Annotated in this window: 45 protein-coding genes and 1 pseudogene (2 of these 46 cut by a window edge); 23 read left to right on the forward strand and 23 right to left on the reverse strand. The window is 69.5% G+C overall.

Translation table 11 applies throughout. The features are described from left to right. Window positions 1-327, reverse strand: the 5' portion of a protein-coding gene (locus tag ACYVDG_RS12880) for a VOC family protein (protein ID WP_460750388.1). It extends 72 nt beyond the left edge of the window; 327 of the gene's 399 nt are visible here — the first part of the coding sequence; the start codon lies at window positions 325-327; the stop codon falls past the left edge of the window. Window positions 328-653: 326 nt separating this feature from the next. On the opposite strand from ACYVDG_RS12880, the pseudogene ACYVDG_RS12885 reads away from it, so the two are divergent. Then, window positions 654-734: pseudogene (locus ACYVDG_RS12885) on the forward strand (type II toxin-antitoxin system RelE/ParE family toxin); the annotation flags it as partial. Between the two features lie 125 nt (window positions 735-859). Further along, a complete protein-coding gene (locus ACYVDG_RS12890) occupies window positions 860-1,168 on the forward strand; it encodes a helix-turn-helix domain-containing protein (RefSeq protein WP_460750391.1) in 309 nt (102 codons plus the stop codon). Between the two features lie 61 nt (window positions 1,169-1,229). On the opposite strand, the gene fabG is transcribed toward ACYVDG_RS12890, so the two are convergent. Continuing rightward, entirely contained in the window at window positions 1,230-1,988 is a 759-nt protein-coding gene (gene fabG / locus ACYVDG_RS12895) for a 3-oxoacyl-ACP reductase FabG (RefSeq protein WP_460750396.1), read from the reverse strand. A gap of 321 nt (window positions 1,989-2,309) precedes the next feature. Here fabG and ACYVDG_RS12900 point away from each other — a divergent pair, with 321 nt between their 5' ends. Further along, window positions 2,310-2,807: an ATP-binding protein gene (locus ACYVDG_RS12900; protein WP_460750399.1), complete on the forward strand. Its 498-nt coding sequence runs from the start codon at window positions 2,310-2,312 to the stop codon at window positions 2,805-2,807. 267 nt (window positions 2,808-3,074) lie between these two features. After that, complete coding sequence (locus ACYVDG_RS12905) at window positions 3,075-3,911, forward strand: helix-turn-helix domain-containing protein (protein WP_460750403.1); 837 nt, start codon at window positions 3,075-3,077, stop codon at window positions 3,909-3,911. Between the two features lie 429 nt (window positions 3,912-4,340). Here the strand turns inward: ACYVDG_RS12905 and ACYVDG_RS12910 are convergent, their stop codons facing one another. The 5 genes from ACYVDG_RS12910 to ACYVDG_RS12930 form a co-directional block, all read right to left on the reverse strand. Continuing rightward, window positions 4,341-4,574: a DUF397 domain-containing protein gene (locus tag ACYVDG_RS12910; protein WP_460750406.1), complete on the reverse strand. Its 234-nt coding sequence runs from the start codon at window positions 4,572-4,574 to the stop codon at window positions 4,341-4,343. Window positions 4,575-4,921: 347 nt separating this feature from the next. After that, complete coding sequence (locus ACYVDG_RS12915; RefSeq protein WP_460750409.1) at window positions 4,922-5,953, reverse strand: metal ABC transporter substrate-binding protein; 1,032 nt, start codon at window positions 5,951-5,953, stop codon at window positions 4,922-4,924. 146 nt (window positions 5,954-6,099) lie between these two features. Continuing rightward, on the reverse strand, window positions 6,100-6,771 hold the full coding sequence (locus ACYVDG_RS12920) for a potassium channel family protein (protein WP_460750412.1): 672 nt from the start codon (window positions 6,769-6,771) through the stop codon (window positions 6,100-6,102). A gap of 65 nt (window positions 6,772-6,836) precedes the next feature. Further along, window positions 6,837-8,213: a TrkH family potassium uptake protein gene (locus ACYVDG_RS12925; protein WP_460750415.1), complete on the reverse strand. Its 1,377-nt coding sequence runs from the start codon at window positions 8,211-8,213 to the stop codon at window positions 6,837-6,839. A gap of 147 nt (window positions 8,214-8,360) precedes the next feature. Further along, window positions 8,361-9,272 (reverse strand): cation diffusion facilitator family transporter, encoded by a 912-nt coding sequence (locus ACYVDG_RS12930; RefSeq protein ID WP_460750418.1) that lies wholly within the window; start codon window positions 9,270-9,272, stop codon window positions 8,361-8,363. Between the two features lie 142 nt (window positions 9,273-9,414). Between ACYVDG_RS12930 and cmtR the strand changes: the two genes are divergently transcribed. Further along, on the forward strand, window positions 9,415-9,756 hold the full coding sequence (cmtR, locus tag ACYVDG_RS12935; protein ID WP_460750422.1) for a Cd(II)/Pb(II)-sensing metalloregulatory transcriptional regulator CmtR: 342 nt from the start codon (window positions 9,415-9,417) through the stop codon (window positions 9,754-9,756). Between the two features lie 662 nt (window positions 9,757-10,418). Beyond that, window positions 10,419-13,733, forward strand: coding sequence for an efflux RND transporter permease subunit (locus ACYVDG_RS12940; protein WP_460750608.1), 3,315 nt, complete (start codon window positions 10,419-10,421; stop codon window positions 13,731-13,733). A 201-nt stretch (window positions 13,734-13,934) separates the two neighbouring features. Here ACYVDG_RS12940 and ACYVDG_RS12945 read toward each other — a convergent pair whose 3' ends face one another. Both ACYVDG_RS12945 and ACYVDG_RS12950 read right to left on the reverse strand, forming a co-directional pair. Continuing rightward, window positions 13,935-14,750 (reverse strand): SDR family NAD(P)-dependent oxidoreductase, encoded by an 816-nt coding sequence (locus ACYVDG_RS12945; protein ID WP_460750428.1) that lies wholly within the window; start codon window positions 14,748-14,750, stop codon window positions 13,935-13,937. An 82-nt stretch (window positions 14,751-14,832) separates the two neighbouring features. Then, window positions 14,833-15,336 carry a DUF4188 domain-containing protein gene (locus ACYVDG_RS12950; protein WP_460750433.1) on the reverse strand — a complete coding sequence of 168 codons (504 nt, stop codon included), beginning with the start codon at window positions 15,334-15,336 and terminating at the stop codon, window positions 14,833-14,835. Between the two features lie 95 nt (window positions 15,337-15,431). Here ACYVDG_RS12950 and ACYVDG_RS12955 point away from each other — a divergent pair, with 95 nt between their 5' ends. From ACYVDG_RS12955 to ACYVDG_RS12965, 3 genes are all read left to right on the forward strand, one after another. Further along, complete coding sequence (locus tag ACYVDG_RS12955; protein ID WP_460750436.1) at window positions 15,432-16,064, forward strand: MerR family transcriptional regulator; 633 nt, start codon at window positions 15,432-15,434, stop codon at window positions 16,062-16,064. Between the two features lie 398 nt (window positions 16,065-16,462). Further along, window positions 16,463-17,563 (forward strand): SLAC1 family transporter, encoded by a 1,101-nt coding sequence (locus ACYVDG_RS12960; protein ID WP_460750439.1) that lies wholly within the window; start codon window positions 16,463-16,465, stop codon window positions 17,561-17,563. 161 nt (window positions 17,564-17,724) lie between these two features. Then, window positions 17,725-17,892, forward strand: coding sequence for a hypothetical protein (locus tag ACYVDG_RS12965; protein WP_460750442.1), 168 nt, complete (start codon window positions 17,725-17,727; stop codon window positions 17,890-17,892). An 81-nt stretch (window positions 17,893-17,973) separates the two neighbouring features. Here the strand turns inward: ACYVDG_RS12965 and ACYVDG_RS12970 are convergent, their stop codons facing one another. Continuing rightward, window positions 17,974-18,423 carry an ATP-binding protein gene (locus tag ACYVDG_RS12970; RefSeq protein WP_460750445.1) on the reverse strand — a complete coding sequence of 150 codons (450 nt, stop codon included), beginning with the start codon at window positions 18,421-18,423 and terminating at the stop codon, window positions 17,974-17,976. Window positions 18,424-19,075: 652 nt separating this feature from the next. On the opposite strand from ACYVDG_RS12970, the gene ACYVDG_RS12975 reads away from it, so the two are divergent. The 6 genes from ACYVDG_RS12975 (at window position 19,076) to ACYVDG_RS13000 (ending at window position 28,796) form a co-directional block, all read left to right on the forward strand. Continuing rightward, the gene (locus tag ACYVDG_RS12975; protein ID WP_460750449.1) at window positions 19,076-20,740 is read left to right on the forward strand and encodes a family 2 glycosyl transferase; all 1,665 of its coding nucleotides are present in this window, start codon (window positions 19,076-19,078) and stop codon (window positions 20,738-20,740) included. A 593-nt stretch (window positions 20,741-21,333) separates the two neighbouring features. Then, window positions 21,334-22,314: an ABC transporter permease gene (locus tag ACYVDG_RS12980; RefSeq protein ID WP_460750453.1), complete on the forward strand. Its 981-nt coding sequence runs from the start codon at window positions 21,334-21,336 to the stop codon at window positions 22,312-22,314. Window positions 22,315-22,393: 79 nt separating this feature from the next. Continuing rightward, window positions 22,394-23,323: an ABC transporter permease gene (locus tag ACYVDG_RS12985; protein WP_460750456.1), complete on the forward strand. Its 930-nt coding sequence runs from the start codon at window positions 22,394-22,396 to the stop codon at window positions 23,321-23,323. Window positions 23,324-23,334: 11 nt separating this feature from the next. Continuing rightward, complete coding sequence (locus tag ACYVDG_RS12990; protein ID WP_460750459.1) at window positions 23,335-25,533, forward strand: dipeptide ABC transporter ATP-binding protein; 2,199 nt, start codon at window positions 23,335-23,337, stop codon at window positions 25,531-25,533. Window positions 25,534-25,609: 76 nt separating this feature from the next. Then, window positions 25,610-27,328, forward strand: coding sequence for an ABC transporter family substrate-binding protein (locus tag ACYVDG_RS12995; protein WP_460750463.1), 1,719 nt, complete (start codon window positions 25,610-25,612; stop codon window positions 27,326-27,328). A gap of 286 nt (window positions 27,329-27,614) precedes the next feature. Then, on the forward strand, window positions 27,615-28,796 hold the full coding sequence (locus ACYVDG_RS13000; protein ID WP_460750467.1) for a pectate lyase family protein: 1,182 nt from the start codon (window positions 27,615-27,617) through the stop codon (window positions 28,794-28,796). A gap of 11 nt (window positions 28,797-28,807) precedes the next feature. Here ACYVDG_RS13000 and ACYVDG_RS13005 read toward each other — a convergent pair whose 3' ends face one another. Beyond that, window positions 28,808-29,653 carry a hypothetical protein gene (locus ACYVDG_RS13005; RefSeq protein WP_460750470.1) on the reverse strand — a complete coding sequence of 282 codons (846 nt, stop codon included), beginning with the start codon at window positions 29,651-29,653 and terminating at the stop codon, window positions 28,808-28,810. A 217-nt stretch (window positions 29,654-29,870) separates the two neighbouring features. On the opposite strand from ACYVDG_RS13005, the gene ACYVDG_RS13010 reads away from it, so the two are divergent. Then, window positions 29,871-30,281 carry a hypothetical protein gene (locus ACYVDG_RS13010; RefSeq protein ID WP_460750474.1) on the forward strand — a complete coding sequence of 137 codons (411 nt, stop codon included), beginning with the start codon at window positions 29,871-29,873 and terminating at the stop codon, window positions 30,279-30,281. 152 nt (window positions 30,282-30,433) lie between these two features. On the opposite strand, the gene ACYVDG_RS13015 is transcribed toward ACYVDG_RS13010, so the two are convergent. The 6 genes from ACYVDG_RS13015 to ACYVDG_RS13040 all read right to left on the reverse strand — a co-directional run bounded on the left by ACYVDG_RS13015 (window position 30,434) and on the right by ACYVDG_RS13040 (window position 35,403). After that, window positions 30,434-31,408: a hypothetical protein gene (locus ACYVDG_RS13015; RefSeq protein ID WP_460750477.1), complete on the reverse strand. Its 975-nt coding sequence runs from the start codon at window positions 31,406-31,408 to the stop codon at window positions 30,434-30,436. A gap of 154 nt (window positions 31,409-31,562) precedes the next feature. Beyond that, window positions 31,563-32,645, reverse strand: coding sequence for a pilus assembly protein TadG-related protein (locus ACYVDG_RS13020; protein WP_460750482.1), 1,083 nt, complete (start codon window positions 32,643-32,645; stop codon window positions 31,563-31,565). Between the two features lie 262 nt (window positions 32,646-32,907). Continuing rightward, the gene (locus ACYVDG_RS13025; protein WP_460750487.1) at window positions 32,908-33,231 is read right to left on the reverse strand and encodes a DUF6247 family protein; all 324 of its coding nucleotides are present in this window, start codon (window positions 33,229-33,231) and stop codon (window positions 32,908-32,910) included. Between the two features lie 202 nt (window positions 33,232-33,433). After that, window positions 33,434-34,117, reverse strand: coding sequence for a vitamin K epoxide reductase family protein (locus tag ACYVDG_RS13030; protein ID WP_460750492.1), 684 nt, complete (start codon window positions 34,115-34,117; stop codon window positions 33,434-33,436). Then, window positions 34,114-34,905: a DsbA family protein gene (locus tag ACYVDG_RS13035; protein ID WP_460750496.1), complete on the reverse strand. Its 792-nt coding sequence runs from the start codon at window positions 34,903-34,905 to the stop codon at window positions 34,114-34,116. Before ACYVDG_RS13035 ends, ACYVDG_RS13030 begins: the two co-directional genes overlap by 4 nt. An 84-nt stretch (window positions 34,906-34,989) precedes the next feature. Next, entirely contained in the window at window positions 34,990-35,403 is a 414-nt protein-coding gene (locus ACYVDG_RS13040; protein WP_460750501.1) for a hypothetical protein, read from the reverse strand. A 151-nt stretch (window positions 35,404-35,554) separates the two neighbouring features. Between ACYVDG_RS13040 and ACYVDG_RS13045 the strand changes: the two genes are divergently transcribed. From ACYVDG_RS13045 to ACYVDG_RS13065, 5 genes are all read left to right on the forward strand, one after another. Further along, the gene (locus ACYVDG_RS13045) at window positions 35,555-36,277 is read left to right on the forward strand and encodes a GntR family transcriptional regulator (RefSeq protein ID WP_460750504.1); all 723 of its coding nucleotides are present in this window, start codon (window positions 35,555-35,557) and stop codon (window positions 36,275-36,277) included. Between the two features lie 466 nt (window positions 36,278-36,743). Next, entirely contained in the window at window positions 36,744-38,240 is a 1,497-nt protein-coding gene (locus ACYVDG_RS13050; RefSeq protein ID WP_460750508.1) for a sodium:solute symporter, read from the forward strand. 106 nt (window positions 38,241-38,346) lie between these two features. After that, complete coding sequence (gene murQ / locus ACYVDG_RS13055) at window positions 38,347-39,300, forward strand: N-acetylmuramic acid 6-phosphate etherase (RefSeq protein ID WP_460750611.1); 954 nt, start codon at window positions 38,347-38,349, stop codon at window positions 39,298-39,300. Then, on the forward strand, window positions 39,297-40,340 hold the full coding sequence (locus ACYVDG_RS13060; RefSeq protein ID WP_460750513.1) for an N-acetylglucosamine kinase: 1,044 nt from the start codon (window positions 39,297-39,299) through the stop codon (window positions 40,338-40,340). Before murQ ends, ACYVDG_RS13060 begins: the two co-directional genes overlap by 4 nt. Further along, window positions 40,331-43,306 carry an FAD-binding and (Fe-S)-binding domain-containing protein gene (locus ACYVDG_RS13065; RefSeq protein WP_460750516.1) on the forward strand — a complete coding sequence of 992 codons (2,976 nt, stop codon included), beginning with the start codon at window positions 40,331-40,333 and terminating at the stop codon, window positions 43,304-43,306. The genes ACYVDG_RS13060 and ACYVDG_RS13065 overlap by 10 nt, the downstream gene beginning before the upstream one ends. On the opposite strand, the gene ACYVDG_RS13070 is transcribed toward ACYVDG_RS13065, so the two are convergent. Together ACYVDG_RS13070 and ACYVDG_RS13075 are read right to left on the reverse strand one after the other, a co-directional pair. Further along, window positions 43,303-43,560 carry a GntR family transcriptional regulator gene (locus ACYVDG_RS13070; protein ID WP_460750519.1) on the reverse strand — a complete coding sequence of 86 codons (258 nt, stop codon included), beginning with the start codon at window positions 43,558-43,560 and terminating at the stop codon, window positions 43,303-43,305. The two genes, ACYVDG_RS13065 and ACYVDG_RS13070, sit on opposite strands and share 4 nt — an antisense overlap. 1,030 nt (window positions 43,561-44,590) lie before the next feature. Continuing rightward, window positions 44,591-45,916, reverse strand: a complete 1,326-nt coding sequence (locus ACYVDG_RS13075) for an HNH endonuclease signature motif containing protein (protein WP_460750523.1) — start codon at window positions 45,914-45,916, stop codon at window positions 44,591-44,593. A 757-nt stretch (window positions 45,917-46,673) separates the two neighbouring features. Between ACYVDG_RS13075 and ACYVDG_RS13080 the strand changes: the two genes are divergently transcribed. Then, the gene (locus tag ACYVDG_RS13080; protein ID WP_460750527.1) at window positions 46,674-46,847 is read left to right on the forward strand and encodes a type II toxin-antitoxin system RelE family toxin; all 174 of its coding nucleotides are present in this window, start codon (window positions 46,674-46,676) and stop codon (window positions 46,845-46,847) included. Between the two features lie 234 nt (window positions 46,848-47,081). Here the strand turns inward: ACYVDG_RS13080 and ACYVDG_RS13085 are convergent, their stop codons facing one another. From ACYVDG_RS13085 to ACYVDG_RS13095, 3 genes are all read right to left on the reverse strand, one after another. After that, on the reverse strand, window positions 47,082-49,613 hold the full coding sequence (locus tag ACYVDG_RS13085) for a glycosyltransferase family 4 protein (RefSeq protein ID WP_460750530.1): 2,532 nt from the start codon (window positions 49,611-49,613) through the stop codon (window positions 47,082-47,084). A gap of 830 nt (window positions 49,614-50,443) precedes the next feature. Beyond that, a complete protein-coding gene (locus ACYVDG_RS13090; protein ID WP_460750533.1) occupies window positions 50,444-51,751 on the reverse strand; it encodes a hypothetical protein in 1,308 nt (435 codons plus the stop codon). A gap of 547 nt (window positions 51,752-52,298) precedes the next feature. After that, entirely contained in the window at window positions 52,299-55,748 is a 3,450-nt protein-coding gene (locus tag ACYVDG_RS13095) for a phosphodiester glycosidase family protein (protein ID WP_460750536.1), read from the reverse strand. A 493-nt stretch (window positions 55,749-56,241) separates the two neighbouring features. Between ACYVDG_RS13095 and ACYVDG_RS13100 the strand changes: the two genes are divergently transcribed. Beyond that, complete coding sequence (locus tag ACYVDG_RS13100; RefSeq protein ID WP_460750539.1) at window positions 56,242-57,282, forward strand: ANTAR domain-containing protein; 1,041 nt, start codon at window positions 56,242-56,244, stop codon at window positions 57,280-57,282. A gap of 369 nt (window positions 57,283-57,651) precedes the next feature. Here the strand turns inward: ACYVDG_RS13100 and ACYVDG_RS13105 are convergent, their stop codons facing one another. Continuing rightward, window positions 57,652-57,671, reverse strand: partial view of an LLM class flavin-dependent oxidoreductase gene (locus ACYVDG_RS13105; protein WP_460750542.1) — the 3' end only. It continues 850 nt past the right edge of the window; only the last 20 of its 870 coding nucleotides appear in the window; the start codon falls outside the window, past its right edge; it ends in the stop codon at window positions 57,652-57,654.

The raw sequence follows: 57,671 nt of genomic DNA on the forward strand, positions 1-57,671 counted from the left end.
GCCGGTCTGGCCCACGTCCACCCGGGTGGCGCCCATGGCGAGCAGCCGCTCGATCTCGGCGTCCCGGTCGTCGTCCACGTGCGGGGCGAAGTCCAGGTGCAGCCGGTTCTTGGCGCCCTTGTCGTGTTCGACGGGCACGAACACCAGTCCCGGCGGTACCTGGTGGAAGGGCAGCTTCGGTCCGAGCTCCCCGGCCCACGGCGGGACCAGCACGACCTCTTCCTCGGTGTCGAAGCGGATGTCCCAGCCGATAGCCCGGGCCCACCAGGAGCCCAGAGCGCGGTGGTCGCGGGCCTCGATCACGGTGGTGTACCAGCGCAGTGCCATATAGGGCTCCTCATCGTGTGGGGGCACGACCCTACGCACAGCCACCGACATTCCGGCGCACCAAGACCCGTTCCGTCAGAGTCGTCCGCTGACCGAATCGACGAATCAGCCACCGACTCGGTTGGTACACGGCTAGGGTTGCCGCGTTCAGACTGAGGGGGATCCAGAGTGCGCTGGTTGTACGACTTCGAGATAGAGCCAGAGGTCCGTGACTGGCTCGACAGTCTCAGCGAGACTGATTTCAAGCGGGTGGACGAGGTTGCTGGACTCCTGGCGGAGAAGGGCCCCGGCTGGGAGGGCCGTGGTCTGACCACCTGGACGGTCCCGTGTGGGAACTGCGCCTTAGGTTGAGAGATGTCGCGGTCCGAGTAACGTATTGGTGTACTTCCGACCGGAGGATCGTGCTTCTCACGGTCTTCCGTAAGACGAAGCAGCATGATCAACGGCAGATCGACCGTGCAGTTCGGGCACAGAAGGTGTGCGCGGAACTGCATCACGGTCCGGGGGTCGAGTCCTACGAAAGGCAGCGATCATGGCTGGCTACCACACGCGCTGGGTGCGGCCTGAGCCCTCGAACGATGACCCGGATCGGATCGCGATCCGGGAGTCCCTGGCGTTCGGCAAGGCGCTCTACGACCGCCGCCGGGAACTCGGGCTGTCCGTGGAGGATCTGTCCTCACGAGCTGGCATGCAGCCTGACGATATCGAGTGCATCGAGGAAGGCGGAACCGAGCCGACTGTAGCCCTGCTCCGCCTCCTGGCCGCCGCTTTGAACGCCGACGTCAGGCTTAGTGCGGGCCACGACCTGGACTCGGTCTGGTTCGAACCGCACGCGGCCTGATACGCGTGTCCCGCCCGGAACTGCTGGGGTTCCGGACGGGACGGCCAAGAGCGTGGCGACGCTAGTCCAGCGGCCCGCCGGCGACGTACAGGACCTGGCCGGACACGAAGCCGGCGTCCTCACCGGTGAAGAACGCGACGGCGTTCGCGATGTCCTCCGGGTAGCCGGCGCGCTGCACCGGGATCTCGCCAGCCTTGAAGGCCTTCATGTCCTCGTAGTCGATGCCGATCCGCTCGGCGGTCGCGCGGGTCATGGCGGTCTCGATGAAACCGGGGGCGATCGCGTTGCAGGTGACGCCGAACTTGCCCAGCTCGATCGCGAGCGTCTTGGTGAAGCCCTGCAGACCGGCCTTGGCCGCCGAGTAGTTGGCCTGGCCGCGGTTGCCCAGCGCGGAAGAGCTGGACAGGTTCACGATCCGGCCCCACTTGTTGGGGGTCATGTGGGCCTGGGCCGCCTTGCTCATCAGGAACGAACCCCGCATGTGGACGTTCATGACGGTGTCCCAGTCGTCCGGGGACATCTTGAACAGGAGGTTGTCGCGGAGCACCCCCGCGTTGTTGACGAGGATGGCGGGTGGGCCGAGCCGCTCGGCGACGGTGTCGACGGCGGCGGTCACCTGGTCGGCGTCGGAGACGTCGCAGCCCACCGCGATGGCCTTGCCACCGTCGGCCGTGATGCGGTCCACGACCTCTTGGGCGTCGGACTCCTTCAGGTCCACGACGGCGACGGCGCGGCCCTCACGGGCCAGCCGCTCGGCTGTCGCGGCGCCGATGCCGCGGGCCGCGCCGGTCACGATCGCCACACGAGGCGTTGGGGACATGGTGTTACCTCCATCAATTCACGAGGTGGGCGCGAGCGAATACTATCGGCATGCCTACCGGTCGGTACGTGGCCGGGGGTGCTTCGCCGCACTCGGTACAGGTGCGGGGCCGCGCCGATTCCGCACTTTTCCATCCCCGCTCACCTGCGCGGGCGCAAAGGTTTCGGCCCTGTGTCACCGTTTGCCTGCAGTTTGGCGGGGTGTGGCCTACGATTGCCAGCAAGACCGAGATGCACGTGCATTCGGGCCGTGCAGCAGCACGAGCCTTCCCCTATCTGTCTTCGGCCCGGTACACGGCGCGTCAGTGAGGAGTTGAAGGGCATGGAGTGTGCGGAGGCGGTGGCAGAGCCGGCCGGTGCTTGGTGGCTCAGGGTCCTGACGCACGGGTCGCGCCGTTGGAACACCCCTGTCTGCGGAGACCGGCACGACGCGGTCACGTGGACCTTCGAGCCCCGTCCCCGGGCTGTGGGTGCCGCTCGCGAGATTTCGGCTGCTCTGCTCCTTGAATGGCGGATGGAGTACTTGTCGGATGATGTCGTGGTGGTTGTTTCCGAATTGGTCACCAATGCGGTCCGGCATGGCGGCCCCCTGGCCTTGACCAGGCAGAGCGAGTCGGGTATTCAGCTCTCGCTCATGCGCAGCGGCGGTGAATTCATCTGTGCCGTTCGCGATGGGGGAGATCACTTGCCGCGCAGAACGGAAGCCGATCCCACCATGGAGGGTGGCAGAGGGCTTGCCCTGGTGAGCGCTTTCGCGCGAGAGTGGGGTGTGATTCCCACTCCGACCGGTGGAAAGTTCGTTTGGGCGCAATTCGTGTGACTCGATGACAGGGGGTCCGTTGTCGGGCGCTTCACCGGTCGCCAGCGGGGCCACCGGTGCGTGATCCGCCCCTGGGAGGGCAGGAGGGGTGCATGAGGTCACTCTGTGAGCGGAACGAGGCACTGGCTATACCGTGTACGTGTAGTGTCCTGACCGCGCGGCAAAGGGGGCCGGGCGACCCGATACCCTTGTTCGGAGAATGACAGAGAGGCGGCGAACGTGGATATCGCTCAATTGCGGCAGGGGAGCGGCCCCACCGTGCGTCGCATGCTCCTCGGGCACCAGCTGCGCAAGCACCGGGAGCGCTGCGGCATCACACGTGAAGCCGCGGGGGAGAAGATTCGCGCGTCGGCGTCCAAGATCAGCCGTATGGAACTCGGCAGAGTCGGATTCAAGACCCGCGATATCGAGGACCTCCTGAGGATGTACGGGGTCACCGACCGCAAGCTGCTGAAGCAATTCAGGGATCTCGCCTCCGAATCCAACAAACCGGGTTGGTGGAAGGAGTACGGCGACGCCCTGCACAAGTGGTTCATCCGCTATGTGGGCTTCGAGGAGGCGGCTGACCACATTCGTATCTACGAGTCCCAGTTCGTCCCGGGTCTGCTGCAGACCGAGGAGTACGCGCGCGAGATCATCTCCGGAGGCGTCGAGACGGACCTGGTCACCGAGCAGCGGATCAAGGCCAGACTGCAGAGACAGAAGAACCTCGAACACGGCAAGCGGATGTGGATCATCCTCGACGAGGCCGCCGTGCGCCGTCCCATCGGGGGTAAAGAGAAGGGCAAGGAGATCATGCGTGGCCAGCTGAGCCACCTGATCCACCTGTGCGAGACCTTCGAGAACATCACCCTCCAGATCGTCCCCTTCGAGGTGGGCGCCCACGCCGCGGAGGCCGGTTCGTTCACACTGCTGCGCTACTCCGCCTTCGAGCTCTCCGACATCCTCTACCTGGAGCAGCTCACTGACGGGGAGATCGTGGACCGTCCCGGTGTGGTCGAGGCCTACACCAAGGCCATGACCAGGCTCAGCGTTTCGGCCGCCACCCCTGACGAGACCCTCTCCATGCTCAAGGGCATGCTGAAGGACCTCGATGACGAGTAGCGGCGACTAGCAGTACGGGTAGAAGTACGGGGTCCGGTGGAGGGGAACCGCGGACCGGAGCAGAGTGAAACCCCGGAAGGGGAGCGCAGGGCCTGCCGCGGCGGGCCCGTCGGCTTTCGCGGCTGCCTTCCGGGGGCTGGGGGAGCTGGACACCGCAGGTTCCAGGCACAGTTCTACGGGTCCCAGTCTTGCGGGTCCCCGGGTCTTCGGGCCCCAGGGACAGGCGGGGGCTCCGTCCGCGGTGGACGGAGCCCCCGTTTTTCCTAGCCCCTGCGGCCTGGGAGAGAGCAGGATAAGGCGTACCAGGCCGCGGAGAACGCGCCGCCCCAGGGGCGCGTTCTCCCAGCGGGCTTCGGGACGGTGCCCCGGATCGTGTTTCCCGCGCCGACGCGCGGGCCAGGCGCTCAAGGCCCGGTCGGTGAAGTCGCTCTAACCGAGCAGGTTGTCGAAGTCGCCGTCCTTGGCGCCCAGGATGAGGCAGTCGATCTCCTCCTGGGTGTAGACCAGGGCGGGTCCGGTCGGGAAGCGCGAGTTGCGTACGGCGATCGAGCCGTCGTTCAGTCGGGCCATCTCGACACAGGCGCCCTGCGAGTTGCTGCGTTTGGCCTTCTGCCAGGCGGCTTCGGTCAGATCGGTCGCTCGGATGCCGTTGTTTACGGTCATAATCGTCTAGCTCCTTGACGTCAACTGAGGGGACGTGCGTGCTGATGCACTGTCACTTGCACGTGCATCGGCACTCTCACTCTCACGAGCATAGCGTGACGATGGCCACTTGTCCGGGGGTTTGGAAGTATGTAAGCGCCATGTAATCGGAGCCCCGCTCGCCGGCTCATCCGATCTCTCATCGTCCCTGTTCAGAGGGGGTTCGACCGGCCTTAAATCGTTCTTGTCCGAAGGTCCTACGGGCGTTTGGCCGTGGTACGGAAACGGCCCCGCCGACGGGGTCGGCGGGGCCGTGTGCGCGGGTCGGAAAGGTGACCGTAGGGCGCAGTCCGGGGGTGGTTCGGGGGTTACTCGCAGGCGAGCGCCGTAGTGAGTGCGTCGAGGTTGCCGCGCATGATCGACGGGTAGTCGTCGCCGGGCGAATCGTCGGTGACGCCCTCGAGCGGGTCGAGTACATCCACCTCGGCTCCGGTCTCGGCCGCGATGGTGTCCGCTGTGGCGTCGGGCATCAGCGGCTCGGTGAAGATCGTGGTGATGTCGCGCTCGCTGACGACGTCGGTGATCTCCGCGATCTGGGCCGGAGACGGCTCCGTCTCGGGGTCGACCCCGCTGACCCCGATCTGCTCCAGACCGTAGTTCTCGGTGAGGTAGGTGAAGGCGGTGTGCCCGACGACCACCTCGTTGTGCTCGCAGGAAGCCAGGCCGTCCTCGTAGTCCTCGCCGATGGACGCCAGGTCACCCGTGACCTGTTCGGCCCCCTCCTGGTAGAGGTCGGCGCCGTCGGGGTTGATCTCGGAGAGCTCGTCGGCGAGGGCCTCGGCGGTCTCCGTCATGAGCTCGACGTCGAGCCAGAAGTGGGGGTCGTAGTCGCCGTGGTCGTGGTCGTGTCCGTCGTCCTCCGCGTGGCCGTCGTCCTCGTCCTCGTCCTCGTGATCATGGTCGTGGTCGTCCTCGTGGCCATGGTCATCGTCGTGGTCGTGACCGTGGTCGTCGTCCGCGGGGATGAGATCGACGATGTCGGCGACGTTGAGCGCGCTGTCGGAGGCCTCCTGCTCGACCGCCTCGTCGACCGCGGGCTGCAGCCCTTCGACGTAGAAGGCGAGGTCGGCCTCGCTGACCTCGCCGATCTGTCGGCCGGTCAGTTCGAGGTCGTGCGGCTCGGCACCGGGTTCGGTCAGCTGGACGACGGCGACGCTGTCCCCGCCGATCTCCTGGGCCAGCCATTCCAGGGGGTAGACACCGGTGACGAGGGTGAGGTCGGCTTCGGCAGGAGAGACCCCGTTGTCGTCGGCCTCACCTCCTCCGTCACTCCCGCACCCGGAGACGATCATGATGGTCGCGGCGCCGAGGGCGGCGGCTCGCACGGTGGCAGTTCGCATGCACACCATCATCGGGAAAATGAAAACGGTTGTCAATTTGTCCACTATGCCTGAGGTGCGCTGATCTTCCGCCGGGGTGTTTCCAGCCCTTCGGCCCTCCTCCGGTCGCCCCCGGCCCTCCTCCGGCCGGGCCTCGGCCACTCCCCTCAGCCGCTTTCCGCGAACCGCTCCACGTCGTCCGTGCGCCCCACCACCACGATGATGTCGCCCTTGTGCAGGACCGTCTCCTGGGTCGCGTAGGTGAAGGGCGCCCCCGCCCGTTTCACTGAAACCACCGTGACCCCGTACCTCTGCCGGACCCGTGTCTCGCGCAGAGTACGGCCGACCATCGCTGCGGGGGCGCGGGTCTTGCCGAGCGCGAAGCCCGCCTCCAGCTCCACGTAGTCCAGGATCCGGCCGGACAGCAGGTGCGCCACACGCTCGCCCATGTCGTGTTCCGGGAGCACCACGTGGTGGGCGCCGACCTGTTCCAGGATGCGACCGTGCCGACGGCTGGTCGCCTTCGCCCAGATCGTGGCCACACCCATGTCCACGAGGAGGGAGGTCGTCAGGATGCTCTCCTCGAGATGGGTGCCGATCGCCACGACGGCCCGGGCGAACTGGGCCGCGCCGACCTGTCTCAGCGCCTCCTCGTCGGTGGCGTCGGCGACGACGGTGTGGGTGAGCGCGTCCGCGTAGGTCTGCACCAGGCGCGGGTGGGAGTCGATGCCCAGGACCTCCCACCCCTGGCTGACCAGTTCCAGGGCGAGCGAACTGCCGAACCGGCCCAGGCCGATGACCAGGACGCGCCGGTCGTCCGCTCGGTCGCGGTGTGCCATGCGGGTGCCTCCTCAAGGACTGGTGCTGGCGGGACGGGGGCGGGTGCGCGCGGGCCGGAGTGTGCTCATCCGATGATCGGCCGCGCTTCGGCGAGCTCGTACCGGCGGTGCCGGTCGCGGAAGGCCAGCGCGGTCACGAAGGTGATGGGGCCGATCCGCCCGGCCACCATCAGCACCGCCAACAGGTACTGGTTCCACGGTGCGAGCTCCGGGGTGATGCCGGTGGACAGTCCCACCACGCCGAACGCGGACACCACCTCGAACATGACCGGCATGAGGTCGAACCTGGTGGCGTGCAGCATGAGCAGGGTGGCCCCGGCGACCACCGTCGCGGACAGGAACACCAGGCTCAGTGACTGCCGGATCACCTCGGAGGGCAGCTGCCGCCCGAAGACGTGCACCTTGTCGTGCCCGCGGACCTCGGCGAGCACGACCAGGAAGAGGACGGCGAGGGTGGCGACCTTGATGCCGCCCGCGGTTCCGGCGCTGCCGTTGCCGACGAACATCAGCATGATCGTCACCAGCAGGGTGGAGTCCCGCATCTCGCCGGTGTGCACGGCGTTGAGGCCGCCGCTGCGCGGCATCACCCCGTGGAAGAACCCGTCGGTGATCCGCGCCCACCAGTGCAGCTGGCCGAGGGTGTCCGGGTTGTTCCACTCCATCGAGGTGACCAGCAGGGCACCCGCGGCGAAGAGGATGGCGGAGGTGGTGACGGTGAGCTTGGTGTGCAGGGTCCACCGGTGCGGGCCGCGCAGCTGGCGGCGGAGTTCCAGCAGCACGGGGAAGCCGATCCCGCCGAGGATCATCGCGAAGGCCACGGGGAACAGGATGAACCCGTCGCCGGAGAAGCGCACGAAGCTGTCCTGGTACAGGGACAGTCCGGCGTTGTTGAAGGCCGTGATCGCGTGGAAGAAGCCGGAGTGGACGGCCTGCCAGAAGGAGAGGTCGTAGGCCAGCCACATCCTCGGCGTGATCAGGAGGAAGGTGATGCCTTGGAGGAGGAGGAAGACCTTCAGTACCCGGCTCACCAGGCCGCGTACGTCGCCGACCCACAGTGTGCGGACCTCGGCCTGCACGTTGAGCTGCATCCGGAGTCCGAAGCGGTGGATCACGGCGGTACCCAGCAGTGAGGCCAGGGTCATGATCCCCATGCCGCCAGCCTGGACCAGCGCCAGGACCACACCCTGGCCGAACCCGCTGAGGTCGCCCCCGATCGTGATCACGCTGAGCCCGCACACGGACAGTGCCGAGGTCGCGGTGAAGAAGGCCTGTTCGAAGGGGAGCCCTTGGCCGTCCGCGGTGGCCAGCGGGGTCGTGAGGAGGGCCGCGCCGACGAGGTCGACGGTGACGAAGACCAGGAGGAAGACCCGCGCGGGTTTGTGCCAGGCCCGGGACTCGCGGGCGGTGCGCCATTCCGATCGCAGGCGGCGGGGGAGTGCCACGGACGCTCCTCGCTCGGGGACCCGCACGATTCTGTCAAAAGGACCTGGCCAGAGCACGGATCCCCGCCGGTCCCATCACCGATGATCTTGCCCTCAGCTCCACCCTCGGCGGCCGGGGGAGACAGGGGCAAGATCATCGCAGTACCCCTAGGGGTGTCGGGCGCCCTCGTGGTCGGCGTGCCCCGGCGGCTCCAGCTGCAGGGTGGAGTGCTCCACGTCGAAGTGTCCGGTGAGGCATTCGTGCAGTTGGTCCAGCATCATCCCGGTGTCCTGGAGGTCCTCTTCGGCCACCACCACGTGCGCGGACATCACCGGGACGCCGGACGTGATGGTCCAGGCGTGCAGGTCGTGGACGTCGATGACCGCGGGGTGGTTCATGAGGTGTTCGCGGACCTCGGCCAGGTCCATCCCCTTCGGGGTGGCCTCCAGCAGGATGTGCACGGCCTCCTTCAACAGCGACCACGCGCGGGGCACGATGATCGCGGCGATGCCCAGGGAGACGAGGGTGTCGGCCTGCTGCCAGCCGGTGAGCCACACGATCAGGCCGCCGATGATCACGGCCACCGAGCCGAGCGCGTCGGTCATGACCTCCAAGTAGGCGGCCTTGACGTTGAGGCTCTCCTTGGCGCCGGAGCGCAGGATGAGCAACCCCACGATGTTCATCACCAGGCCGAAGCCCGCGACGGCGACCATGCCGGGCCCGAAGACCTCGGCGGGTTCGCGGAACCGGTCGACCGCTTCCATCACGATGTACCCGCACAGCACGAAGAGCACGATCGCGTTGACCGCGGCGGCGAGGATCTCGGCGCGCTGGTAGCCGAAGGTGCGCTTGCTGGTGGCGGGCTTGCTCGCGATCCACACGGCGGCCAGGGCCAGGGCGATCCCGAAGGAGTCGGTGATCGTGTGAGCCGCGTCGGCCAGCAGGGCGAGGCTGCCGGTGTAAGCGGCGCCCGTCACCTGGACGACGGCTACAACGAGCATCATGCCCAGGACCAGCGCCAACTTCTTCTTGTTGGCGGCTCCGGCGGTGACCGCGCCGTGGTCGTGTCCCGCACCCATCGTTCCCCCTGCGTCTCGGGATGCTGCGATCGCATCTCTCGGGATGCTGCTCGCCAAATAGTTCAGCCAACGCTGTCTATACAGCTACCACTGTTTATACAGCCCGTGCTGTCTATACAGCAAACGATGTACAATGATTTTCATGTTGACCTCCGAGCAGCGCCTCGCCGCCATCCAGCGCCTCGGGCGCGCACTGTCCGACCCCACTCGGTGCCGCCTGCTGCTGGCCCTGCTCGAGGGGCCCGACTACCCCGCTGGACTCGCCGACCGGCTCGGCCTGACCAGGCAGAACGTGTCCAACCACCTTGCCTGCCTTCGCGACTGCGGCTTGGTGTTCACTCACGCCAAGGGGCGCCAGGTCAGCTATGAACTGGTCGACGCCTCCCTCGCCCACGCCCTGGAGGACCTCCTTCAGGTGGTGTGGGGTACTGCCCAGCCCCACGATCCCCTTGAGGCCCCAGGGGAGCAGTCCCCGGTTGTCTGAGTCATCGCGCCGCGCCGTTGCGGAGGGCCGTAACCGACCTCCGCGGACCTCCGGCCGGCGCTCCCGTGGCGCGAGGTGTCACTGCGTCCCCTGGGGGGCAGTCTGGTCACCCCGGGGAAGTGAGGGAGTGCTCTTCGTGCTCACCTCCCGTGTCCCTTTCTGGGAATCCGAAAACAGGGTGTGTGATGTCCGTTACAGGGGGTGGGGCATTCGGGGGATGTGAAGGGCCACTTCAGGTGGGGGAATCCCCGAAACGTGGAAAGCGTCCCTAACTTTGGTTGGGTTCGACCCTGACAGAAGGCTGACAGGACCCTGAGAGTTCCCTGAACCGGCCAGGATCGGCCCAAGTTCCGATATAACGCGACGTATGGTGAGTGGTGCGCCCGGCGGATGCCTGCCCCTTTCCGAGGGCCCGTATCCCGCGGATGCACACCGCATCCCCCACCCACGTCCTCGCGGATCGGTGCCGAGACCGAGCCAGTGAGTGCGCGTTCGGCGACGAACGGCGCACCTCCCGGTCCGGCCGTCCCACACACGGCGAGCTAGGAGCGAGCACCTCTCATGTCCAGACTGGCCACAACGGCCCTTGGGCGACCGAGATCCCCGCACGGGATCGTCACCCACCATGCGGAAGGGACGAACGCGTGAACCGGCTATCGGTCATGTCGCTCGGAAACCGGGCACTGGTCCTCCTCATCACTTTGGCCGTACTGTTCTTCGGCGTCTTCGCCGCCTCCTCCGCCAAGCGTGAGCTCTTCCCCGAGATGTCCCTCCCGATGGTGATGGTCTCGGCTCAGTACGAAGGCGCTACTCCGCAGGTGGTCGAGGGGCAGCTCACCGAGCCCCTTGAACAGGCCGTGCAGGGTGTGGAGGGCGTCGACTCGATCAACTCCACCTCCAGCACCGGTTCGGCGCAGATCATGGCGGAGTTCGACTACGGCCGCGACCAGGACGCACTGGTCCGCGAGGCGCAGGTCGCCGTCGACCAGATCGACGGGATGCTCCCCGAGGACGCCGACGTCTCCGTCATGGCCATGAGCATGGACATGATGCCGGTGATGCTCCTCGCCGCCAGCACCGAGAACGGTGACCAGCAGGCGATGGCCTCCAGCATCGAGAACATCCTCATCCCCGAACTGGAGTCGGTCGAGGGTGTGCGTTCGGCCGAACTGAGCGGTGTCCCCGAAGAGCGGGTCGAGATCACCCCGGACGAGGACGACCTCGCGGACGAAGGGCTCAGCACCCAGGACCTGTCCGACACGCTGGAGTCCAGCGGCCTGCTCATGGCCGGCGGTTCCATCGACGACGACGGCCGCAGCCTGAGCGTTACCACCGGCGACCAGCTCACCTCCCTCGAGGAGATCGAGGACCTGTGGATCCAGCCCTCGCAGGGTGTGGACGAGTCCGCCGAGATGCCGGGGGCGCCCCCGGCCCCCGCGCCCAGCCCGGTGCAGATCTCCGAGGTCGCCGAGGTCGAGATGGTGACCGAGGACGCTTCCACCATCGCGCGCCTCGACGGCGACCCCAGTGTCGCCCTCACGATCATGGCGACCCCCGACGGCAACACCGTCGAGGTCTCCGACGGCGTCCAGGACGTGCTCGACCAGCAGTCCGAGCTCCTGGGTGACGACATCAACCTCGCCGTGGTCTTCGACCAGGCGCCCTTCATCAACGACTCGATCACGGACATGTTCGAGGCCGGCGGTTACGGTCTGGTCGCCTCGGTCATCGTGATCCTGGTCTTCCTCCTGTCCATCCGCTCCACCTTGGTGGTGGCGGTGTCCATCCCGGTGTCGGTCCTCGTGGCCTTCATCGGCATGGCGGGCTTCGGGTTCACCCTGAACATGCTCACCCTGGCGGCGATCACCATCGCGATCGGCCGGGTGGTGGACGACTCCATCGTTGTGCTGGAGAACATCCGAAGACACATGGGGTACGGCAAGGAGCGGATGACCGCCGTCAAGGACGGTGTCCGCGAGGTCGCCACGGCCGTGGCCTCCTCGTCCTTCGCCACGATCGCCGTGTTCCTCCCGCTGGCGTTCGTCGGCGGCATGGTCGGCGAGATCTTCATGCCCTTCGCCGTGACCAGCAGCCTCGCCCTCGCGGGTTCGCTGCTCGTCGCCCTGACCATCACGCCGGTCCTGTGCTACTGGTTCCTGCGGCCCGCCGAGGTCGGTGACGCCAGCCGCGAGGAGATCCAGCGCGAGGCCTACAAGCGCGAGATGCGCACCCCGCTGCAGCGCGCCTACCTGCCGATCATTCGCTGGATCACCACCAAGCGCAAGACCGCCACGGTGGTCACCCTGGCCGCCTCACTGGCGATCGTGGGCGGCACCGTCGCCATGGCCGCCAACTCCGAGACCGACTGGATGGGCGAGGCTGAGGAGAACACCTACACGGCCATCCAGGAGCTGGAGCCGGGCACGTCGCTGGCCGCCGCGGACACCGAGGCCGAGAAGGTCGAGGAAGCCCTGGCCGGCATGGCCTGGATCGACACCTACCAGGTCAACGTCGGCGGCAACCCGATGATGGGCGGCGGGGCCAGCGACCAGATCGACTACACGATCACGGCCGACCCGGACACCGACCAGCTGCGCAACCGCGACGTCCTGCGGGACACGTTCGCCGACCTCGACACCGAGCACGAGCCCCGACTGGACGCCATGGGCGGCATGGGCGGCTCGGGTATCGAGGTCCAGGTGACCGCCGAGGACCAGGGCACCCTGGCCGACGCCGCCGGGATCGTCGAGGACGAGCTGCGCGAGATCGACGGCGCGGACGACGTCACCAGTGACATCGCCGAGTCGCAGGCCTCGCTCGAGGTCCACGTCGACGGTGAGGAGGCCGCCGAGCAGGGTCTGAGTGAGGCGATGGTCGGCCAGACGGTCGCCGCGGCCTTCAACGGTGAGAACGTCGGCGAGGCCACCATCGACGACATCAGCCGCGACGTGGTCATCCTGGTCGAGGACGCACCGGAGACCGTGGCGGAGCTCGAGGAGCTCCCGCTCATGACGCCCGCCGGTGAGGAGATCGAGCTCTCCGAGGTCGCCGACGTCACCGAGGTCGAACAGCCGCCGGAGCTCACCCGCATCGACGGCGTCACCAGCACCACGGTGTCGGCCAACCCGACCGCCTCCGACCTCGGTGCGGTCAGTGCCGAGATCACCGAGGTCCTGAACACGGTCGACCTGCCCTCGGGCGCCACCGCCAGCCTCGGCGGTGTCAGCCAGGAGCAGACGGAGGGCTTCGTCCAGCTGGGTCTGGCGATGCTCGCCGCGATCGTCATCTGCTACCTGATCATGGTCGCGACGTTCAAGAGCCTGATGCAGCCGCTCATGCTGCTCATCTCGATCCCGTTCGCCGCCACCGGTTCGCTGGGTCTGCTGATGCTGACCGGTACCCCGATCGGTGCCGCGGCCCTGATCGGCATGCTGATGCTCATCGGCATCGTGATCACCAACGCGATCGTGCTGATGGACCTGATCAACCAGAACCGGAAGAAGGGGATGGGCCTCAGCGAGGCGATCGTGGAGGGTTCCAGGCACCGTCTGCGGCCCATCCTGATGACCGCGGTCGGTACCATCGCCGCGCTCATCCCGATGGCCACGGGCCTGGCCGGCGGTGGAGCGTTCGTCTCCGCCCCGGTCGCCCTCGTGGTGATCGGTGGTCTGGTCACCTCGACCCTGCTGACCCTGATCCTGGTCCCGGTCCTCTACCAGCTGGTGGAGGTGCGTCGCCAGAAGCGCGAGGCCAAGGCCGAGGCCCGCTACGAACGGCGCCGCGCCAAGCGCCGGGCCAAGGCGGAGGCCGGTGCGGGGGCCAAGGCGCCGAGCAACGGCAGTGTCGCCGAGGGCGAGGCGGGCGAAGTGCCCGCCAAGCACGGCGAGAACGCCGAGAACAAGGGTGACTCGGAGGAGAACCGCGGCTCTGAGGAGTCCGCCGAGGGACCCACGGAGGAGCCCGCCGACAACCGGTAGGTCGCCGCTCCGCAGTCGGACAAGAGAGGGCGCCCCGTACGGGAGAGTTTCCGTGCGGGGCGCCCTTTGTCTTGCCAGGAGATCAGGGGCACTGCTCTGGCCAACCCTTGCAGAACGCACTCCCGCAACGGCATCTCCTGGGCCCCAGGGGCCCACCATTTCGCAGGGGCCGGTATAAGCGTTCCCGTCACGTGCGGTCAGCTAGTTCAGCCCTGCCGGTTGTCCTCCGGAGACGGGCACGACCGTTCCATTGACGAAACCGGCGTTCTCGCTGGCGAGCCAGGCGACGGCCGTGCCGACGTCGTTGGGATTTCCGACCCTTCCGAGGGGAATCTCCGACAGCATCGCGTCCAGCGCGCTCTGCTTGTCGATGCCGAGCCGGTCCGAGGTGAGCTCGAGTTCGGCCTCACCCATGTCGGTGGAGATGTAGCCCGGTGCCACGGCATTGGTGCGCACGCCCGCAGGCCCGAATTCGTGTGCCAGGAGCCGGGTCAATCCGACGACCGCGTGTTTGGCCAGGACGTATCCGCCGTACCCGCCGGCCGCGGCCAGGCCCATGGTCGAGGCGACGTTGACGATCGAGCCGCGGCCCAGCTCCGTCATCCCGGGTATGACCGCGCGGGCCATGCGGACCTGCCCGAGGACGTTGACCTGCCAGGAGGTGGCGAGGTCCTCGTCGGTGAGTTCCAGGAACGGTCCGGCACCGAGTCCTGTGCCCGCGTTGTTCACCAGCACTTCCACGGTTCCGAACTCGTCGCGCACCTGCTCGATGGCGGCATTGACGGCCTGGCCGTCTGTGACGTCGAGGACGATCGGGATCGACCTCCGGCCGCGCTCGCGTACGAGCTGGGCGGATTCTTCCAGGTCGGTGCGGGCCGGGGCGATGTCGGTGACCACGACATCGGCGCCGGCGTCGGCGAGGGCCAGGGCGATGCCGCGCCCGATTCCTCGGGGGCGGCCGGCTCCGGTCACGAGGGCGATGCGGTTGTCCAGGGGTGCTGCTGAGTGGTGCGACATGTGCGGATCCTTGTCTGCTGTTAAGGGTTGTCGATCGGGGTCGCTGCTGTGCCGCCGAACTCGACTGTCAGGCGGCGGGACGTCATTGCGGCGGGTCCTTGGGCAGCTCGGTGGCGCCGTCGGCCAGGCGTGCGCGGGCCCTGTGGTGGTGCTTCTCCACGGGCCGGATCTTCGTCGCTCCGGGCAGCCCCATGGGCGGGGTTCCCACGTACATGCTCTCGGCCCGCTCGACGATGAAGGTCTCGTGCCAGATTCCGACCGCTTCGGGGTTCTTGCGCGCCATGGCGTTGAACTTCGTCCAGGCCGGCCGGTGGCTCAGCGACTGGGCGGAGGCGTAGGCGTAGAGCTTGTCGAGCGAGGACCAGTACTGAACGACATAGGGCCCGTTCTGGTTGATCAGCAGTTCGTAGCCGAGCATCCCGGAGTCGGGGTCTTCGGAGAGTTCGGTCAGCATCCCCCGCATGGCGCCCACGACCGGCATCCACAGGTCCGGGCGCCACCACTTGTTGAGCCTCGCGCCGATGTGGAACACCACCAGCTCTCCCGTGTACTCGTGTGTGACCCGTCCGGGGATGATCTTGGCCATCGTCGCCCTCCAGTTAGATACTGACGCTTTCGATAGTGACACTATCTTATATTAGATAGGGGTACGCTCCAATGCAAGGGGGTGTCAGGATGCTCATGGCGGAGTTGTCGGCCACGTCCGGTGTGCCGGTCTCGACGATCAAGTACTACCTGCGTGAGGGCTTGCTGCCGGAAGGGGTGCGCACGTCGGCCACGCGCGCCACCTACAGCGAAGCGCACGTGCAACGGCTCAGGGTCATCCGTGCGTTGGTCGATGCGGGAGTGGGTGTCGCGGGCGTGCGGAAGGTCGTCGCCACGCTGGACGATCCGCCGGACAACCTGTCCGATCTGGTCGGAGCCGCGCACGCGGTGGTCGTGCCTCAGAGCCGGGGCGATATCGACTTCTCCGACGCGGAAGAACTGGCGCAACGGCTCGGTTGGCAGCCCGGGATGTGCGAGCCCGAGTGCCTGGAGGATGTGGCGAGGTCCCTCGACACCCTGCGCCGGGCCGGGTTCGAGGTCGCCCCGGAAGTGATGACCGCCTACCTGGAGGCGATTCGGATCATCGCGGAAGCCGACGCGGCGAACATACCGGTCGACGGGAACCCCGAGGAGGCCGTCCGGTACGTGGTGCTGGGCACGGCGTTGGCCGAACCCCTGCTCCTGGCCCTGCGCCGCATGGCGCAACAGATCTCCACGGTCCAGCGCTTCCCGTCGCAGGACGGGCTCGGCGCCGACACTTCCTCGTGAGAGCTCACCGCGTTCGGATGCCATGACTCCATGAGGAAGGCGCTCCGCAGGGCACGGGGCCGGTGTCCGCTGTCCCGCGGAGGCGGGTCCCCTTCGGATGGAGCACGGTGTCCGCGACCGGTACGCCCTCATCGGATGAGGCGTTTTCGGCGCGTCACCTGGACCCCTTGATTTGGATAGTGCCGCGATCTAATCTAGAGAGTGTTGCTATCCAATGCAGGACGGCAATCACGCGCAAGACATCCGGGCGGGCCCGGTGGCGCACCTGTACGGCCGGGGCACGCGGTGTTTCCGGTGGTACGACGGTCGACCCGTGGCTGTTCGGGACTGGGCCCCTGTTCTGCGCACCGTGTAGCGGTGCTGCGCTGTCTCGAGTGCAAGAGCTCCAGGTGGCCCGAGTGCGGCCGCCTGTCGGTGTCTTCGCATTACCCGTGAAAGAACCGATCGGGGGATCGATGACTGCAGGTACTGCAGGTAGAGAGCGGCCCGCCCTTCCCGGCGCCGGTCGCGGCGCGCGGTTCACGGGCGTGCGGATCGAGTGGTTTTCGATACCCCTTGGCCTGGTCGGGCTCGGCGGCGCCTGGTCCGTCAGCGCCGACCTCATGCAAGCGCCCGTATGGGTGGGTGAGGGGTTCTATGCCGCATCAGCACTCGTGTGGGTAGTGTTCACCGCTTCCTACGCCCTCGGCGTGGCAACGGGTCCAGGAAGCCTCCGCTCAGAGCTGCACCACCCGGTGACCGGTCCGCTCATCACCTACGTTCCCATCGTTCCCATCCTCCTGGCCGTCCACTACACGGAGCACCTGCCAGGGATCGGCCCGTGGATCATCTGGCCTTCCACCGCGGCCCTGGTGGTGCTGTTCGCGGTGCTGACGGCTCATTGGCTGACCGCGGAACTCGGTGCCGACGCCCTCCACCCCGGCTACATCATGCCGGTGGCGACCGGGCCGTTTATCGCCTCGATCGGCCTGACCAGCCTCGGTCACCCTGCCCTCGCGCTGACCACGTTCGGCGGCGCCGTCTTCTTCTGGCTGATCATGGGCTCGTTGATCTTTTCCCGTCTCATCAACGGGACACCTCTCGACCGCGAAGCGCTGCCCGTGCTGTCTGTGCTCGTCGTCACACCCGCGGCCGCCGGAGTGGCCTGGCTCGTCGTCCGTGACGGACAAGTCGACACCTTCACCTGGATCTTCCTGGGTGCCACCGCCATGACAGCCACCACCGTGCTGGCCCTTATCCCCTCGTTGGTTCGCGCTCCCATCACCATGGGTTACTGGGCATTCGTGTTCCCGGCAGCCACGGGAACCAACCTCGTCACGCGCGTCACCCACGGCGTCTCTGCTCCGGCCGCTGATCTCCTGTCCTGGTCGCTCCTGATCGCGGCGACCTTGGTGTTCCTGGGCGTCGTCTCCGCAACACTGGTCGTCGCACCCGTCCGCGCCGCGAGGAAGCGAAGAGCGATGGGTCCGTACGACCCGCGATACCAAGTGCAGCCTTGAACAGGCCGATCGGCGCGCCAAGGGGAGCTCGCGACACGCCCGGGCGCGTGGGCGGACGGGACCGGCGGAAAGGGCCGCAATGCGGGGGATTCGGGACCGTTCCCGTGTGTGACCGGAGTGCCGATTTGTGCTATCCGCGCACTCCAGGCAGGCTGCATCTCATGGATGATTCGAAGAAGAGCTTGGAAGACCTCGTGCGGGACGAACTCGGTGACGAGCCGTCCCAGGAGGCCAAGGACTACGCGCGCGAACTCTACGAGCGCTACAAACTGCCCGCCACCGACGACGACGACGACAAGCCCGCCGCCCCGGCTGCCTCCGAGGAGTAGAGCCGGGGAACGCCCCGACCCGTCGACGCACGGACCATGGCCGGCCCGTCCCGTTCAGGGCAGTGTTCAGCGGAACACGACCTAGGACCGGCCGTCGTCCCACACGAGTTCGAACCACACCTGGCGGCCCCGGCCGTCTCGTCGTGGTTCCGTGCCCCATTTACAGGAGAGCGCCTCGACCAGATCCAGGCCCCGGCCGTGTTCGGCCGTGTCATAGGGGTCCCGGTGCTGGGGTTGGGGTGCTTCCGTCGTGCTGCCGAGGTCCCGGACCTCCACCCGCGCCCAGCCGGGCGCGTGGTGCACGCACACCTCGAACTTTCCGGTGGCACGGCCCGAAGCGCTGTGGGTGACGGCATTGGTCGCGAGTTCGCTGGTCAACAGCGTCGCCGTGGTGGCCTCTGGTGAGTCACCCAATTGGCGGGCGACGAATCTTCGCGCATAGGCGATCTGGCTGGGCAGGCCAGGGAAGCGTCTGCGCGCCGCTCTGGGGGCGGTGTCGGGGTTGTTCGGAATGCTGCTGGACTCTTCCATGGGACTGGCCGGGCGTTGGGGACGGTGGAGAGGGGCCGGCGTCGTCCGGGTCCCGCCTGGCGGCGCGGGACTGGCGGCTGGCGCGGATCTGGAGGCTGCGGTCTCACACATGTGGGTTCACTCCCCGGGGATGTGTGTACGAGGGCAGGGCTGAACTGGCGCCTGGCCCTCGAGGCGTCCATGCCCGGTACGGGTCACGGCGCGGTGTGGACACGCGGTGCGAAGTCCCCTGGAGCAGGGAGGGAAGCCGCTCGGTATCGCTGGGGGTGCGGTACGAGGGTGGCGACGTGCGGTGGTGGAGAAGCCGCGGGGCTTCCCACTGGACTGGGGTGGGGCCGGGGGGAAGGCCGTGGGGGAAGGTCATGTCTGGTGTGGTGTGTGCCCTACGACACTGAAGGGCCTAGTCGCGATCAGCATACGCTCCGTGCCTCCTTGGGGACCCAGTCGACCTCATCCGGACAGACTAACCCTGTCTGAGCTGGATAAAGAGGGCGTCAATGGGGCTGGGAAGCCCGCCCGGGCACGGATATCGGGGAGGATGCGCGCCCCTGAGGAGCCTTCGCCGATGATAACGATTTGGTGAAGGTTGACTGGATTTTACCCGTTTATCCGGTCTTGCGCGTGTCCTGGGTCACCCGACAAGGTGTACGGCATGGCCTCGCCCACCCCCGACCCCCTGCCCATGGGCCACGGCGTCGAGATCGACCGTGCCGTCAGGCTCACCGACGAGGGCCACGTGCTCGTCGGCGGCTCCCCGCCGCGTGCCCTGCGCCTTTCGCCGTCCGCTGTCAGTACCGTCATCCGGTGGCTCAGCGGTGCCCGTCCCGAGCACCACAGCGAGCGCGTGCTCGCGCGCGAGCTCGTAGAGGCCGGGCTCGCCCACCCGCGTCCGGTTCCCGCAGCACCGGGTGCCGACGTCGGGATCGCCGTCGTGGGGCAGTCCACGCCCGGGGAACTCGCCGTCACCCTGGACCTGATCGCGGCGGAACACCCGCACCTGGAACCGCTCGTGGCCGGTGCCACCGGCCCGGCCGCCCAGCTGGCCCGTCAGCGCGGTCTCCGGGTGGTCAGCGGCCCGCCCGGTGGCTCACCAGGAGGCTCGCACAGCGGCCCACAGGCCCGTGCGGTGGCGCTCAGGTCCTGTCCGGCCGAGTTCGTGGCGCTCGTGGAGCCGGGCGCGCTGCCCGGCCCCGGCTGGCTCGACGCCGCGCTCGGCCATTTCGCCGACCCCGGCGTTGCCGCAGTGGTGCCCCGGGTCCTTCCCGCGCGCCAGCGCTGCGGTCACCTCGGGATGGCGGTCGCCGCCCTCGCGGCCTTCAGTGCCGACCGGGGCGGCGACCCGGCGCCGATCCTGCCCTGGGGGCACGGGCACTACGGACGCGGCCAGCCGGGGCCGCCCAACGAACACCTCTCCCGAGAGCCTGTGGAGCCCGTGTCCGCGCTGATCGTGCGCCGGGGGACCGCCGACCTCGACCCGTCCCTGGGGGCTGGGGCGGAGCTGGAGCTGTTGTGGCGGCGGGCCGAGGAGGGCTGGTCGGTGCGGTACGAGCCGCGCTGCCGCATCCGGACGCCGATGCCGTACAAGTTCGGCGCCTACCTGCGCACCCGTTTCGACGCCGGTGCCTCGGCAGGTCCGCTGGCCAGCAGGCAGGGGCGCCTGGCGGCCGGACCCGAACTCGCCCCGCTCGCCGCGGTGGGCCTGGGGCTGGCGCTGTGCGGGCGTCCGTGGTCGGGCCTGGCGGTGGGCGCCGCCGGGGCGGCGGTGACGGTTCGGACGCTGGTGCGCGGGGCGGATGTCCCGGTGGCGGACGCGGCCCGGCCTGCGGCCGTCGACCTGGTGCATACGGCCGGGGCCGTGGCGCGCGTGGCCCGGACGACGTGGTGGCCCGTGCTGGCGGCGGTGGCCGCGGGCGGTGCGGTGGCCGGAGTGCGCGGCACCCGGGCGGGGCGCGGTGCTCCATCGGGCGGTGGCGCCCAGGTGAGCCGTGTTGCCCGGACGGGTCGCGGTGGGTCAGCGGCGCGCTGGGCCTTGGCGGCGGGCGCTGTGCTGACGGTGCCGCATCTGCTCTCTTGGCCGCGTCGGCACGGCGCGGCCGTGGTGGGCCCGGTGGGGTGGGCGGGCCTGGCCGCCGCCGGGGACGCGGCCCGTTCGTTGGGGACGTGGTGGGGCATGGCGAAGGCCGGTTCGCTGGCCCCGTTGGTTCCCCGTCCCAGGCCGCCGGTGCTGGCCACGTCACGGGAGTCCATCCAGGTAGCAGGGGATGTCGGCAATTCCTGCCGTAAGCAGGAGTCGCCTCCGCTCGTTAGCGAGCGTTAACAATGGTTACTCATAGTCATGGAGCTGGAGGTGGGGATGGGGCTGGCGAGGTTTTAGGGTGGCGGAGTTTATGCCCGGGGCTAACGCTCGCAGGAAGCTTCCTTGGCTCTGGTTGCTCCCCGATGGGGTGTGTGTTTCGTGCGTGTTGCGAACCGGGGTCGACTTCGCCGAAAAGTGTCAAGGCATGGTAAACGACGTTTACCCGGTTGCCTCCCGAAGAGTGCAATCGCGCAGGTCAGCGCTGTATCATTACACCATGCTGTTCATCCGTTACAGATAGTGTAATCTTGACAATGGGTCAGTGGTTCCTGTCTAAATTGCCACCGTTGTCCTTTCTTGATGTGTCGGTTACCGGCAAGTGTCTAGTGATCCCGCAGACTCTTGGCATTCCGGTCACGGATCGTGAACGGGTAGAACGTGTGTTTCGACGGTCACTGGGAGTAATCCTCGTGGTGGCGGAGACCGTTAGCAGTCCTGGGTTGAGGCCACCCGGGTGCGGCGGTCCCCTGTCCGCCTCGGGACGTTCCTCAGTAACTGCGACTCGCAACCACATATCGAGCGCTGGGTTCGGCAGTTGAGGTTCGGAGATAGTTTTGGGCAAGTTCCTAGCCAGGCGGCTGCTGAACTACGTCGTGCTGATTTTTCTCGCGACGAGTTTCGCCTACATGCTCGCGGCCACCAACCTGCTGCCGCGCGAGTACTTCGAGCAGATGCAGCCTCCACCGGACCCGGAGTTCGTCAACGCCCAGCTCGACAGCCTCAACCTCAATGACCAGACGCCGCTGATCGAGCGCTACCTCACCTGGTTGGGCGGGGTCGTCGTCGGCGACTTCGGCCAGACCGTCCAGGGCGGTGACGTCACCAGCCAGATGCTCATGAAGGCCGGTGTCACCCTCCGCCTGATCACCGTGGCCACCATCATCGGCAGTGCCATGGGCATCGCCATCGGCGCCTACGCCGCCGTGCGCCAGTACCGCGCCTTCGACAAGGCCGCCACCGGCGCCTCCTTCTTCGTGCTGTCGATCCCCACCGTCGTCATCGCGATCGTCATCCAGGTGCTCGCCGTAGCCGTCAACGACGCCCTCGGCTTCCAGTTCCTCAGGTACTCGGGCGAGTACACGGCCGGTTTCCAAGGCGCGTGGTGGGAACTCCTCCTCAACCGCGTCTACCACGCGTTCCTGCCCACCCTCGTGCTCGCGTTGACGCTGTTCGCCGCCTTCGCCCGGTACCAGCGCAACATGATGCTGGACGTCCTGGGCGCCGACTTCGTACGCACCGCCATGGCCAAAGGGCTCACCCGGCGCAAGGCCCTGTTCAAACACGCCCTGCGCACCGCCCTGATCCCCACCATCACGTACTTCACGTTCACCTTCGGCATGCTGGTCTCCGGCGCGACCTTCACCGAGAAGATCTACGGCTGGCACGGCATGGGTGCCTGGCTGATCGACTCCATCGCCCGACAGGACGTCCACGTGGTCGCGGCCGTCTCCTGGTTCATGGCGGTCACCATCATGACGGCGTCCTTCCTCTCGGACATCCTCTACGCCTGGCTCGACCCGAGAGTGCGGGTGTGACGATGACCGATCCCCGCCACCACCGCACCGCCACGCCCCTCCCGCGCGAATCCGCGGCCGCCACGCTGGAGACCACGCCATGAGCCAGTCCGACACCACCCCGGAGACCCCGGAGACCCCGGAGACCACGCAGCCACCGGCCGTGCCCCCGGCACCCAACCGGCTCAAGGACATCGGGCGCCAATTGCTCGGGACCCGACGCGTCATCGTCGGATTCGTGATGATCGCCTTCCTGGCCGCCCTGGCCTTCCTCGGCCCGCTCGTCAGCGCCTGGGACGTCGGTGAACGCGACTACCTCGCCATGCTCGACGGCCCCTCGGCCGAGCACTGGTTCGGTACCAACCGCACCGGCCAGGACATCTTCACCCAGTCCACCGCGGGTCTGCAGAAATCACTGCTCATCGGCCTCATGGTCGCGGGCATCTCCACCGGTGTCGCCGCGCTCGTCGGCGCCTTCGCGGGCTACTTCGGCGGGATGTCCGACAAAGCCCTGATGTGGATCGCCGACCTGGCCCTGGTCCTGCCCAGCTTCGTCATCCTGGCGATCCTGTCGAGGCACTTCGTCGGCCAGGGCGGCTGGCTGATCCTGGTCATCCTGCTGGCGGCGTTCAGCTGGATGGTCACCTCGAAGATGGTGCGCGGAATGACGATCTCACTCCGGGAACGCGAGTACATCCACGCCGCCCGCTTCATGGGCGTACCCCCCTACAAGATCATCCTGCGCCACATCCTGCCGAACATGTCGTCGCTGCTCATCGCGGACGCGACGATCATGGTCAGCACGGCGATCATCGGCGAGACCGCGCTCAGCTACTTCGGACTGGGCGTCCAGTCACCGGACATCAGCCTCGGTGTCGTCATCGCCGACGGCTCCGCCTTCGCCACCACCGCACCGTGGGTGTTCGCCTTCCCCACGGTCCTGCTGGTGATGCTGGTGCTCGGAGTGAACATGATCGGGGACGGGCTGCGCGACGCCCTCGACCCGTCGACCAAGTCGCGCCGGTCCTAGGGGGTACACACATGACCATCGGCACCACCACGCAGGGCCAGGCCGTGCACAACGAGGGAACCGGGCAGGCCCCAGTCCTCGAGGTCAACGACCTCACCGTCACCTTCCGGGGCTTCGGCAACAACCCCGACGTCAAGGCGGTCCGCGGCGTCAGCTACGCGGTCAGCCGGGGCGAGGTCCTCGGCATCGTCGGCGAGTCCGGTTCCGGCAAGTCCGTGTCGTCCATGGCCGCCATGGGCCTGCTGCCCGACCACGCCCGGATCACCGGCTCCGTGCGCCTGCACGGCGAGGAGATCCTCGGCATGCGCGACAAGGACATGGCCCGCAAACGCGGCAAGGTCATCTCCATGGTCTTCCAGGACCCGCTGTCCGGGCTCACCCCCGTCTACACCGTGGGCGACCAGCTCGCCGAGGCCGTCCTGGTCCACGACCCCAAGGCCGGCAAGGCCAAGGCCCACCGGCGCGCCGTCGAGCTCCTCGACCTCGTGGGCATCCCCAACCCCGAGCACCGCTACCGGTCCTTTCCGCACGAGTTCTCCGGGGGCATGCGCCAGCGCGTCATGATCGCGATGGCTATGGCCAACAGTCCCGACGTGATCATCTGCGACGAGCCCACCACCGCCCTGGACGTCACCATCCAGGCACAGGTCCTCGACCTGCTGCGCACCGCCCAACGTGAGACCGGCGCAGCCATCGTCATGATCACCCACGACCTCGGTGTGGTCGCGGGCTTCGTCGACCGCCTCCTGGTCATGTACGCGGGCCGCCCCGTGGAGATCGGCAGCGTCGACGAGATCTACTACAGCAGCCGGATGCCCTACACCATGGGCCTGCTCGGAGCCGTGCCCCGCATGGACCTGGAGCGCCAGGGCGCCCTCGTCCCCATCAAGGGCAACCCGCCGTCCCTGACCGACCTTCCGCCCGGCTGCACGTTCGCGCCGCGCTGCCCCATCGCGCAGCCCGAGTGCGAGCTGGCCGAGCCCGCCCTTCTGGCCGTCGGGTCCCAGCCCTCCGCAGCCGAGATCCAGCACGGGGTCGAGGCCGAAGGCGAACCCCGCGACGAGGTCCACGACACCGGGGTCCAGCGGGCGGCGTGCATCCGCTCCGGCGAGATCGACACCAACGACTGGACCGCCCAGGACATCTACCCCCTCCCGGACATCCCCGACGTCCCGGCGGCGTCGACGCGCCGCGAGGACCGGGCGGAGATGCTCCGGGTCGAGGACATCATCAAGCACCACCCGCTGATGAAGGGCGCCGTCCTCAAGCGCCGTGTCGGTACCGTGTACGCGGTCGACGGCCTCGACTTCGACATTCGTGAGGGCGAGACCCTGGCCCTGGTCGGCGAGTCCGGGTGCGGCAAGTCCTCCACCCTCATGGAGATCCTCGGCCTGGAGAAGCCCCAACGGGGGACCCTCGAGGTCATGGGCAAGAACGCGGCCACACTCACCAAGGCCGAGCGGTTCAACCTGCGCCGCGACATGCAGATCGTGTTCCAGGACCCGATGAGCTCGCTCGACCCGCGCATGCCGGTCTTCGACATCATCGCCGAGCCCCTGCGCACCCACCGCGTCCCGGCGGCGGAAGTCACCCAGCGCGTCTACGAGCTGATCGACCTCGTCGGGCTCAACATCGAACACGCCACGCGCTTCCCCGCCGAGTTCTCCGGCGGGCAGCGCCAGCGGATCGGTATCGCCCGGGCCCTGGCCCTGGAACCGAAACTGCTGGTGCTGGACGAGCCCGTGTCCGCCTTGGACGTGTCCATCCAGGCCGGCGTGGTCAACCTCTTGGAGGAGCTCCAGGCCCGCCTGGGCCTCTCCTACCTGTTCGTGGCGCACGACCTGTCCGTGGTCCGGCACATCGCCGACCGCGTGGCCGTCATGTACCTCGGACGGATCGTGGAGATCGGCGACACCCAGTCGATCTACACCAACCCGGCACACCCCTACACCCAGGCGTTGCTGTCCGCCATCCCGATCCCCGACCCGGAGAGGGAACGCGCACGCACGCACATCGTCTTGGACGGAGACCTGCCCAGCCCCGCGAACCCGCCCTCGGGTTGCAGGTTCCGGACCAGGTGCCAGAAGTTCATCACGCTCTCGGAGTCCGACCAGGAGCAGTGTGTGAGCGTCGAGCCGCAGATCCTGCCCACCAACGGTGGAGACCAGGGTGCTGCCTGCCACTTCGCGGAACGGCAGGAGGTCCTCTAGCAGGCCGGTGGTTCGTGACGGCACAGGCCAGTGCCACCCCGCGCACTGGCTGACACATCACAGGAGGAAGATCCCCATGCGAATCGGGAAGGCGCGGTACCTCGCCCCCGCCGCAGCTCTGGTGTTGGTGGCCAGTGCGTGCAGTAGCGACGACGACGGAAACGACCAGGAAGCGGCCCAGGAGGCCGTCGCGGAACTCGCGGCGGACGACCTCAACCCGGCCGACCGCGACGACCTCCAAGACGGAGGCGACTTCGTCTGGGCCATCTCCGAGTACGAAGACCAGCACAACATGGCCCACGTCCAGGGCAACAAGGCCGACGTGCGCCGGGTTATCGCCGCTACCATGCCCTCGGCCAGCGACTACACCGCCGACGGCGACTTCATGCCCAAGGAGGAGTACGTCCTCGACTACGACGTCAGCGACGACGGGCTCGAGGTCTCCTACGAACTGAACCCGGACGCCGTCTGGTCCGACGGTGAGCCCATCACCTGGGAGGACTACGAGGCCAACGCCATCACGCGCAGCGGCCAGCGCGACGGCGAGTACGAGCTCGGGTCCACGGTCGGCTACGAGCGCATCGACGAGGTCGTCCAGGGCGACGACGAGTACTCGTTCACCCTCATGATGGACCAGCCCTTCGGCGACTGGCCGACCCTGTTCTCCGAGGTGTACCCGGCGGAGTACATGGAGGACGAGGAGATGTTCGCGGAGGACTACTACCGCGACCTCCCCGTCACCGCGGGTCCGTTCGGCAACGCGGAGTTCGACGAGACCGCCCAGCGCGTCACCGTCGAGAAGGACGAGGACTGGTGGGGCACCGAGCCCAAGCTCGACCGCATCATCTTCGACGCCATGGACAGCGCCGCCATGCCGGGCGCCTTCGACAACGGTGAGATCGACGGCTTCTACCTCGGATACGACGCCGCCGGCTACGAGCTCCTGAGGGACCGGGAAGGCGACGGCGCCTACTTCACCAACGCGATCAACCACGGCCACCGGTTCGTGAGCCTCAACGGCTCCAGCCCGCGGCTGGAGGACGTCCGCGTCCGCCAGGCCATCGCCCTGACCATCGACCGCGACGTCATGGCCGAGGTCGCCCTCGGTGCCGTGGACTGGCCCATCACCGGCGAGGTCAACCGCCTCCTGCGCTCCAGCCAGGACGGCTTCCAGGACAACTCCGGTGACCTGGGCTCGGTCGACATCGAGCGCGCCGAAGAGCTGCTCGACGAGGCCGGCTGGACCCTCGAAGAGGGCGAGGACGTCCGCACCGACGAGGACGGCGACACCCTCACCCTGAACTACGTCGCGGTCGAGGGCTTGGACATCGCCCAGGACGAGGGCGACATGGCCCGCGAGATGCTGGCCGAGGTCAACGTCGAGGTCGACGTCCAGCAGGTCCCGTCCAACTCGCTGTTCACCGAGTACATCACGCCGGGCAACTTCGAGATGGCCGCCTTCGTGCTGACCGGCACGTCCCCGTTCCAGGGCACCAGCCACGGTAACTACGGCGGTCCGCTGGACGAGGACGGCGAGGACTGGGGCAACAACAGCAGCCGCCACTCCACCCCGGAGATCAACGAGCTCTTCGAGGAGATGGCGGAAGAGCCCGAGCTGGAGCGTTACAACGAGATCGCCAACGAGATCGACGCCAAGCTGTGGGAAGAGGTCGTGACCATCCCGCTGTACGAGCGCCCCGGATTCTGGATCATGAACGAGGACCTGCACAACTGGGGCGAGTACGGTCTGGCCTCGGACTACGTGTACGAGGACATCGGCTGGGCCGCGGACTAGTCACCCTGAACCCGCTCCACCGGGCGCTACAGCAGGCGTCCGCGCCGGCGCGGTGAGCGTCCGCGGAATGAGACAGCGAGGGCGTCGGCCCCCTTCGGGGTCGGCGTCCTCCGTCGTCCCGCACCCGACCGGCACGCTGGCGGAGCGCCGGATCAGCGGCCCGCCGGGCCGCGGCGCCATCGGACCGTCGGAAAAGTGGGGCTGGCCGTGCCAGGGCTCTCCCCCTCCTGAGAGAATCGGTGCCGTCCGACACCTCCCCCTTGCCCCGCTCGTTGGAAAGTTCCAGATGCGACCCCACCCCCTCGCCGCCGCATGCGCGGCGGTCCTGCTGTGCGCGGCCCTCACCGCCTGCTCCCGCGATGACGGGGACCCCGACGAAGCCGCCGACCCAGCGGCGGACGCCGCCGTGGAGCCCGGCCCAGGGGCGGACGAGGCCAGCCCGCCCCCGGAGGACGAGACCGATGAGGAGGAATGGCCCTTCGGTACCCCGGTCGGCTGGGTGGACCAGCCTTTGGCGGAGGAGGAGGTCCTCCCCGAGGACGACGACGGCGAGGACGCAGAGGACGCCGACGCTTCGGACGCAGACGCGGAGGGGGACCCCGATGACGGCCCGGATACCGAAGCCACGGACGAGGCTCCGGACGAGCAGGCCGACGACGAGGACTCCGGGCCCGGCCTCACCGGCGGGGCCGAAGGCGAGACGGTGACCGCCACCGACGCCGGCGAACTCGCCGAGCACCTGTCCGCGGACGAGCCCCTGGTGGTAGAGGTCGAAGGCGGGATCGACCTCGACGGCGACGTCCCGGTCGCCTCCGACAAGACCCTCGTCGGGGGCGGAGACGGCGCCGAGCTCACCGGCGGCGGCCTGGTGCTGGACGGTTCCAGCAACGTCATCCTCGCCAACCTGACCATGGACACCGACGGCTCCGCGATCTCCGTCCTCGGCGGGGCCCACCACGTGTGGGTGGACGGTTCCACGTTTTCCGGGGGAGGGGACGGCGCCCTGGTCTCCGTGACCGACGGCGCCGACCACGTCACCCTGTCCTGGAACCACTTCACCGAAGCGGCCTCCGCGATCAGTGTCGGCGGCCGTGACGACGACCCCGGCGCGCTGCGGGTGACCGTGCACCACAACTACTTCGACGGCACCTCCGGGCGCCACCCCCGCGCCCGCAACGCCGAGCACGTCCACGTGTTCAACAACTACTTCCGGATCAACCCCGACTACGGGGTCCAGTCCGCCTACGACTCGAACGTGCTGGTGGAGGGCAACTACTTCGAGGGCACCCCGGTGTCGGTCTCCACCGAGGAGGACGACCCCGGCAACGTGGTCACCCGGGACAACCTGCTGGTGGACTCCGAACAGCCCGAGCTGCGCGGCAACGTCCCCGACCCGCCCTACGACTACGAGCTCGACGACACCGTCGACGTCCCCGAACTGGTCATGGAGGAGGCCGGTACCGATTAGCCGGGCCTGGATCAGGTCGGCACCGCGTGGTAGTCGAAGGTCTCACCGGCGCCCTCGGGTGAGGTGTAGCTGAGTCTTCGGGGATGCCCCTCCTCGTCGACCCAGAGGTCGAACTCGGCGCCGACGACGCGGGCCAGCGTGTTGCGGCCGGTCATCGTCTCGTAGCCGCCCTTCAGGGCCGAGAACGTCCCCGTGTACCGGTGGGTGGTGTGCTCGCTGCCGGAGGTCCCCCTCGTGCTCTCCGGCAGCGTGATCTCCTCCGCCCCCACCAGTTCCAGGTTGTCCGCCGTGTCAGCCAGGTCGTCCATGGTGGCCAGGACGAAGTCCACCGAGCACAGGCGCCGGTCGGCCTCTGTCGGCTGGTCCAGCAGTGTCATCCCGGAGAGCCCTTTCTGGGCGGTCATCATGAACCCGGCCTCGGGCAGGTCGTAGCGGAAGACCCGTACCCCGGTGCCGGTCTTGTAGTGGTGTTCGAAGGCGGTGTCGGCCTCGGGCCCGTGGCGCGACCAACCGCTCCCGACCTCCCGGCCGTCCTGGTACTGCGTGTAGCTGATGTGGAAGGCGGGGGCGGCGCGCAGCTCCTGGGCGGCCAGCTCCAGGAACGCGTCCGCGTCCTCCGGGTCGACGTCTCCGGCGGTCAGCAGCGGTTCCTGTGCCCCGGGTGCCGCGTCCGCGGTCTCCCCGTTCTCTGCCGCGGCCTCGGGCCCGTTGCCGACCAGTGTCAGCCGGGCCACGCCCCAACCGCTGGCGACCACCGCGAGGCATAGCAGGGTCACGGACACGATCACCGGCCAGCTGGGCCGATCCTGTTCCGCGTCCTCCGGCTCCTTCCCGGTGGGTGGCATCGATGTCGTCACTGACAACCCCTCGATTCTGCGGCTCGTTGTGCGGGGGGTACCGCCTACGCGGAGTACGACGCGGTGACTCACTGCTCCGTTCGAGTGCCGCGTGCACATAATCTCCGCTGACGGTGACGAACCGGAGCGTGTACGCGAGGTGCGGTGAGTCCAGGGCGGGCTGGAGGAAGCCGAAGGTCTCCGTCTGCACGAGCCGACGCAGCGCCTCGTCGGACGCGTGGTCCCAGAGGAGGCGCACGGCGACGCGGGCCGCCGCGGAGGTGCTGAAGGTGCGGCTGGAGAACAGTTCGACCAGCTCCTCGGCCCGGAGCCGGAGGACGGTCGCCTCCAGCACCTCCGAGTCCAGCTGCCCCAGCAGAGCCAGGGCGCAGTCCACCCGCCCCACCGGGTCCGGGGTGGGAAGGCACCGCCGGACCGTATCAGCCACCTCCAAGGGGTCCGGGAGGGGATCCGCGTCCACCCCGGTGCCCGCACCGTCCGAACCCGGTTCCTGGCCGGTTTCGGCCGCCCCTGGGTCGACCGTGCGGTCCACCGCCGAACGCAGGGCCTCGGGCACGCGTGGCAGCGCCGTCGTCAGCGACGCCACCAGCGCCACGGCCAACAGGAGCAGGGCGGCGTACTCCAGTAGCGCCCCGCCCTGGTCCGAGGGCCCGGGTGTGCCCGGTCCGCGCCCCGTCCGCCCCTTCCGGCGCCCGGTCATCACCGGTCCGTGCGCCATCGCCCCCTGCCCGTGTCCTGTCGATCCTTCTCCTCGTCCCGTCGCCTCCCTCCAGCGACCGGTCACTCCTCGCCCAGGCGCGGTGGCCGGTCCTCGAGGCGGCGCAGGGCGTCCAGTACCTGCTGCCGCTGTCCGGGGGAGCCCTCCCAACCGTGTTGGTTCAGTGCGGCCAGGATCCGGCGCAGGAATCCGGCCGGGCGGGTGCGGAGGTCGTACACCCCGGTGGCCAGCACCGTCCATCCCGCCTCCGCCATGGCGGCGTACCGCAGCCGGTCGCGGGCGCGCTCGTGGCGCGCGGAACGGTGCTCGGCGCTGACGCAGGCCACGGCCACCCGGTACTGCGGCCACCCGAGGTCAGCGTGCAGGAGCCCCTGCGCGCTGGGGACCGGGCACTGCAGTTGGGCCCGGGGCAGGCCCGCCTCGTACAGCAGGACCCGGGCCCAGCTCTCGGACGGTGACTGGCTGCGCGGATCGGCCAGGCGCAGCGCGCGCGGCATCTGCCGCTGTCGGCTCCGGGGATGGCTCAGCGCGGCCGCCAACAGCTCGGCCCGGCTGGTCAACCGCAGGGACAGGAAACGGTCCAGGGCCGCGGTCGCCGTGTACAGCGAGGACGCGCCCGCCGCCACGTCCAACGCGGTCCGTGGCGGGGTGGTGACCCGTACGCCCTGGACGAGGGTGCGTGCCGAACAGGGGACGCGCTCGCGGTGCGGCCGGACCCCGTACCGGGCGGCCCCGGTGACCCCCGGAGGCACGGCCACGTGGAGCCGGTTGCGGGTCACCTCCGTCCCGCGGGGGTGCAGGTCCACGCCCCACACGTAGGCCGCGGTGCGCCCGAAGGCGACGGCGTCCGGCGACAGGTGGGCGAGCACGGGCCGCAGGGTGCGGAGCAGGAGGTCGTGGTCGGGCGGCAGCCCGTTGAGCGGGGAGCCGTGGGGCCGTGCCGAATGTGCGGACCGCGGGGTCTTCGGGGAAGGGGTGGGACGGGGGCGGGGGAAGAGAGGGGTGCAACCGGAGGGGGCTCCGTGGTTTCGCGTCATACTTCCAGGTTGGGCGCCCCGACCGGCCCGGACAAGACACCGCGAAAACCTGTGGACAAACCCGGGAACGGCCTATCCGGCGGGGTTCTTCGAGGGCATCGGCGGAGACCCGGCGGCGGCGTTCCCACCGCGGGCGCTCCCACCGCGAGGTCGGCTAACGGAAGGGCGGCGGGCCGACCGAGAGGTGGATGTGGTCCACGTGGTCCAGGGTCGGGTTGCCGTGGTAGGTGGCCGTTCGCCGGACCTCCATCCACGGGCCCGTGGCATCCCGGTTCGGGTTCCAGATGTGGTAGTCGTAAATGATCCCCTTGACCTGCATTTCCTGGTGGTTCTGGATGAGGAAGTCGATCACTTCGATGGCGGTCGCGTGCATCTCGGGCGTGGGGGTCGCACCGTAGTCCGCCATCATGTAGTCGACGGCCTCACCGAAGCCGTGATCGCTTTCGTCACCCGGCCGGTAGCCGCCCGCACTGATGTAGAAGCCGGGGAACTCCTCGTTGAGGACCCCGTGTGCGGCGCACATGGCGGGGTGCAGGCCGCCGAGGGAGTCGCAGTCGACGACCGGGCCGCCGCCGAACACGACGTCCGGGTCGAAGCGGTACTGGCCCTCCTGGTCGATGAGGTGTACGTCGAAGAAGTCCGAGGCCTGTTCGGCGTCGGTGACGGGTGCGCCGTCGCAGACCAGGCCGTCGTCGTCGCGGCCGCAGTCGGTGGACATCTCGATCATCGCGATGGCTTCGGCGTCGCCGACCACGGCGGACCCGTCCACGTCGTCCTCGTCCTCGCAGACCACGTCGTTCCAGTGGCGGGAACCGTCCTCCTCCAACTCCTTCTGACAGAGCGCGCCCCGGATCTCGACCCGGACGATGTTGCCGGACCGGCCCATGACGTTGTCACTGGCGCGGATGTCGGTGAGCACGGCGCCGTTCTCGCGCGCGTAGGTCTCGGCGCGGCTCTCGGCGATCTCCTCGTCGTACCGGGGCATGGGGAAGACGCCCGTGGAGAGCTGGTCGGCGGCGTCGTCCCGGAGGGCGCCCACCGCGGCCAGCGCGGCCGCGTCCGCGGCGGTCTGCGCCTGCGAGCGCATGTCGTTGGCGGCGCCCACCCTGACGAACAGCACGGTGAGCGCGAGGAGGCCGAGGGTCAGCCCGAAGAGGAGGAGGATGTTCGCTTGTCCGTCGTCGCGGCGGCCCTGGAGTTGACGTCTACGTGCCGTGTGGGGGGAGCTCCGTCGCATGGTGGTCCGGGGGTCTCGCAGGGGGTGTTGGGGGTGGGGGTGCAGAGTCCTGCCGGGCGCAGCTTAACCCGGGCTGGTTCTGAGGTATAGGCCCGGGTTTTTCACCTGTGGACAGGGGGACGGGGTTATCCCAGGTGGCGCCGGAGGCACGGCTGACCGCGTGACCACAGTTGGCCACGGTCCGACCACCGTTGGCCACCGTCAGCGGCGCGAACAGGGCGGGCTGTCGGAGGAGCGGAGCGGGGACGGGGCGGCCCGGAGCTCAGGGGCGCAGGGGGGACTGGCTGAGGATCCGGGCGATCTCCTGGGCCGCCGCGCGGGCGGCGCGGAGGTTGGTGGCCTGGGCGGCGACGAGTTCGAGCCGGTCCAGGCGGGCCGCGCGGGTCGGGCAGCGGCGCCGCTCGACGAACACGCCCCAGCGGCGCAGGAACATGAGTACCGGTTCGGTGTCGCGCCCGTGGGCGGCGAGGTCCTGGGCGATCCGGTACTGGGAGTCGAAGGTCGTGAGCGAGGCGGGGGCGAGGTCGCGCACGGCGGCGCGGAGGGCGGACGGGTCGGCGGCGGGCTCTGGGCTCAGCTGACTCACCTCTTCCGTGTGGCGTGGAAAGAGCATGCGCCGTCCGGCCAGGTCAGACAAGCGGGCTCTCCGTCAGCTGTGGATAACGTGCTGCTGCGGGAGGCCGGAATGGTCTCGTCTACGGGCTTTGCCACCTTTGCGCGGGAGGCCGGGCGGCCTGATCGCCGGCCGCCCGGCGCCCGTCCGGACGCCCGCCCCCGCCGCCCACGGCCTAGAGCAGGGTCGACCAGTAGCTCCAGAAAGCCTGGCCCACGGCGCCGACCACGGCCAGGGCCCACAGCGCGAGGACCACGGTGTGGTTGCGGGCCAGAACACCGAGGGGGCGGCGCAGGGCGGCCGCGACCGGAAGGTGGCCGGTGCGGAGGTTGTGCAGCGTGACGTACCAGAAGACCGGGATCGTCACCGCCCACACCACCATGCAGTACGGGCACAGCGTGCTGATCCGGTAGAGGCTCTGGAAGATCAGCCAGTGCACGAACACCGCACCGAACAGGGTGCCCGCCTGCAGTCCCAGCCAGAACCACGGCCGGAACCCCGAGCCCGGCCCCGAGCCCGAACCGGCGCCCGTACCGGTCCTGGCCAGGAGGGCCGCCCCCACTGCCAGGACCGCCGCGAAGCAAGCGACCCCGATGATCGGGTTCGGGATGCCGAAGACCTCGGCCTGCGGGGTCTCCATCACCGTGCCGCAGGCCAGCACCGGGTTGATGGTGCACGAGGGCACGTGGTCCGGGTCGGAGAGCATCTGCACCTTCTCCACCAGCAGTGCGGCGGAGGCGACCAACCCGATCAGCCCGCCGACCACCAGGACCCAGGGGAGTGCACGGCTGATGACGGGGACCTCGGAACCCGGGGGAGAACCGACCTCCCGTTCGGGGCTCAGCGCTCCCGCGCTCATCCCTCCGTCTCCTCGGAGCTTTCGGCCTCGGAGCCCTCGCCCTCGTCACTGTCGGCGTCGTCGCCTTCGGCGTCCTCGGTCCCCTCGGAGTCCGCGGAACCCTCTTCCAGCTCGCTGTCGATCATGTGCGAGAGCTGCTCGTAGCTGGGCATGCTCGGCGCGAGGCGGCCGTTCACGTAGATGGTCGGCGTGCCCTCGACCCCGGCGGTCGCCCCGTCGTCCAGGTCGGCCTGCAGCCGCTCCTGCGTTTCGGCGGACTCCATGGTGTCGACGAACTCGTCCGTGTCCAGGCCCAGGTCCTCGGCGTAGCCGACGAACACGTCGCTCTGGTCCTGTTGGGCGCCGCCCCAGGACCCCTGGGTCTCGAGCACCTGCGAGTACATCTCCTCGAAGGCGCCCTGCTGGGCGGCGGCCTCGACGGCGGCCGCCGCGGGTTCGGCGTTGAGGTGCCCGGGGAGCGGGAAGTAGCGGATGACGGTGTTGATTTCACCGTCGTAGTCGTCGCGGATCTGCTCCATGACGGGGTGCTGCTGCGCGCAGGCCCCGCACTCGAAGTCGAGGAACTCGACGACGGTCACCGCGGCGTCGTCCACCTCGTCCAGGTGGCGGCTGTCCTCGCGGACCAGCACGTCGGTCGGGACGGTGGGCAGGTCCTCCATGTCGGTCGTTGCGTCGGCGTCCGCGGCCGGGGCGCCGTCGCCGTTGCCGTCGGCGCTGTAGGCGAGCAGCGCGATCCCCACGACGGCGACGAGGATGAGGCTGATGGTGATGGCCAGATTCTTGCTCATGTGGATTCCCTGTGTTCCAGGAGGTTTTTCGGCACGGCTGACGAGCCCCGTCGCGAGGGAGCGGTGTGGGGCTCGGTCGTGCTTCTAGACCCGCTGGACGCAGAGGAGGGTGAGCAGCCCGTACCCGTGCGGTGCGGTGGGTTCGAGGTGGCCGAGGGCCGTCAGGGAGGGCCCGGCCCGCGGCACCACGGGGAGTGCGGCGGTCAGGGCGGAGCCGAGCGCCAGGAGCGGTTGGGCCGTGAGCAGGCCCTGTTCGCCCGGTGTCGGACAGGCGTGGACGACGCCCTGGCCCTCTTGGGCCTCCTGGTCGCCCTGGCTCTCAAGGCCGTCCGGAGCCGCCGGCTCGGCGGCCTGCGCCGCGACCGCCTCCGGGTTTGCGAACCCCTGTGCCGAAGCGGCACCGGGGTAGCAGAGGGCGCACAGGAAGCACAGCACGACAAGGGCGACCGAGGGCGCCGCGAGGGCCCTCAGACGCTTCTTGTCGGTGTGCGTGCTCATGAAACGAACTTTAGCGCTGGTTCGGGGGTGCTCTGCCTGGAACCCCAAATGACCTGCCCTCCAGCCGTTCTCGCACAAAAGTAAACCACTGGTCTGGAAAGTTAGTCCAGTGGTCTTGATTTCACCGGTGGGCTATGTGTCAATGGGGGGCGTGACCAAATACCACGAGGTCCGGGACCTGCTCCTGGACCGCCTTGATGAGATGGGGGCGGGCGACCAGTTCCCCCCGGAGCGCGATCTCGCACAGGAACTCGGCGTCTCACGCATGACGCTCCGCCGCGCGATCGACGAGCTCGTCACCCGTGGCGCCGTGCGGCGGCGGCACGGTTCCGGAGTCTTCGCCCTCGGCCCCAAACTGGACCAGTCCCTGATGGCCAGCTCCTTCACCGAGGATATGCGCGCACGGGGACTGCGCCCCGGCGCGCGCCCCTTGGCCTTCGAGGTCGCACCCGTGGGCGCGCGGATCGGGCGGCACCTCCGGGTCGCGGAGACGGACGAGGTCGCCAAGGTCACCCGTCTGCGCCTGGCAGACGACGAGCCCATCGCCCTGGAAGAGCTCAATGTGCCGCGTCGGCTGATGCCGGACCTGAAGGCCGCCGACCTGGCGGACAGCTCCTTCTACGACCTGCTCAGGGAACGGTGCGGCATCGTGGTCGCCCGCAGCGTGCAGACCATCGAGCCCACCTTCCTGGACGAGCGGGAGGCCCGGGACCTGGAGGTACCGGTCCGCACGCCCGCGCTGTTGTTCGAGCGCACTTCGTGGAGCGTCGACGACGTGCCCATCGAGTTCGTGCGCTCGGTCTACCGCGGCGACCGCTACAAGATCCGCACCGAGCTGACCGTGCCCGCGGTACCTGCCGGGGCTCCGGTATGACCACCGCCGGTCCCGTACCGGGGGCCTTAGCCCCGGCGGACCAGCGGTGACCCCCCGGGGTCCGGGCCGTGCCGCTCGTCTCGGCGCTGACCGCACCGGCCGCGGCCCGGCCTCCGACTCCACCTCCTCCGGCACCGCCCGCACCCCGGCACTGACGGCCGCCCCCGCACCTGCCTCTGTCGCAGCGGCGCCGGGGCGGACCTCCGGTGGCGCCTGCGTGGGACCCCGGAGCCGGAAAACCTGCCCCGGTGGTCGGTCGGCCCGTTCGGCACGGGCCACCGGCCATGGCCTCGTGCGTCCACCGGTGCTCTTCGGTGCCGACCCCTCCGGTCCAGCTGCGCCCCGGCGCCCCGACCCTGTCCCGCCCTCTCAACCCGACTCCCCGGATCACACCCCCCACAACAGTCCGCACAACCTGAACGCACCACCCCTCCCACCCTCCTGACTCGCACTAAGGAGACAAGACATGCAGACCCTCGATCTTGTGGTGATCGTGGCCTATCTGGCGGCCACAGCCTGGCTGGGTCTCAGACTCAGCGGCCGCCAGACCGGCCTGAAGGACTACTTCCTCGGTAGCAGGAACCTGCCCTGGTGGGCGGTGAGCCTCTCCGTGGTCGCCACCGAGACCAGCGCCCTCACCGTCATCGGGATCCCGGTGATGAGCTACCTCGGCGACATCTCCTACCTCCAGCTCGGGCTCGGCTACATCCTCGGCCGCGTATTCGTGGCGTTCTTCATGCTCCCGAGGTACTACGACGGCGAGATGGTCACCGCCTACGCCTACCTGGGCAAGCGGTTCGGCCAGAGCACCCAGACCACCGCCGGTGTGACGTTCCTGTTCACCCGTCTGCTGGCCGACGGCATCCGCGTCCTGGCCGCCGCGATCCCCCTGAAGATGATCCTCGACTCGATCGGGCTGGAAGCCAGCTACTTCACCATCATCGTGGTGCTCGTGGTGGTGACCATCTTCTACACCTTCGTCGGCGGCATCAAAGCCGTGGTGTGGGTCGACGTCTTCCAGATGTTCCTCTACGTGGGCGGCGGGATCCTCTCGGTCTTGGTCATCATGTCCGCAACCGGCGGAGGCTGGTTCGTCGACGCCTTCGACGCGGGCAAGATGAACATGTTCATCTTCGAGGGCAACCCGATCTCCGCTGAGGGCACCTTCATCGCCTCGCTGGTCGGCGGTGCGGTCTTCGCCATGGCCTCGCACGGCTCCGACCAGATCATCGTGCAGCGCCTGCTCACCTGCCGGACGAAGATCGAAGCGCAGAAGGCGCTCATCTGGTCCGGGATCCTGGTGTTCTTCCAGTTCGCGCTCTTCCTGCTGGTCGGCCTGGCCCTGTGGGCCTACTACGAGCAGGCCTCGCCGGACGCCCTGGGTCTGACCCGGGACGACGAGATCTTCCCGCTCTTCATCATCGAGGGACTGCCGCAGGGCATCACCGGACTGCTGTTCGCCGGCATCCTCGCGGCCGCGATGTCCACCATCTCCTCGTCGCTCTCCGCGCTGGCGTCCTCGACCGTCACCGACGTCTACGCTCGCCTCAAGAAGACGCCGATCACGGACGAGCAGGGCCTGCGCGTCGGCCGGTGGGCCACCATCGGCTGGGGTCTGGCCTTCATCGCCCCGGCGACGGTGTTCCAGTCGGACGAGGGCAACATCGTCATCCTCGCCCTCGGCGTCGCGGGAATCACCTACGGCGGCCTGCTCGGGGCCTTCATCTTCGGTATCGCGAACAAGCGGGCCCGCGCCGCGGACGTCAACATCGCGTTCATCGCCGCCATCGCCGTGAACGGCTTCTTCTTCGTCATGGAGAAGTACGTCACCGGCGAGATCTGGGTCGCCTGGCAGTGGTACCCGCTGATGGGTGTGATCGTCACCTTCGTGATCGGCGGGCTCCTGGCCCTGCGGCACCCGGCCCCCACCGAGGAGGAGCAGGTCCCGGCCGCCGAGCGGTAAGCCGACCCACCCAAGGGCCCGACCACGGCCCGATCACGGGCCTGGCCGCGGGACCGTCCGCGGCCGGGCCCGTTCGACCGTCACCACCATGGAAAGTACAGAGAAGATGACAGGCGCTATCCCACCGACGGACGCCGACGCGCGGCGGCGCACCCTGCCGCCGACCGAGCAGCGCAACCCGCGCAGCCGGAACCTGGACGACCTCGACTCCCTCCAGGTGCTGCAGCTGCTCAACGCGGAGGACCGGGTGGCCGTCGACGCCGCTGCCGCCGCCCTACCCGGCCTGGCACCGGTGGTCGACATCGCCGCCGACCGCCTGCGCCGCGGGGGGACCGTGCACTACTTCGGGGCCGGCACCTCCGGGCGCCTGGGTGTCCTGGACGCCAGCGAGCTCATGCCCACCTTCAACCTGGAGCCCGGGCGGGTGGTCGGCCACATCGCCGGCGGCGAGCAGGCGCTGGTCAGCGCGGTGGAGAACGCGGAGGACTCCGAGGAGGACGGGCGCCGCGCCGCCGCCGGGCTGGGCACCGACGACGTCGCGATCGGCCTGGCCGCCAGCGGTTCCACCCCGTACGTGGGCGGTGCCCTGGAGGCCGCTGGCGCCGCCGGGGCGTACACCGTGCTCATCTCCAGCAACCCGGAGGCCCCGCTGGCCAAGTACGCCGACAGCAACCTCGTACTGGACACGGGTGCGGAAGCGGTCACCGGCTCCACCCGGATGAAGGCGGGGACCGCACAGAAGCTGGTGCTCAACGGGTTCTCCACGGCCTTGATGATCGCCACGGGGCACACCTGGCAGAACCTGATGGTCTCGGTGGTCGCCACCAACAGCAAGCTGCGCGAACGGACCGTGCACATCCTGTGCGAGGCGGCCGACCTGAGCGAGCCGGCAGCCCGCGAGCTGCTCCAGCGCACCGGCGGCGACCTCAAGGCCGCGATCGTCTCGTCCCTGAGCGGAGTCTCGCCCCAGCAGGCCCGGAACCTGCTGGAAGAGCACTCCGGTTCGGTACGCGACACACTCGCCGGTGCGCACGGTGCGGGCAACGGGGCCCGCCCATGACGGGGCGGGACCAGGACCCCGGGAGCACGTTCGCCCGCGGGACCGTGCTCGGCATCGACGTCGGCGGCTCCGGCAGCCGGATCGCGGTGGCGTCCGCCGACCTCGGCGACCACCGGGAGACCGGTGGCCACGGGGGCGGCGACCGGGAGGGCGGGCGCTGGGAGCTGGCCGGGCCCCGCGTCCAGATCGGCTCCGGTGGCAGCGATGTGCCACGGGTAGTCCTCGACCTGGTCAAACGCGCCGCCGACGCCTGGCCGGAGCAGATAGCCCGGGTCCGCGGCGCGGGCATCGGGGCTACCGGGCTGGCCTCCCTGGTGGACGATCCCGCCGCGCTCGTCGCTCTGGCCGCCGAAGAGGTAGGGGTCCCGGCGGCCGCGGCCATCGACGCGGTCACCGCCCACCTCGGGGCGCTCGCGGGCGAGGGCGGGGCCATCGTCGCCCTCGGCACCGGCGCGATCGCCATCGGCCACCCCGGCACCGGCCACGAGCGGGGGTGCCCGCCGAGTTGGCGGCGCGTGGACGGCTGGGGCCACCTGCTCGGCGACCGCGGGGGAGGGGCCTGGCTGGGCCGCCGCGCGCTCGAGGACGCCATGCGCGCCCACGACGGCGTCGATCCGGCCGGGGCCGGTCTCCTGGCCGCCGGCCGCGAACGCTTCGGCGACCCCCGCACCTGGCCGGGCCAGCTCTACACCCGCCCCGACCGGGCCGGGGTGCTCGCCGGGTTCGCCGCCGACGTCGTCGAGCTGGCCGGGACCGGCGACCCCGCCGCCCACGCACTGCTGACCGAGGCCGGACGGGAAGCGGCCCGCAGCGCGCTCGCCGCCCTGGATGCCCACCACCCGCCACGGGTAGTACTCACCGGAGGGCTCTCCCGGGCGGGCGGCGCGCTGTCCGCCGGTTTCACCGACGAGCTCGACGCCCGGCACGGCGGGGTCGCGGTCCAAGAGGCCGCCGGCGACCCCCTCGACGGCGCCCTGTCCCTCGCCCGGTTGGCCGCCGACCACCGAGTCGACCCCCAGGAGGGATTCGTGTGGACCTGACCGAAACGGCCGTGACCCAAGAGGCCGTCCGGCCGATGATCGACGGCCTCGCCCGCGCCCTCGGGGCGGACCGAGTGCTCGACCGGGCCCTGGACCGCCACACCCGGGCCCACGACGCCTCGCACTACCTCCTGGTGCCGCAGGTCGTCGCCGTCGCCGAAGACGCCGACGCGGTGGCCGCCGCACTCGCCGTCGCCACCGAGCACCGTACGCCGGTCACGTTCCGCTCCGGCGGGACGAGCCTGTCCGGGCAGGCGTGCGGCACCGGAATCCTGTTGGACACCCGGCGCGGCTTCCGCGGCATCGAGGTCCTCGACGGCGGCGCCCGCGTGCGGGTACGTCCCGGCGCCACCCTGCGCTCCGTCAACGCCCGGCTGGCGCGGTACGGCCGGGCCCTGGGCCCCGACCCGGCCAGTGAAGTGGCCTGCACGGTGGGCGGGGTGATCGCCAACAACTCCTCCGGCATGGCCGCCGGGATCGAGTACAACACCACGCGCACACTGGAATCGATGACGGTGGTGCTGCCCTCCGGCACGGTCGTCGACACCGCCGCAGACGACGCGCTCACCCGCCTGCGGGCCGACGAGCCGGAGCTGGCCGCCACGCTCGAAAGCCTCTGGGAACGCGTGCGCGCCGACCCCGAGGGCATGGCGGAGATCCGCGAGCGGTTCTCGATGAAGAACACGATGGGCTACTCGCTCAACGCCTTCCGCGAGGCCGACGGCCCGGTCGACCTGCTCACCCGACTGATGATCGGCTCCGAGGGCACGCTGGGCTTCGTGGCCGAAGCGGTCTACCGCACCGTGCCCGTCCAGAGCCACGCGGCCACCGGACTGCTGGTCCTCGACTCCGTCGAGCGCGCCGCCGAAGCACTGCCCGCCCTCGTCGGCACCGGCGCCAAAGCCCTGGAACTCATGGACGCCACCTCGATCCGGGTCGCCCGCCGCAGCCCGGACGCACCGGAGGCCGTCACCGGGTTCACCGTCGACCAGCACGCCGCGATCCTGGTCGAATACCGCACCGACGGCGAGCAGGAACTCGACCAGCTGTTGGCCGAGGTCGCCGCGGTCCTGGAGGCGCTGCCGACCACCCAGCCGGTACACCTCACCCGCGACCCGGCCGACCGCGCCGCCCTCTGGGGCGTGCGCAAGGGTCTCTACGCCGCCGTCGCCGGGGCCCGCCCCCAAGGCACCACCGCGCTCCTGGAGGACGTGGTGGTCCCCGTCGACCGGCTGGCCGACACCTGCCGCGAGCTCGCCGACCTGCTGGCCGCCCACGGGTACGCCGACCCGGTGATCTTCGGCCACGCCAAGGACGGCAACCTGCACTTCATGATCACCGAGGACACCGAAGACCCCGAAGCGGTCTCGCGGCTGGAGGTGTTCACCGAGGACCTGGTCGACCTGATCCTCGGACAGGGCGGCAACCTCAAGGCCGAACACGGGACCGGCCGGGCCATGGCACCCTTCCTGGACCGCCAGTACTCACCCGCGCTGGTCGCCGTCATGCGGGAGATCAAGGACGCCTTCGACCCGGCGGGGATCCTCAACCCCGGCGTCGTCCTCACCGACGACGCCCGCGCGCACCTGCGCGACCTCAAGCCCGCCGACCGGGTGGACGAAGAGGTCGACCGGTGCGTGGAGTGCGGGTACTGCGAGCCCGTCTGCCCCAGCCGCGACCTCACCCTCACCCCGCGCCAGCGCATCGTGGCGCGCCGGGCACGGCAGCGGGCCGCCGCCGAAGGCGACCACGCCCTCGTCGCCGAACTCGACGCCCAGCAGGCCTACGACAGCATCGACACCTGCGCGGCCGACGGCATGTGCGCCACGGCCTGCCCGGTGGACATCGATACCGGTGCGCTGGTCAAACGCCTCCGCGGGGAGAGCCGGGGCCGGATGGAGCAGGGTGCCTGGCGCTCCGTCGCACAGCACTGGAAGACGGCGACCACGGCACTCGGCCGCGGCCTCACCATGGCCGCCCGGATGCCGAACGCCGCCGTCACGGGGCCCAACCGGGTGGCCCGTGCGGCCCTGGGCGCCGACACGGTGCCGCAGTGGTCGCCAGACCTGCCCGCCGGCGGCAGCCGACGCAGCCGCACGGACGGCGGGACCGGCGTCGGGGCCGCCGTCGAAAACGGGGCCGCCGGCACCGTGTCCGGGATCTTCCTGCCCAGCTGCCAAGGGGCCATGTTCGCCCCGGCCGAGGGCTCGGGCGGTGTGCAGGCCGCCTTCGCCGCGCTCTGCCGTGCCGCAGGGGTGGGCTTGGCGGTCCCCGAAGGCGTCGACGGGCTCTGCTGCGGCACCCCGTGGTCCTCCAAGGGGTTCTCCGCCGGGCAGGAGGTGATGGCCGAACGCGTGCTCCAAGCCGTCGACGCCGTCCGGCGCCGGGTCGAAGCTGCGCGGCCCAGCGACTCGTCCGGGGCGGAAGTCCCCGTGGTGGTGGACGCCACGTCCTGCACCGAGGGCGTGGCCGGGATCATGGCCCGAGCACGGGAAGCCGGGGACCCGAGGGCCGTCGGTGTCGTCGACGCCGTGAGCTTCGTGGCCGAACACGTGCTGTCCGAGTTGCGCATCGAACCCGGTAACCGGGTGCCGTCGCTGGCGGTGCACCCCACCTGTTCGTCGCACAAGTCCGGCATCGTTCCCGACCTGCGGACCCTCGCGGAGGCGGTCGCACAGGAAGTGCACGTCCCCGACGACTGGGGCTGCTGCGGTTTCGCCGGCGACCGCGGGATGCTGCACCCCGAGCTGACCGAGTCCGCCACCGCGGCCGAAGCCGACCAGGTGCGGAGCATCGACGCCGCCGAGCACGCCTCGTGCAACCGGACCTGCGAGATCGCCATGTCCCGGGCGACCGGGAGGTCCTACCGCCACGTGCTCGAGGTGGCAGCTGACGTCGCCGGGGCTGCGGGGAAGGCTGGGCCAGCCGCGACGTCGGGGTCGGGGACTGGGACGGGGGCGGGTTAGGTCCGGTATTCGGCGACGAAGGTTCCGCGGCCGTGCACCGTGACGATCACGCCCCGGTCGCGGAGTTCCTTCATCGCCCGCCGCACGGTCATGTACGAGACGCCGTACTCCTGGGCAAGCTCGCGTTCCGGCGTGAGCTTCGCCCCCGCCCGAAGCCTGCCGGAGTCCACCAACCCGGCGATGTGGTCCGCGACCGCCATGTAGCGGAGCGCCGGTCCGTCCACGGGGATCTTCAGGGAGTCCTGGTCTTCCATACCGAGAACGCTAGACCGCCACCGACTCGCACAGTGGAGAACCCGAGCATCTCGTAGTCTCGATGCCTCGATCGGGGTGAATCGCCCGACCCCGCAAGGGTGTCCTTCCCGGGATCTGGTGGAGGCTCTACGAACCCCGGGGCGGTCCAGGGGCAGGCGTGGGTGGAGGGCGCTCGGGGCGGCCCGGCAGATCTGGTCAGCCGGTCGGGTGTTCCGCTGTCGGGCAGGCCCTGTTATCCACAGCCGGACGGCACCCGGATTGTCGCGGGCCCGGTCTGGCACGCATGCTCGATACCGGGGGAGCCTTCGTCCCCGCCCGCGTCCGTGTGCCCAATACCCGGCCCCCTCGATTTCTGGAGGTCGTTGCAACACCCCATCTCTGAAGGTGCGCAGTGGGCGGGGGTTTGTTGTTGGGTGCGGGTGGTTCTCCCCCTTTTCCTGCCGCCCGATGGTGGCCGTCTCCGCTGCGCGCGTCAAGGTCGTCGCGGTGGGGGCTCCGCCCGCATGGGCGCTCCACCTTGACCCGCTCCGCTGCGACGGCGGGTTGGCGGCTGTCAGGAAAGGGGGAGGTGTGGTCGGGGAGGCGATGGGCCCTTCGGGCCCGGAGGGCCCCTACGGCACAAGCACGGCCTGGCGGCCGTCAATGGCCACTCCGCCGGAGCGTTGACGCCTGGGGGTGTCGCGGCCGGTCATGCTCTGCTGCGAACCCCTCGGCCTGGCGGCCGATGCCTGCCCCTACACCAGCGCTTCGACGGGTTGGGTGTCGCGGCTGGTCATGGTGTGTGGCGGACCCCTGCTGGCGGGTGGGGGCCGGTGTCTGAGGGCCGGTCGGCACCTGGGCGTGGGTGAACCCCCCTGTTGGAGGCAAAAACAGGGGTGAGCGTGCTTCTAGGACCAGGTCTCACCCACGGTCCCCGGGGTAGCGAGGGCTCGGGGCCAGGGGTCAGGTGTCGGTGCGGGGGCGGGTTCTGGCCATGCGAGGGTAGCGGCCCGGCGAAGGCGGGTGGGAGCTCTTGTTGGGGGTGGCCGGTTACGGGTGCGGGGGTGGGGCTGGGTCCCCATCCGGGTCCGAGCCCTGGTTTCCGGTGCGGCCTCGGTTGCGGCCCGACCACATGCGGCGGTCCTGGCGTACCGCCCATCGGTGCTTGATCTGGTTGTGGGTCGCGCACAGCGGTTGGATGTTGGTGGCGCTGGTGGTGCCGCCCTGCCAGAACTCCACGATGTGATCAGCCTGGGTCCAGGGCAGGGGCACCTCGCACCCGTACTGCCACGCGCAGCTGGTGTGGCCGTGGAAGGCGGCCGCCCGGATCTTGGGCGGCGCCAGTCGGCAGGACCGGCCCACATCCAGGACCTGACCGTTCTTCTGCTCCACCACCAGGCGGCGCACCCAGCTCTGGCCGATCAACTCGCGCACCACCGAGATGGGCACGACCTGCCCGGTCTCCGTGGTGGCCGGACCAGCGTCCTCGGCTTCCTCGTCCCCGGCCAGGGACGTGGCGGGCACGGTGATGTTGATCAACGCCGTCGCCGTAGTCGGGGTGTCGCACCCCTGGTGGGACTGGGCGAACCCCAACGCGGCCATCAGCGCGTCGTAGGTGCGCTCATACTTGGACAGCCCATCCTCAGGGTGGAAAGGCACCTGGTAGTTGTCCAACGCCACCTGGATCCTCAAGGCGTCAGCGGGCGAGCCCCACACCTGGAACAGGAAGGTTTTGTCGAAGGTGGTGACCAGTTGGGCGCCCCGGGCGGCGTGGGCGGCGGCGTGGTCCTTTTCCACCTTGTTGGGGTTGAGTCGCATGCACAGCTGGTGGGCGAAGTGGGTGATCTGGCCCACCGACATGTTCGGGCGTGATTCCTTGAAGTCCAGGATTCCGCATTCCATTTTCGCGCGGAACAGTTCCGGGTCGGGGTGGTCGCCCTTCTGCCTTTTCTCCACCCCGGCCTCGGCGCCCTTGATGACCGCTGCGGCTTCACCCACCGACAGGGTCCCTTCGGCCAGCGCCTGCAGGGTGGGGGCCATTTCCTGGCGGAACTGGGCGCGCCCGATCAGGGCCAGGTCGTTGGCCTGCCCAGCAGGAATGCCGAAGGCGTGGCGCAGCCACGCCTCCAGGTTCCTCTGTCCGCCCTGTTCCAACAGCTGCCCGGTGGCTTCGAGTTGGGCCAGCCGTGCGGCCATGGAGACTTTGATCTGGTCGAGGTGTTCCCACACGCGGGTGGCCTGGTCCAGCACCTCGCCCGCCGCTCCCGGGGGCACGTCGCGGTCGAAGAACGCTGTGGTCTCGTCCCGGGCAGCGACCACCGTGGTATCCACCGGGGTGTGCCCGGTGGGGGTGGGTGCTTCGGGAGAGATCGTCATTCTTCTATTGTAAGCGAAAGGGTCGAACAAAGGAAGTCTTATCGCTGGTTCGTGCTGAATGCATGACTTTCGTCAGGGGTGCCCCCTGACTTTCTTCGGGTTCCTGATTCAGGCCACCTGGTGTGGTGTTTATGTCCACCTGGAATTCCAGGTCGCTCATAGGGGTTGATCTTGCCCCTGTCTCCACTCTCGACGGTCGAGGGTGGAGCTGGGGGCAAGATCATCGGGGAAAAAGGCCGCCCGTTGCGGTTCGCCGCGCGCATTGACCGGCCGTGACACCCCCAACCGTCAACGCTCCGGTGGAGTGGCCGCTGACGGCCGCCAGGCCGTGCTTGTGCTGTTGGGGTTCGGCCGAAGGCCGGACCATCGCCTCCCCGACCACACGTCCCCCGTTTCCTGATAGCCGCCAACCCGCCGTCGTAGCGAAGCGGGTCAAGGTGGAGCGCCGTTGACGCGCGAAGCGCTCGATGGCGACGACCTTGAGGCGCGCAGCGGAGACGGCCACCATCGGGCGGCAGGAAACGGGGAAACCCGCACCCGCAACAAAAAACCTCCACCCACCGTGCCCCGGGGCTACACACCTGCACCCCGCCCGCGAGTGCTCACGAGCACCCCGCCCGCGAGTGCTCACGAGCACCCCGCCCGCGAGTGCTCACGAGCACCCCGCCCACGAGTGCTCACGAGCACCCCGCCCACTGGGAACCTCTCCGTAGGTGCCAAGCCAACCGTCACGGCCTCAGTGTCAGTCACGGCCTCAGTGTCACTGGCGGCAGACCCCCGTCCAACGGGGAGCATCCCGCTCAAAGGAAACGCCGAAGCTCGGGATGTCCGGGTGGGTGACTATCGGATCATCTACTCCATCCATGACGGGAAGCTGGTGGTGCTCGTGTTGAGCGTGGTGCATCGCAGTGAGGTCTATCGGGATGTGTGACAGCACGCATGGCTGGATCTTGGCCACGAGGCACAGCGGAGCGGGGTGTGAGCGCGCCTCACACCCCGCTCGCTCCTCGCCGCTCTTCGACGAGGCCTTCGGGGCCCCAAGAGGTCCTGGCTTCCGACCTCTCGGAGACCCGGTCGCAAGGTCCCTGCCGAATGGGACCACGCCTCAGGGATCCTTCCCCACGAACCCCACGTCTCAGGGATCCTTCCCTACGAACCCCACGCCTCAGGTGATCTTCCTGTTCAGGGCCTCCAGCACGTGGACGTCGGCGACCTTTAACCGCACGTCGCCCGAACCCGAGGGGTTGACGGTCGCGGAGCGCACGTAAGCGCCGTGGCTCCACTTGCGGCTGGTCTGCTCGGGGACGGCCTTCGCGCCCAGGCGGCCCATCGCCCCTGGCGGGCCTGCCAGCAGCCTGAGCTGCCAGGACGTCCTCAGGACAGACAGTCCCCGGTAGTCGTTGTGCTCCAGCAGCGGCAGCGTCCCCACCAGTCGGCCCTCCTCCCGGCCCGGGTAGTTGGGCAGCGCCTCCAGCGGGAACCGCTGTCCGGCGTTGGTGCCCCGCACCACCTCCACCGCGAAGTTCGCCCCTTCCGGGACGGGTGTGCCCAGACGGACCTCGAAGCTCAGCTTGCCGCCGTGCCTGCCTGACGGGCGCACGCGGACGCGGTCCACGGGAAGTGTCGGGGGCAGCGGTGAGGTCACCAGCCCCAGCCGGTCGTTGACCGTGTAGTAGGGGCGCACCCTGGTGCCGAAACCACGGTCGGGTTTCACCTGGTGGGACGCGTACTCGATGATCTCCTTGTACCCGACCACCCCGGACAGGTGCCTGCCCACCGTGCATTCGGTGCCGTCCGACAGCACCACCCGCATCTCCCACTTGTCGGAGTCGCCGTGCCGTCCCCGCACTACTTGTTCGGGGTCGATGACGGCGGTGAACTCACCCCCCTGCGCGACCGCCGACGGGAACTCCCGGCGCCGCTGCGGCGAGGCGCGCAGCCGCACGATCATACGGGCGCGGGCGTCGGGCCGCTCCCTGCCGAGGATCCGGCCCTGCACGGTGATGAGCCCGTCGGCGATCTCCACGTACTCGATCTCGGCGTGGTGCGCGGAGCGGCGCACGTGGAGGACCAGGCGGCCCTTCGCGGAGCGGCCGGGGATCACCAGCGAGAGTTCGTCGGTCTTGGCCGGGGGGAGCGGGAACCCGTACTGGTGGATCTCGACGTCCCGTACCGGGGTCTCCACGCCGCGGTCCACGCGGAACACCTGCCAGGTCCCGGTGGCCAGCACCGAACTGGACGCGTCCACCACCACGCGGCCGTCGGCGTCGGGGGCCCGTTCGACCCGCTTGCCGACCCTGGCCAGCACCACTTGGTCGGGGACCCGACCGGCGCCGAACCCGGCTCCGGCCCCAGCTCCGAACCCGGCTCCGGCCCCAGCTCCAGCCCTGACCCCGCCCCTGGCCCCGGTATTCCCCTTCACGTGTCCGAAGGACAGCACTGCGGCCCCTTCCGGACCGACCTCCACCCGGCAGGAGGCGGCCTGTTCGGCCCTGGGGGAGGGGACGGACGACACCGGCGGGGACGGCACCCCCGCGCCGGTGAGCTCGGCGAACAGTTCCTCGTGCTGGCGGACCACGTGGGCGGGGTCGTAGCGCTCGGAGTCGGTGAGCGCGGCCGACGACATCCGCCGCCGCATCCCGTCATCGCCCATCATCGCGGCCAAGCCCTCGGCGATGCCGGGGGCGGACTTGTTGGGCACGAGCAGCCCGTCCTCGCGGTCCCGGATGATGGACGCGGGGCCGTGCGGGCAGTCGGTGCTCACCACCGGCAGCCCGGACCGCATGGCTTCCACGATGGTCATCCCGAACGGTTCCTCGCTGGAGGTCACCGCCGCGAACGCACCCTGCGCCCAGGCCTCCTCGACTCTCGGGTGCGGGCCCATCAGCCACACGCGGTCTTGCAGCCCCAGCGAACCCACGAGCCTGTCGAGCTGCCCGCGTCGGCTGCCCTTCCCGTAGATCCGGAGCGTCCAGTCGGGAAAGTCCTCGTTGACCATAGAGAAGGCCTGCACGAGCAGGTCGTGCCGTTTGCTGGGGGCGAGCCGACCCGCCGCGACGATGGTGCGGGTGTTGTTCCCGTCGACCGTGAAGGGCGGCGCGGGCACGGAGTTGGGGATGGATTGGAGCCGTACACCCGGCATCGGCATGCGCTCCGCGTAGGTGCGGGCGTCGGCCTCGGTAACGGTGACGAACGCGTCGAGGTTGGGGTACTCGGCGGCCATGATCCGCCGGAGTTCCTCGGAGTGCTGTTCGTAGGTGAGGTGTTCCTGGCCGACCTTGATCACCCGCTGCGGGGCGGCTCGGGCGAGGACCACGTTGAGCCCGGGGCGGGTGCCGACCACCACGTCGGCGTCGGTGGTGGCGAGGTACTGCTCCAGGCGGTCGTCGGTGAGGCGGCTGTAGACACTGCTTCGGGAGTCTTCCACGGGAAAGAGCAGTGGCGGAAGACCGGCCCGTTCCGATCCCTCGTACAGCGGGCGCCCTTCGGCCCCGGTCGACCCGCTCTGCTGTCGGGTGTCGACGAGCGGGCGGAGGTGGACCTGGGCCGGGACGGGCAGGACGGGATCGGCGCGGTGCCGGAACACCGAGACGATCTCCACCTCGTGCCGGGCCGAAAGCTCGGCCGCCTGGTTCGCGACGGTACGCACGGTGCCGCCGATGCCGTACATGTTGTTGATCAGATAGGCGATCTTCATCGAGCCCCCAATTTCGCGGCGCCGCCCCGTGCAGAACGCACGGGGCGGCGCCGTCCCCCGTTTCCCCACACCGAGCCGAACCCCTGCGTAGGGGTGATGTGGGGATTCCGGGATCAGGCTATGGGCGAGATTGGGCGAAAAGACCGAATCTGGGCGGCAATGCCCAAATGTTTGCCGGACCCTGTTGGTGTTTTAATCGGGATTCACAAACAAAAAAATGAGCGCCCGTTATAGGTGAATCCGGGCACAGGACCTTGACCGGCGCGTCCGGATGTGTTGGGCCCCAGAAAGCGAAACCGGAGAGGGCCGCATCCGAGGAGGCCGACGGTCCCGCGCACGGTCCCGCGCACGGTCCCGCGCACGAGGCCGGCGGCCCCGCGCACGAGGCCGACGGTCCCGCGCACGGAGCTGGCGGTCTTGCGCACGGAGCTGGCGGCCCCGCACCTGAGGCGGTGGCCCCGCACCTGAGGCGGCGGTCCCGCGCACGGGGACGCCCTCCCCCGTACCCGTGGGGAACCCGGGCTGAGCCGACCGGGCGGGTTCGGGGGAGGGCGCGGGGTCGAGGGCGGTCGGCGCACGTGCGGCAGGACGGCAGAGTGCCGCACGTGCGCCGACTTGGGGGCGCCCTCAGGTCGAGGGGCCGCTCCCCCGTCCCACGGCAAGGGAAGCCGGGAGCGGGGCGGAGGCGGCGCGGCCGGGTTCCGGCTCTTCCGGAACGGTGCCGGGTCGGTGTCCGGTGACCCTCCAGGCACGGACACCTCCCGACCTCGGAACCCGGTCTACCGGAGCAGGGCCCGCCCCCCGCTCCAGCGCCGCCTCCTGGCTTGTGGTCACACACCGACGGGCACCTCCGTGACCTGTCCGAACCCGGGCAGGGTCACGGTCGCGGTCCGCACGTCGGCCGGGGTCTTGTACAGGGACCAGTAGGTCACCTGGTGGCTCGGCGGAATCCGGGTCTCGGCCCCGTCGAAGCCGCCTCGCGAGCACAGGCACAGGGTCTGTTCGTTCATCACGGGGTGGAACACGGAGTCCGATTCATGGTCGGTCAGGGTCACCCCCGCGAAGCTGGGCTGCTCGTAGCCGCGGTCGCTGGCGCTGAGTGTGTCCCAGCCGAGCCGGGCGTCCTCGACGCCTTCGTTGTGGATCGTCCACGTCACCGCTACGTATTCACCCGCCGCGTCCCGGCGCACCTCGTTGACTTCGGCGGCCAGGTCCTCCGTGTCCTCGGTGGATCCGGTGGAGCTCCCGAGCGACTCCAGTTCCGCCTCCATCTCCGGCAGCCCCGACGGCGCCGTTCCCGCTCCGGAGCCGGCCCCGTCTTCGACGCCGTCCTCGATGCCCCCGTCGTCCCCTTCCTCGGGCGTCCCGCCGAGGACTTCGTCCGTGTCCTGGTGCAGTGCCAGGACCCGTCCGTCCTCCAGCTCCGGGGCTTCCAGGGGCTCGCCGTCGCTGATCGGCACGTCGGGGAACGGCGGGGTGATCGGCGTGAGGACGCTCATGGTGTCCACGTCCTCGGGAGGGGCGGGGAAAGCCACCCGCAGTTCCTCCACCACTCCGGCGCGGAGCAGGTTGTGGTCGAACTTCGAGCACAGGCAGCTGCCGTCCTCGCTCACGGTGAGGTTGAGGTGCTGCTGGTGGTTGACCGCGTCCAGGAGGGTGACCCCGCTGGCGGTCTCCTGGTCCTCCAGGAAGGTGTCGCCGTCGTCGCCGCTGAGCAGGTCGAAGCGCCGGATGTCCTCGTCGGTGTGGTTGCCGACTCCCAGGGTGAGCAGGAGCAGTCCGTCGCCGACCCGCTCCAGCTCCCGCACTTCGATCTCCAGGTACGGGCCCAGCGAGGTGGAGGTGGTGGGGGAGCTGACCGGCAGTTCGACCGGCTCGGCCGCGACCGGCTCCGTCTCCTCCTCCACTTCTTCGTCTGCATGGTCCGCTCCGGTCCCGCTGTCCTCTCCGGCGTTGCCCGAGGCCAGTCCGCACCCGGCGGTGGCGACGACCAGGGCGACGGTTACGGCCACGGTCCGGGTGGCGGCACCGGTGCCCCACCGAACAGCTGACCGGGAGGCAGCGCGGAACAGGGCGCTGAGGTGCGTGCCGACCAGTGGCTCCGGGGCCGGCGGTGCGGTGGTGAGCTGGGGGTCCAAGGCGTGTTCCTGACGAGCTGGGGTCTCGCTTGTTTCTCGCGTTGCCGAAGGTGCGGAGGGGCGCACGCGGTGGATCGGTGACGCCTCCGCGCTGCTAGACAAGTGGACGCATGTTTCCATCGAACAACAATCGGTGGTCGTCCTACGTCTGACTGTCTTGCGGATAGCAACGCGACGTTGGTTGTGATGGACACTCTGCCGCAAATAGATGGAAAAATCGTGGGTCCCGTCGGACTTCCTGTGGCCGAATCCGGCCACGATGAGGAAAGGCCAGGTGGCGCAGGGTAAGCGGGTGAGGAATGCTCGGCAGAGAGTGAAAGGAAAGGTGAGATGAGCGGGGCCGACCCTCAGGAAACGCCCTCAGAAACCGCCCAGGAAATGTCCTGCCGCTCCCCGCGCGGCCCCGGCAGCCCACGTCCCCGCCCTGCCGCAGCCAGCCCGGCAGACACCCGGCCGCAGCCGGAAAGGTCCCGTGCGGAGCCCGAAACGGGCACGGCGCGGGGCCGCCCGAGAGCGGCCCCGCTGAGCCCCGCGGCCCCGCCCCGTCCTACGGCTGGGCGGGCGCCAACTCGATGGTGACCTCTTCCGTCACACCGTTCACGGTGACGCCGAGGTCGACGGTGGCCGGCGCCAGCGCGCTGAACTCGCCCGTCGCAGGGTCGAACGCGGCGGCGTGACTGTTGCCGGCGTCCTCGGGCGGCCCGATGTACACGTCGTCGGAGCCGGACCAGTCCGCGCTCACCGGGTAGTCCACCGGCACCTCGACGCCGTCGTTGTCCAGCGTCGCGGTGATGCCGACCTCGTCACCCACGTCCACCGAGGCGGGCGCGTCCATCTCCAGCTTGTCCACGTGGGGGCGCAGCTCGGTCGCCACCCAGTCCTCCGAGGCCGCTCCGCCGGTGTCGAGCCCCCACAGCGACCAGCCGGTGAAGCCGCCCTCCGCGGGGCCGGTCGAGGCGTCCTTGCCGACGTTGCCGTTGACGACGTACGGCACCCCGTCCACCCGGTTGGCGTGGAACAGGCCCGCGTGCGCGCCGATGAACGCCGCGCCCTTGCCGGTCTCCGCCTGGAACCCGGCCAGCCAGTTCTCGACGGTGGCCGCCTCCTTGCGGTCACCCAGCTCGCTCGCCTTGGTGGGCAGCGGGTCGCGGAGGGGCACGTGCTGGGCCACCACGACCGACGTCACGGAGGGGTCCTCGGCCGCGTCGTCGAGCTGTTCGCGCAGCAGCGGCAGCTGCGACCAGTCACTGGACTGGTAGGAGAGCCGGGCCGTGTCCAGGAGGATGAACCTGGTGCCGTGGTGGTCGACGACGTACTGGGTGTCCTCGAACTCCTTGCGGAAGTTGTTCAGCGTGCCCTCGGACACCTCGTGGTTGCCCGGCACGTAGTAGAAGGGCAGTTCGTCCTCCAGCTCCTCGTCGAGGATGCGCCGGGCCAGATCGAAGTCCTCGGGGGCGGCCTCGTCGACGAAGTCGCCGTTGATGATGAGGAACTCGGCGTCGCTGTCGCGGATCTCGCGGAGCGCGCGCCGTGTGTTGGCGACGATCTCGCTGTCGGGCTCGCGGGCGACGAACTGTGCGTCGGAGAGGACGGCGAACCGCCAGTCCTGGTCGGCGACGGCCTCGCCGGGCGCCACCACCGAGTCGGCGACCGTTTCGCTGGGCGGGTCGTCCACCGAGGGCGGCACCATGGCGGTCAGCTCGTCGATGACCACTTCGCCGTGGTAGCTCGCGTCCGGTTCGGTCTCGGCGAAGTAGAAGCGGTCGACGGACAGCGGGTACTGCGTGCCCGGCGGCACCTCGAAGACCAGCTCCTGCCAGCCCGGCTCGTCCAGGTATCCGGCGCGCAGCGCGGGCAGCAGCTGCCCGGCGCCGTCCCAGAGCTGCAGGCTGGCCCACTCCCCGTCGCCTTGGGCGTGCACCCAGGCGCGCAGTTCCTGCGGCTGCCCGGGGATCTCCAGTTCCCCGTCGGGCGGCAGGATGCCCCCGCTGCGGGTCGCGGCCGAGTCGGTGAAGTCGTAGGTGACCTCCACCGCGTCACCCTCCCGGCCGTCGACCACCGCGGTGTCCCCTTCGGCGCGCTCACCGAAGAAGGTCCAGTCGGCGGCGTCCGCGAAGTCGGCGACGACGACCTCGTCCAGGCCGACGGTGACGGGGAAGGCCGTCTCGGCGCCGTCGACCTCGACGGTGGCGACCGCGGACCCGCTGTCGGTGGCGGCCTGGACCTCGAACCGCCCGTCCTCGGTCGCCGACACCTGCGCGACGCTGCCGTCGACGGTCACCTCGACGTCGTCCGGTTCGATCGGCGCGGCGAAGCCGTCGGCGTCGTAGCCGGTCACCTCGATCACCGTCGACGCCTCGGCGTCGGCGAGCCCGACCCGTTCGGGCGTGGTCTCGATCCGGGCGAGGTCGCCCAGCACGGTCAGCTCGGTGTCTCCGCTCGCGCTCCGCTCGCTGGCGGTGACGGTGGCGGTCCCGGACGCGTGGCCGGTGAACACGCCGTCGCGGTCGACCGTGCCGGTCCGCTGGTCGTCGGAGCGCCAGTGCGGGTCGGCGTCGGCCGGTGCGTAGGTCTCGTCGTGGCCGGCCGCGGTCAGCGTCCGGGTCAGGCCGGGGAACACCCGGTCGGGCCGGCTGGGTTTGACGTAGCCGCCCTCGACGACGGATTCGGGCTGGATGTGGGTCTCCACCCAGAAGCCGTCGAGGTCACCGCTGCCTTCGGGGGCGAACAGGCCGAGCCCGTTGGGCACGTCGCGCTCCTCGCCTTCGGAGGGGCGGCTCTCGACCCGCACCTGGTCCGCGCCGGGGGTCCGCGCCACCATGGTGGCCGAGCCGCCGCCGTCGAGGTTGAGCGCGGTGTGCGCACCGGCCTCGACCATCATCTCGCCCAACTCGTCGAGGCCGACGCCCTCGGCGAAGGACGGCTGGCGGCCGTCCACGTTGAGCAGGAACATCTCCGAGCCGTCCTCGGAGAACCCGAGGGCCATGCGCGGGGCGCCGGGGATGTTGTCGTGTTCCTCGGCATCCTGGACCTCGCCGTCGACGACGAGCATCTGGCGGCCGTTCAGCGCGGCGTGCAACTCCTGGTCCTCGCTGCCGCGGGCGTCGTAGTCGATGCTGACCGCGTCGCCCTCGGCCAGGTCGGACAGGGCGTCGGCGCCGCCCTCGCGGCCCACCAGGACGAAGGCGTCGTCGGCGATCTCGCCTTCGCGCGGTTCCTCCACGATCTCGGTGACGACGCCGTCGGTGACCACGACCTCCAGCGTGCTGGCCGCGCCGTCGGTCGCCCGGCACCGGCAGTAGTCCCCCCACAGCGGGGTGAACGCGGCGATCTCACCGATGTCCAGGGACGGTTTGTTGATCGCGCCCAGCAGGGGAGTGTCCCCGTCGGGCAGCTCGATGGTGCCCTCGAAGAACACCTCGCCGATGGAGCCGAGCCCGTCGGGGGTGAAGACCGCGGCGGACTCGCGGTATTCGTTGGTGATCGGGGACTGGACCAGCTCGCCGTCTTGCACGGCCACGCCCTCGGGAGCCCCGGAGGCGTTGATGTCGAAGAAGTCGCCGTTCACCGCGGCGACCGCTTCGGCCCGGTCCGCCTGCTCGCTCAACGGTTCCCGGTCGGCGACCTGGCCGGGAAAGAGGTAGTCGACGCTGACGCCGCCGGTGAGGTCGGTGGTCAGCAGGTCGGCCTGCAACCACGTGGGGTCGCCGGAGTAGCCGTCCGGGCCGTAGGCCTCGACCGAGTCCAGCGTGACGCCGGGGGCGACCGGGCGTTCGGAGCTGTACGTCTCCAACCGCGGGTCGGGGTCGTCGGCTTGAACGACCGAGCCGGGTACGGGGATCTCGACGGGCTCACTGAACGCGGTGTGTTCGCGCGGATCTTCGTTGTCGGCGGGGTTGGCACTGGCGATCGGGGTGAGGGTGAGCGTGAGGACCAGCGCGGACCCTGCGGCCGCGGTGGCTGTTGTGCGGGAGCGGATCGACCACCGGCGAGTCATGGGGAAGCCTCCGAGCGGGGGGATAGTGGGGGGAGCACTATGCGTAAATTTTTACCATCCCGCGGCTGCCCTGTGTAGGAAGGGAACGGGCCCGGAGGTTCCCGCCCTTCCGGGGCAGTTCCGTGTATGGAGGAAATGGACCTGCGAGAACGCCCCACGGTCAGCAATGTCGGAACGGCTCCGGACAGCTTCCCGGTATCCAGGTTTCACCCGATCGCCGACCGTTTGTTATGCGGGGTTCGACGGAACAGGGCGGTGACGGTGTGGCGCGCGACCATGAACGCTGAGTGACCGGACGTAGGCGCGGTCCACACGCCGATCAACCCTCTTGCCCGGCCTCGGCACCGGTGAGCGGCGAAGGCCTCCCGGGCTGGTGGGTCCTGCGCGACGGGCTGAGGATACTGTGGGTGCACGGACCCCCCGGGGGGAATGTCCTGGGAAAACGGGGGTCGGAGACCTTCCCTGGACAGTAGAGGTCGGAGCAGCTGAGTCGATGGTGGAAGCACAGCCCCCTGAGTCACGGGCCTGGGCGAGTGAACGGCGCGAGTTCTCGGTACACGTTCGCGAGGAGAGCCTCGACGCGCGTGAAGCCATCGCCGACGTGCGGGAGGCTACCGCTGACGACAGGGAGGCCGTGGCGGACCAGTGGCTGCTCGACCACAACCTGATCGACGAGGCCGGGGCCGCGGAGCGGCAGAAGGAACGGGAGCAGCGCGCCCACCTGCGCAACGCGCGGGAAGCTGAACGTGCACAGGCCGCCGCCGCGCGCGACGAGGAGATGCAGCGCCTGCGCGAGCACGGCGTGATGTCCGACTACCCGCTGGCCGCGCAGTTCGCCGAGCTGGCCACCACCCTGTTCGTGGCCGGTTCGGTCGGTGAGGTGCTCGACCATATGGTCGTGGCCGGGGCGAAGGTGGTCCCTGGGGCCGACGCGGTCAGCGTGACGGTGCGGCGCAAGGGAGAGCACAGTACCCCCGCCCACCACGGGGACTTGGCACTCCAGCTCGACGAGCTCCAGTACGAGCACGGCCAGGGGCCCAGCCTGGACGCCACGGACACGTCGGGGCAGGCGTATGCGGCCTGTGCCGACCTGGCGGCTGACACCCCCTGGCCGACCTTCGCCCCCGCCGCAGTCACGGCCGGGGGCCGGTCGGTGCTGTCGTTGGGCATGTTCCCCGACCCGAGTGCGTCCCTGCCCCGGTTGGCGACACTGAACTTCTACGCGTACCGCCCGGACGCCTTCGCGCACAGTGCGCGGGATACGGGGATGCTCCTGGCCGCCCACGCCAGTGTCGCGCTGGCTTCGAGCAGCGCCCTGTCGAAGGCCAGCCTGCGCGAGGCCCACCTGGAGCAGGCCATGGAGAGCCGCGACGTGATCGGCCAGGCGAAAGGCATCCTGATGGAGCGCCAGAGGCTCACGCCCGATCAGGCCTTCGACAAGTTGCGGGACGCCTCCAACCGGCTCAACCTCAAGCTCGGCGATCTCGCCCGCCACCTGGCGGACACGGGGGAGGCGCCACCGCCGCGGCGGTGAGTCCGCGCCAGCCCGCGAGCCCCGTGGATGCGTGCCGGGCACTAGGTGCGGGTAGGGGCGCCCACAGGCTGCTTATTTCTTGGCTAGGCAGGTAAGTAACCCAGGTCGGGTGCGGTAAGCCCATCCCCGCCCGGCCGCTGCGCCAAGGCGTTCGCTACCGCAAGAAGAACCCTTGGGCGTTCTTGTAAAGGGTCCAACCAGCGGCCCTCTCAGCACGCGGCTGCACAGCAGCCGGACCACAACACGGCCGGGCTGGCGCGCCGCCCGTGGCCGCCACACAGCGCGTGGGCAGGGGCCCCTGCCCACGCGTCCTTCTGTACGGCGATGCCAACGGCGGGGCGTAGCCGCCCGGATCCGGGCCGGGTGGAGTCAACCCACGACCTGCTCGA

This window comes from Nocardiopsis oceani, from assembly GCF_054777395.1.

Bases quoted from the DNA above. Each gene is read 5' to 3' on its own strand.
- murQ (WP_460750611.1), top strand. From the start codon at position 38,347: ATGACAGGCGCTATCCCACCGACGGACGCCGACGCGCGGCGGCGCACC.
- ACYVDG_RS12915 (WP_460750409.1), bottom strand. From the start codon at position 5,953: ATGCGAACTGCCACCGTGCGAGCCGCCGCCCTCGGCGCCGCGACCATC.
- ACYVDG_RS12975 (WP_460750449.1), top strand. From the start codon at position 19,076: ATGGCCTCGCCCACCCCCGACCCCCTGCCCATGGGCCACGGCGTCGAG.
- ACYVDG_RS12985 (WP_460750456.1), top strand. From the start codon at position 22,394: ATGAGCCAGTCCGACACCACCCCGGAGACCCCGGAGACCCCGGAGACC.
- ACYVDG_RS13060 (WP_460750513.1), top strand. From the start codon at position 39,297: ATGACGGGGCGGGACCAGGACCCCGGGAGCACGTTCGCCCGCGGGACC.
- ACYVDG_RS12920 (WP_460750412.1), bottom strand. From the start codon at position 6,771: ATGGCACACCGCGACCGAGCGGACGACCGGCGCGTCCTGGTCATCGGC.
- ACYVDG_RS13040 (WP_460750501.1), bottom strand. From the start codon at position 35,403: ATGAGCACGCACACCGACAAGAAGCGTCTGAGGGCCCTCGCGGCGCCC.
- fabG (WP_460750396.1), bottom strand. From the start codon at position 1,988: ATGTCCCCAACGCCTCGTGTGGCGATCGTGACCGGCGCGGCCCGCGGC.
- ACYVDG_RS13085 (WP_460750530.1), bottom strand. From the start codon at position 49,613: ATGAAGATCGCCTATCTGATCAACAACATGTACGGCATCGGCGGCACC.
- ACYVDG_RS12945 (WP_460750428.1), bottom strand. From the start codon at position 14,750: ATGTCGCACCACTCAGCAGCACCCCTGGACAACCGCATCGCCCTCGTG.
- ACYVDG_RS13035 (WP_460750496.1), bottom strand. From the start codon at position 34,905: ATGAGCAAGAATCTGGCCATCACCATCAGCCTCATCCTCGTCGCCGTC.
- ACYVDG_RS12990 (WP_460750459.1), top strand. From the start codon at position 23,335: ATGACCATCGGCACCACCACGCAGGGCCAGGCCGTGCACAACGAGGGA.
- ACYVDG_RS13050 (WP_460750508.1), top strand. From the start codon at position 36,744: ATGCAGACCCTCGATCTTGTGGTGATCGTGGCCTATCTGGCGGCCACA.
- ACYVDG_RS12930 (WP_460750418.1), bottom strand. From the start codon at position 9,272: ATGGGTGCGGGACACGACCACGGCGCGGTCACCGCCGGAGCCGCCAAC.
- ACYVDG_RS12940 (WP_460750608.1), top strand. From the start codon at position 10,419: ATGTCGCTCGGAAACCGGGCACTGGTCCTCCTCATCACTTTGGCCGTA.
- ACYVDG_RS13100 (WP_460750539.1), top strand. From the start codon at position 56,242: ATGGTGGAAGCACAGCCCCCTGAGTCACGGGCCTGGGCGAGTGAACGG.
- ACYVDG_RS12965 (WP_460750442.1), top strand. From the start codon at position 17,725: ATGGATGATTCGAAGAAGAGCTTGGAAGACCTCGTGCGGGACGAACTC.
- ACYVDG_RS13070 (WP_460750519.1), bottom strand. From the start codon at position 43,560: ATGGAAGACCAGGACTCCCTGAAGATCCCCGTGGACGGACCGGCGCTC.
- ACYVDG_RS12890 (WP_460750391.1), top strand. From the start codon at position 860: ATGGCTGGCTACCACACGCGCTGGGTGCGGCCTGAGCCCTCGAACGAT.
- ACYVDG_RS12950 (WP_460750433.1), bottom strand. From the start codon at position 15,336: ATGGCCAAGATCATCCCCGGACGGGTCACACACGAGTACACGGGAGAG.
- ACYVDG_RS12970 (WP_460750445.1), bottom strand. From the start codon at position 18,423: ATGGAAGAGTCCAGCAGCATTCCGAACAACCCCGACACCGCCCCCAGA.
- ACYVDG_RS13095 (WP_460750536.1), bottom strand. From the start codon at position 55,748: ATGACTCGCCGGTGGTCGATCCGCTCCCGCACAACAGCCACCGCGGCC.
- ACYVDG_RS13030 (WP_460750492.1), bottom strand. From the start codon at position 34,117: ATGAGCGCGGGAGCGCTGAGCCCCGAACGGGAGGTCGGTTCTCCCCCG.
- ACYVDG_RS12955 (WP_460750436.1), top strand. From the start codon at position 15,432: ATGGCGGAGTTGTCGGCCACGTCCGGTGTGCCGGTCTCGACGATCAAG.
- ACYVDG_RS12900 (WP_460750399.1), top strand. From the start codon at position 2,310: ATGGAGTGTGCGGAGGCGGTGGCAGAGCCGGCCGGTGCTTGGTGGCTC.
- ACYVDG_RS13000 (WP_460750467.1), top strand. From the start codon at position 27,615: ATGCGACCCCACCCCCTCGCCGCCGCATGCGCGGCGGTCCTGCTGTGC.
- ACYVDG_RS13015 (WP_460750477.1), bottom strand. From the start codon at position 31,408: ATGACGCGAAACCACGGAGCCCCCTCCGGTTGCACCCCTCTCTTCCCC.
- ACYVDG_RS12995 (WP_460750463.1), top strand. From the start codon at position 25,610: ATGCGAATCGGGAAGGCGCGGTACCTCGCCCCCGCCGCAGCTCTGGTG.
- ACYVDG_RS12910 (WP_460750406.1), bottom strand. From the start codon at position 4,574: ATGACCGTAAACAACGGCATCCGAGCGACCGATCTGACCGAAGCCGCC.
- ACYVDG_RS12905 (WP_460750403.1), top strand. From the start codon at position 3,075: ATGCTCCTCGGGCACCAGCTGCGCAAGCACCGGGAGCGCTGCGGCATC.
- cmtR (WP_460750422.1), top strand. From the start codon at position 9,415: ATGTTGACCTCCGAGCAGCGCCTCGCCGCCATCCAGCGCCTCGGGCGC.
- ACYVDG_RS13020 (WP_460750482.1), bottom strand. From the start codon at position 32,645: ATGCGACGGAGCTCCCCCCACACGGCACGTAGACGTCAACTCCAGGGC.
- ACYVDG_RS13075 (WP_460750523.1), bottom strand. From the start codon at position 45,916: ATGACGATCTCTCCCGAAGCACCCACCCCCACCGGGCACACCCCGGTG.